This window comes from Bombella sp. ESL0385 (assembly GCF_009725755.1).
GTDB lineage: Bacteria > Pseudomonadota > Alphaproteobacteria > Acetobacterales > Acetobacteraceae > Bombella > Bombella pollinis.
This window is the reverse complement of sequence record NZ_WNIJ01000003.1, coordinates 1-56,914: the sequence shown is the minus strand read 5'-3', so window position 1 is coordinate 56,914 and position 56,914 is coordinate 1. Positions and strand designations below refer to the sequence as shown.

Annotated in this window: 52 protein-coding genes and 2 tRNA genes (1 of these 54 cut by a window edge); 36 read left to right on the top strand and 18 right to left on the bottom strand. The window is 52.7% G+C overall.

All coding sequences use genetic code 11. The features are described 5' to 3' along the window. From GM557_RS07795 to GM557_RS07780, 4 genes are all read left to right on the top strand, one after another. Positions 1-373 carry the 3' portion of a hypothetical protein gene (locus tag GM557_RS07795; RefSeq protein WP_155573801.1) on the top strand. The gene continues 71 nt to the left of window position 1, outside the view, so 373 of the gene's 444 nt are visible here — the last part of the coding sequence; its start codon lies off the left edge, out of view; it ends in the stop codon at positions 371-373. 174 nt (positions 374-547) lie between these two features. Beyond that, complete coding sequence (locus tag GM557_RS07790) at positions 548-742, top strand: DUF1656 domain-containing protein (RefSeq protein ID WP_155573850.1); 195 nt, start codon at positions 548-550, stop codon at positions 740-742. 15 nt (positions 743-757) lie between these two features. Further along, on the top strand, positions 758-1,669 hold the full coding sequence (locus GM557_RS07785; RefSeq protein WP_155573800.1) for an HlyD family secretion protein: 912 nt from the start codon (positions 758-760) through the stop codon (positions 1,667-1,669). A 1-nt stretch (position 1,670) separates the two neighbouring features. Then, positions 1,671-3,179, top strand: a complete 1,509-nt coding sequence (locus GM557_RS07780; protein WP_155573799.1) for an efflux transporter outer membrane subunit — start codon at positions 1,671-1,673, stop codon at positions 3,177-3,179. On the opposite strand, the gene GM557_RS07775 is transcribed toward GM557_RS07780, so the two are convergent. Further along, the gene (locus tag GM557_RS07775; RefSeq protein ID WP_155573798.1) at positions 3,169-4,107 is read right to left on the bottom strand and encodes a glycosyl transferase; all 939 of its coding nucleotides are present in this window, start codon (positions 4,105-4,107) and stop codon (positions 3,169-3,171) included. The genes GM557_RS07780 and GM557_RS07775 overlap by 11 nt on opposite strands. A 103-nt stretch (positions 4,108-4,210) precedes the next feature. On the opposite strand from GM557_RS07775, the gene GM557_RS08860 reads away from it, so the two are divergent. From GM557_RS08860 to GM557_RS07750, 6 genes are all read left to right on the top strand, one after another. Beyond that, positions 4,211-4,369, top strand: coding sequence for a hypothetical protein (locus GM557_RS08860; RefSeq protein ID WP_196424626.1), 159 nt, complete (start codon positions 4,211-4,213; stop codon positions 4,367-4,369). Continuing rightward, the gene (locus GM557_RS07770) at positions 4,369-5,316 is read left to right on the top strand and encodes a DnaJ C-terminal domain-containing protein (RefSeq protein WP_155573797.1); all 948 of its coding nucleotides are present in this window, start codon (positions 4,369-4,371) and stop codon (positions 5,314-5,316) included. The genes GM557_RS08860 and GM557_RS07770 overlap by 1 nt, the downstream gene beginning before the upstream one ends. A gap of 6 nt (positions 5,317-5,322) precedes the next feature. Beyond that, complete coding sequence (locus GM557_RS07765) at positions 5,323-5,469, top strand: hypothetical protein (RefSeq protein ID WP_155573796.1); 147 nt, start codon at positions 5,323-5,325, stop codon at positions 5,467-5,469. 57 nt (positions 5,470-5,526) lie between these two features. Then, the gene (locus GM557_RS07760) at positions 5,527-7,065 is read left to right on the top strand and encodes a peptide MFS transporter (protein WP_155573795.1); all 1,539 of its coding nucleotides are present in this window, start codon (positions 5,527-5,529) and stop codon (positions 7,063-7,065) included. Positions 7,066-7,282: 217 nt separating this feature from the next. Further along, complete coding sequence (locus tag GM557_RS07755; RefSeq protein WP_230873322.1) at positions 7,283-8,881, top strand: carbohydrate porin; 1,599 nt, start codon at positions 7,283-7,285, stop codon at positions 8,879-8,881. Positions 8,882-8,957: 76 nt separating this feature from the next. Next, entirely contained in the window at positions 8,958-10,268 is a 1,311-nt protein-coding gene (locus GM557_RS07750; protein WP_230880647.1) for an outer membrane beta-barrel protein, read from the top strand. A 12-nt stretch (positions 10,269-10,280) separates the two neighbouring features. On the opposite strand, the gene queF is transcribed toward GM557_RS07750, so the two are convergent. After that, positions 10,281-10,763, bottom strand: a complete 483-nt coding sequence (gene queF / locus GM557_RS07745; RefSeq protein ID WP_155573794.1) for a preQ(1) synthase — start codon at positions 10,761-10,763, stop codon at positions 10,281-10,283. 142 nt (positions 10,764-10,905) lie between these two features. Between queF and typA the strand changes: the two genes are divergently transcribed. Both typA and GM557_RS07735 read left to right on the top strand, forming a co-directional pair. Next, complete coding sequence (gene typA / locus GM557_RS07740; RefSeq protein ID WP_155573793.1) at positions 10,906-12,726, top strand: translational GTPase TypA; 1,821 nt, start codon at positions 10,906-10,908, stop codon at positions 12,724-12,726. A gap of 92 nt (positions 12,727-12,818) precedes the next feature. Beyond that, positions 12,819-13,112 carry a putative quinol monooxygenase gene (locus GM557_RS07735; RefSeq protein WP_180794229.1) on the top strand — a complete coding sequence of 98 codons (294 nt, stop codon included), beginning with the start codon at positions 12,819-12,821 and terminating at the stop codon, positions 13,110-13,112. Positions 13,113-13,128: 16 nt separating this feature from the next. Here GM557_RS07735 and GM557_RS07730 read toward each other — a convergent pair whose 3' ends face one another. Beyond that, entirely contained in the window at positions 13,129-14,157 is a 1,029-nt protein-coding gene (locus GM557_RS07730) for an NAD(P)/FAD-dependent oxidoreductase (RefSeq protein ID WP_155573792.1), read from the bottom strand. A gap of 131 nt (positions 14,158-14,288) precedes the next feature. On the opposite strand from GM557_RS07730, the gene tsaE reads away from it, so the two are divergent. The 6 genes from tsaE (at position 14,289) to GM557_RS07700 (ending at position 24,178) form a co-directional block, all read left to right on the top strand. Beyond that, positions 14,289-14,771 (top strand): tRNA (adenosine(37)-N6)-threonylcarbamoyltransferase complex ATPase subunit type 1 TsaE, encoded by a 483-nt coding sequence (gene tsaE, locus GM557_RS07725; RefSeq protein WP_370513455.1) that lies wholly within the window; start codon positions 14,289-14,291, stop codon positions 14,769-14,771. Next, entirely contained in the window at positions 14,771-17,851 is a 3,081-nt protein-coding gene (gene addB / locus GM557_RS07720; protein WP_230880646.1) for a double-strand break repair protein AddB, read from the top strand. The genes tsaE and addB overlap by 1 nt, the downstream gene beginning before the upstream one ends. After that, a complete protein-coding gene (gene addA, locus GM557_RS07715) occupies positions 17,848-21,492 on the top strand; it encodes a double-strand break repair helicase AddA (RefSeq protein WP_155573791.1) in 3,645 nt (1,214 codons plus the stop codon). Before addB ends, addA begins: the two co-directional genes overlap by 4 nt. A gap of 248 nt (positions 21,493-21,740) precedes the next feature. Continuing rightward, entirely contained in the window at positions 21,741-22,070 is a 330-nt protein-coding gene (gene trxA, locus GM557_RS07710; RefSeq protein ID WP_155573790.1) for a thioredoxin TrxA, read from the top strand. Between the two features lie 143 nt (positions 22,071-22,213). Continuing rightward, entirely contained in the window at positions 22,214-23,428 is a 1,215-nt protein-coding gene (gene rnd, locus GM557_RS07705; protein WP_155573789.1) for a ribonuclease D, read from the top strand. 90 nt (positions 23,429-23,518) lie between these two features. Next, entirely contained in the window at positions 23,519-24,178 is a 660-nt protein-coding gene (locus GM557_RS07700; protein WP_196424625.1) for a GcrA family cell cycle regulator, read from the top strand. A gap of 98 nt (positions 24,179-24,276) precedes the next feature. On the opposite strand, the gene GM557_RS07695 is transcribed toward GM557_RS07700, so the two are convergent. Continuing rightward, the gene (locus GM557_RS07695; protein WP_155573787.1) at positions 24,277-24,777 is read right to left on the bottom strand and encodes a polymer-forming cytoskeletal protein; all 501 of its coding nucleotides are present in this window, start codon (positions 24,775-24,777) and stop codon (positions 24,277-24,279) included. A gap of 250 nt (positions 24,778-25,027) precedes the next feature. Here GM557_RS07695 and GM557_RS07690 point away from each other — a divergent pair, with 250 nt between their 5' ends. Continuing rightward, positions 25,028-26,014: an adenosine kinase gene (locus GM557_RS07690; RefSeq protein WP_155573786.1), complete on the top strand. Its 987-nt coding sequence runs from the start codon at positions 25,028-25,030 to the stop codon at positions 26,012-26,014. A gap of 27 nt (positions 26,015-26,041) precedes the next feature. Here GM557_RS07690 and hpnK read toward each other — a convergent pair whose 3' ends face one another. The 4 genes from hpnK to GM557_RS07670 form a co-directional block, all read right to left on the bottom strand. Then, a complete protein-coding gene (gene hpnK, locus GM557_RS07685) occupies positions 26,042-26,878 on the bottom strand; it encodes a hopanoid biosynthesis-associated protein HpnK (RefSeq protein ID WP_155573785.1) in 837 nt (278 codons plus the stop codon). 12 nt (positions 26,879-26,890) lie between these two features. Continuing rightward, positions 26,891-28,315, bottom strand: a complete 1,425-nt coding sequence (hpnJ, locus tag GM557_RS07680; RefSeq protein ID WP_155573784.1) for a hopanoid biosynthesis associated radical SAM protein HpnJ — start codon at positions 28,313-28,315, stop codon at positions 26,891-26,893. Positions 28,316-28,399: 84 nt separating this feature from the next. Beyond that, positions 28,400-29,590, bottom strand: coding sequence for a bacteriohopanetetrol glucosamine biosynthesis glycosyltransferase HpnI (gene hpnI, locus GM557_RS07675; RefSeq protein ID WP_155573783.1), 1,191 nt, complete (start codon positions 29,588-29,590; stop codon positions 28,400-28,402). 121 nt (positions 29,591-29,711) lie between these two features. After that, positions 29,712-30,371 (bottom strand): ABC transporter substrate-binding protein, encoded by a 660-nt coding sequence (locus GM557_RS07670; RefSeq protein ID WP_155573782.1) that lies wholly within the window; start codon positions 30,369-30,371, stop codon positions 29,712-29,714. Between the two features lie 351 nt (positions 30,372-30,722). Here GM557_RS07670 and hpnH point away from each other — a divergent pair, with 351 nt between their 5' ends. From hpnH to GM557_RS07640, 6 genes are all read left to right on the top strand, one after another. Continuing rightward, positions 30,723-31,919 carry an adenosyl-hopene transferase HpnH gene (gene hpnH / locus GM557_RS07665; protein WP_155573781.1) on the top strand — a complete coding sequence of 399 codons (1,197 nt, stop codon included), beginning with the start codon at positions 30,723-30,725 and terminating at the stop codon, positions 31,917-31,919. Positions 31,920-31,990: 71 nt separating this feature from the next. Continuing rightward, entirely contained in the window at positions 31,991-33,283 is a 1,293-nt protein-coding gene (locus tag GM557_RS07660; protein WP_155573780.1) for a hemolysin family protein, read from the top strand. 248 nt (positions 33,284-33,531) lie between these two features. Further along, positions 33,532-33,945 (top strand): RNA polymerase-binding protein DksA, encoded by a 414-nt coding sequence (gene dksA, locus GM557_RS07655; protein WP_155573779.1) that lies wholly within the window; start codon positions 33,532-33,534, stop codon positions 33,943-33,945. Positions 33,946-34,003: 58 nt separating this feature from the next. Further along, positions 34,004-34,078, top strand: a tRNA-Thr gene (locus GM557_RS07650). A 51-nt stretch (positions 34,079-34,129) separates the two neighbouring features. Continuing rightward, positions 34,130-34,483 carry an arsenate reductase gene (locus tag GM557_RS07645; RefSeq protein WP_155573778.1) on the top strand — a complete coding sequence of 118 codons (354 nt, stop codon included), beginning with the start codon at positions 34,130-34,132 and terminating at the stop codon, positions 34,481-34,483. An 83-nt stretch (positions 34,484-34,566) separates the two neighbouring features. Further along, positions 34,567-35,607, top strand: a complete 1,041-nt coding sequence (locus tag GM557_RS07640; RefSeq protein ID WP_155573777.1) for a hypothetical protein — start codon at positions 34,567-34,569, stop codon at positions 35,605-35,607. A gap of 6 nt (positions 35,608-35,613) precedes the next feature. Here GM557_RS07640 and GM557_RS07635 read toward each other — a convergent pair whose 3' ends face one another. Both GM557_RS07635 and GM557_RS07630 read right to left on the bottom strand, forming a co-directional pair. Beyond that, entirely contained in the window at positions 35,614-37,158 is a 1,545-nt protein-coding gene (locus GM557_RS07635) for a glycosyltransferase family 2 protein (protein ID WP_155573776.1), read from the bottom strand. Next, a complete protein-coding gene (locus GM557_RS07630; protein ID WP_155573775.1) occupies positions 37,148-37,621 on the bottom strand; it encodes a hypothetical protein in 474 nt (157 codons plus the stop codon). Before GM557_RS07630 ends, GM557_RS07635 begins: the two co-directional genes overlap by 11 nt. Positions 37,622-37,765: 144 nt before the next feature. Here GM557_RS07630 and gap point away from each other — a divergent pair, with 144 nt between their 5' ends. Next, the gene (gene gap / locus GM557_RS07625) at positions 37,766-38,788 is read left to right on the top strand and encodes a type I glyceraldehyde-3-phosphate dehydrogenase (protein ID WP_099026950.1); all 1,023 of its coding nucleotides are present in this window, start codon (positions 37,766-37,768) and stop codon (positions 38,786-38,788) included. Between the two features lie 2 nt (positions 38,789-38,790). Further along, positions 38,791-39,984: a phosphoglycerate kinase gene (locus GM557_RS07620; protein WP_155573774.1), complete on the top strand. Its 1,194-nt coding sequence runs from the start codon at positions 38,791-38,793 to the stop codon at positions 39,982-39,984. A 150-nt stretch (positions 39,985-40,134) separates the two neighbouring features. On the opposite strand, the gene rpoH is transcribed toward GM557_RS07620, so the two are convergent. Together rpoH and GM557_RS07610 are read right to left on the bottom strand one after the other, a co-directional pair. Further along, complete coding sequence (gene rpoH, locus GM557_RS07615) at positions 40,135-41,040, bottom strand: RNA polymerase sigma factor RpoH (protein WP_155573773.1); 906 nt, start codon at positions 41,038-41,040, stop codon at positions 40,135-40,137. A gap of 228 nt (positions 41,041-41,268) precedes the next feature. Continuing rightward, entirely contained in the window at positions 41,269-42,267 is a 999-nt protein-coding gene (locus tag GM557_RS07610; RefSeq protein ID WP_155573772.1) for an RluA family pseudouridine synthase, read from the bottom strand. On the opposite strand from GM557_RS07610, the gene GM557_RS07605 reads away from it, so the two are divergent. Continuing rightward, on the top strand, positions 42,251-42,661 hold the full coding sequence (locus GM557_RS07605; RefSeq protein WP_155573771.1) for a hypothetical protein: 411 nt from the start codon (positions 42,251-42,253) through the stop codon (positions 42,659-42,661). The genes GM557_RS07610 and GM557_RS07605 overlap by 17 nt on opposite strands. Here the strand turns inward: GM557_RS07605 and GM557_RS07600 are convergent. Continuing rightward, on the bottom strand, positions 42,653-42,982 hold the full coding sequence (locus GM557_RS07600) for a helix-turn-helix transcriptional regulator (RefSeq protein WP_155573770.1): 330 nt from the start codon (positions 42,980-42,982) through the stop codon (positions 42,653-42,655). The genes GM557_RS07605 and GM557_RS07600 overlap by 9 nt on opposite strands. Before the next feature lie 129 nt (positions 42,983-43,111). On the opposite strand from GM557_RS07600, the gene GM557_RS07595 reads away from it, so the two are divergent. After that, positions 43,112-44,191, top strand: a complete 1,080-nt coding sequence (locus tag GM557_RS07595; RefSeq protein ID WP_155573769.1) for an alkene reductase — start codon at positions 43,112-43,114, stop codon at positions 44,189-44,191. Between the two features lie 72 nt (positions 44,192-44,263). Here GM557_RS07595 and rlmB read toward each other — a convergent pair whose 3' ends face one another. Then, the gene (rlmB, locus tag GM557_RS07590; protein ID WP_155573768.1) at positions 44,264-45,067 is read right to left on the bottom strand and encodes a 23S rRNA (guanosine(2251)-2'-O)-methyltransferase RlmB; all 804 of its coding nucleotides are present in this window, start codon (positions 45,065-45,067) and stop codon (positions 44,264-44,266) included. A gap of 75 nt (positions 45,068-45,142) precedes the next feature. Between rlmB and GM557_RS07585 the strand changes: the two genes are divergently transcribed. Continuing rightward, a tRNA-Tyr gene (locus GM557_RS07585) sits at positions 45,143-45,228 on the top strand. Between the two features lie 29 nt (positions 45,229-45,257). On the opposite strand, the gene GM557_RS07580 is transcribed toward GM557_RS07585, so the two are convergent. Continuing rightward, the gene (locus tag GM557_RS07580) at positions 45,258-47,156 is read right to left on the bottom strand and encodes a P-loop NTPase fold protein (protein ID WP_155573767.1); all 1,899 of its coding nucleotides are present in this window, start codon (positions 47,154-47,156) and stop codon (positions 45,258-45,260) included. Between the two features lie 157 nt (positions 47,157-47,313). On the opposite strand from GM557_RS07580, the gene GM557_RS07575 reads away from it, so the two are divergent. Beyond that, positions 47,314-49,848: an excinuclease ABC subunit UvrA gene (locus GM557_RS07575; protein WP_155573766.1), complete on the top strand. Its 2,535-nt coding sequence runs from the start codon at positions 47,314-47,316 to the stop codon at positions 49,846-49,848. 49 nt (positions 49,849-49,897) lie between these two features. Here the strand turns inward: GM557_RS07575 and GM557_RS07570 are convergent, their stop codons facing one another. From GM557_RS07570 to GM557_RS07560, 3 genes are all read right to left on the bottom strand, one after another. Then, the gene (locus tag GM557_RS07570) at positions 49,898-50,971 is read right to left on the bottom strand and encodes an NAD(P)-dependent alcohol dehydrogenase (protein ID WP_370513454.1); all 1,074 of its coding nucleotides are present in this window, start codon (positions 50,969-50,971) and stop codon (positions 49,898-49,900) included. 105 nt (positions 50,972-51,076) lie between these two features. Beyond that, the gene (locus GM557_RS09045; RefSeq protein ID WP_370513458.1) at positions 51,077-51,997 is read right to left on the bottom strand and encodes an AraC family transcriptional regulator N-terminal domain-containing protein; all 921 of its coding nucleotides are present in this window, start codon (positions 51,995-51,997) and stop codon (positions 51,077-51,079) included. 45 nt (positions 51,998-52,042) lie between these two features. After that, positions 52,043-52,630: an NAD(P)H-dependent oxidoreductase gene (locus GM557_RS07560; RefSeq protein ID WP_155573764.1), complete on the bottom strand. Its 588-nt coding sequence runs from the start codon at positions 52,628-52,630 to the stop codon at positions 52,043-52,045. 229 nt (positions 52,631-52,859) lie between these two features. Between GM557_RS07560 and GM557_RS07555 the strand changes: the two genes are divergently transcribed. The 5 genes from GM557_RS07555 to GM557_RS07535 form a co-directional block, all read left to right on the top strand. Continuing rightward, positions 52,860-53,690, top strand: a complete 831-nt coding sequence (locus tag GM557_RS07555) for a response regulator transcription factor (RefSeq protein ID WP_196424783.1) — start codon at positions 52,860-52,862, stop codon at positions 53,688-53,690. A 17-nt stretch (positions 53,691-53,707) separates the two neighbouring features. After that, a complete protein-coding gene (locus GM557_RS07550; protein WP_155573762.1) occupies positions 53,708-54,235 on the top strand; it encodes a flagellar basal body-associated FliL family protein in 528 nt (175 codons plus the stop codon). A 16-nt stretch (positions 54,236-54,251) separates the two neighbouring features. After that, positions 54,252-55,427, top strand: coding sequence for a flagellar motor switch protein FliM (gene fliM / locus GM557_RS07545; RefSeq protein ID WP_155573761.1), 1,176 nt, complete (start codon positions 54,252-54,254; stop codon positions 55,425-55,427). After that, positions 55,411-56,007 carry a hypothetical protein gene (locus GM557_RS07540; RefSeq protein WP_155573760.1) on the top strand — a complete coding sequence of 199 codons (597 nt, stop codon included), beginning with the start codon at positions 55,411-55,413 and terminating at the stop codon, positions 56,005-56,007. The genes fliM and GM557_RS07540 overlap by 17 nt, the downstream gene beginning before the upstream one ends. A 114-nt stretch (positions 56,008-56,121) precedes the next feature. Beyond that, positions 56,122-56,914 (top strand): flagellin (locus GM557_RS07535; protein ID WP_155573759.1); only part of this gene is annotated, 793 nt, incomplete at its 3' end.

Here is a 56,914-nt window from a genome sequence, read left to right as displayed (position 1 = left end):
GCGGCACGGCTTACGGGTTGGGTTCCTTATTGTCGCGATTGTGTTTCTCACTTTTGCAGCGATTACCTTTCACGCTGTTTTATGGGCTTTGTTTTCGCAGCTTTGCCATCTTAGTGCGTTGCTATCTGCTGTATGTGTCTTGGGTGTGGACCTTGTCTTCTTCTTTATCTTCTTGTTGTTGGGGCTGCGTGCTGGTCGCCCGGGCCTTGCAGAAGCACGGGCGCGCAAGGAGCGGGAGGAGAAATGGAATGAGCTTAAACAAACATTTGCTCTTACAGCTCTGCTAGGTGTAGCGGGCGGGCCGGTAGGTCGGTTTGTAGGGGGGCAAGCGTGGCGGTTTGCACGCTCTATGTTCACGCGCCGGAAAAAGTGATTTTACGGGTCTTTCATTTTTATGAGAGGAAGGAAGCGGCTTTTTAATTAAGGCCGCACCTCTATGCAGAAGGCTAGCTCTCTTTAAAGAGAATGGCCTAGTGGGGAGTAACGTGAGTACAGCACCCATAATATCACCCAATAAGGCCCTTATGAGGGGAGGTAAGGGGATATGATGCTTTCGGAAGTAAGCTTGTGCGGTGTGTTTGTCTCCCCCATTTCTGTCTATGCTGTCGCTGCTGTGTTTGTCACATTAGTGCTACGGTATATATTGTGGCGTTTGGGAGCGTTAGGCTGGTTCTGGCATGTCGCTCTATTTGAGATCGGGCTTTATGTCTGTGTTCTCTGTCTGCTTGTTCTTTATGTGTGAAGTGGAGAGGGGAGTATGAACTGGTTTCGGCGTCTTATACGCCCAATTTTGACCTTGATTGTCATCGCGGCGGCTGTTGGGCTTGGTTATGTGGTATGGGACCTTTACGTCCTTGACCCGTGGACGCGCGATGGGCGTGTGCGTGTGTATGTTGTTACAGCTACGCCAGAGGTTTCAGGCACGGTTGTGTCTGTCCCCGTTGTGGATAACCAGTTTGTCCATCGTGGTGATCCGCTTTTTACCATCGACCCATTACGGTTTCGGCTAAGAATTGACGAAGCACGCTCTCGTCTTGCTGGCCTTACAGAAGATTATAAATTGAGCATGATGAACGCTCATCGCCGTATGGGACTCGGTGGCGTGGTCTCGCGAGAGGAGCAGGACGTTTTTAACTCCGAGATGGAAGTGCGCCGTGCCCGCGTAGAGGAGGCGCAATCCGCTCTCGATACCGCTTTGCTGAATCTCCAACGTTCCACTGTTTATGCAGCTGTTGATGGCTATGTGACGAATCTTAATTTACGGGTCGGGGATTATGTCACTGCGGGCCAGCCGCGTATGGCCGTGATTGATGCTCATAGCTATTGGGTTTACGGCTATTTTGAAGAAACAAAGATGCACGGCGTGCATGTAGGGGATGTCGCGCGGATTAAGCTTATGGGGTACCGCCATATCCTCAAGGGGCATGTTGTTAGTATTGGTCGTGGTATTAACGATACAAATGGCGTGTCTGATAAGCTTGGCCTACCGGATGTGAACCCAATCTTTACATGGGTGCGACTTGCTCAGCGCATCCCTGTGCGTATTGAACTTGATGAAGTTCCCCCCGAGGTTATTCTCTCGGCTGGTATGACGGCCACCGTTGCGGTGGGGAAAGAGAAGGCCGGTGGACGGGGTTTACTTACAACATGGTTGCAGGATCACCTTTGAGATGAAACCGCGTTTTCTCCCCCTCCTTGTAAGTAGCTGTCTTTTTCTGACCTCTTGCATGGTAGGGCCGGAATATAAACCGGAGAAAATGAAGGTACCGGACCATTTCTCTAGCCAGCCTCACCCTGCCACAAAAGAGGAAATCGCCGAGACAGAGGCAAATTTGCGGGATTGGTGGGCACAGTTCCGGGACCCGGTGTTAAATCGCTTGGTGGAAGAAACACTTAAAGGTAATTACGACCTCCAAATTGCCACTCAACATATTTTGGCGGAGCAATCCATTCGCCGCCAAGCGCAGGCGAATTGGTATCCACAGCTTGATGCTAATGCGGGTGGGGGTGATAATCGCTACTCTATTAATGTTGATAACTGGCCATTACGTCCGGGTAACCCTAACAACCACCCTAATGCCTCTGTTCTGACCTATGGCGCGCGTGCGAGTTGGGAGATTGATATTTTTGGTCATATCGCTCGGCAGGTGCAAGAGCGTAAAAGATTAGTTGAAGTCAGCATCGAGGAACGCCGCGGCCTTTTGCTCTCTCTCCTTAGCCAGCTTGTGACAGATTATATCGAGCTACGCACCGTTCAGACGCAAATCACCGTGACAGAGCAATCCATCCGCACGGCGCGTGATAGTACGCATATGGTGGAGCGTCTTTATGCGAATGGGGTGAGCAACTCGCTGGCTATTGCGCAATCCCGAACAGAAGAACATGCCGAATTAGCGCGTCTCCCCCCCCTCCATGCGCGGCAGGAGCAGTTGATTCATTCTATTAATGTGCTGATGGGGGAAATGCCCGGTAAAGAGCAGCCAGACCTAGAGGAACGGCAGCCTATCCCGACATTGCCGCCTTTCCCGGCGATGTTGCCGTCCACCGTGCTGACCAATCGGCCTGATATTCGCTCCGCAGAGCGGCGTTATGCTGCCAGTGTGTCCCGTATTGGGATTACAATTTCTAATCTGTATCCTAACTTCAGCATTCCGCTGACGTTTAACCCCAATGCCTCTGCGGCCTATCAGGCCTTTCAGATTGGTGGGATGAGCTGGAATGTCATGATGATGGCTTCTTTACCCGTCCTGCATGGGGGGAAATATAGCGCGCAAATCGCCCAAGCGCGGAGCGAGGCTGAGGCAAGCCGCTTACAATATCGGCAGACTGTTTTAAATGCTTTCCGCGAGGTGGAAGATAGTTTGGACGATTGGGAGCAGGATAATGAGCTTGTCCGCCAAGAGCGCGAATCCGCCACGCAAGCTGCATTAGCGTTATCACGCGCGCGTAAGCTTTATGGGGCGGGGCTGACAGGTTATTTGGATGTTCTTAACTCCCAACAAGCTTTTTTATCCCGCCGGACAGCCGCTGTAGCGGCAACGGGGAAGCGCATGGATGATGCTATCTCGCTCTATGTAGCTTTCGGGGCCGGTTGGCAGGGGCGTGAACTTGCAGGTACCACCTTGAAGGTGGAGGAACATAATGGGCAGAATATGTTCCTACGGGCCTTTACGCGTTAAGATTCCCGCTTTGCTCTTGCTGAATCTGTATGAAGGGGAAGCGTAGATTGAGGGCGTGAGAGGTGCCGTTTAGGTCTGGGATGGTCAATGTTACCTTGGGGTCTAGCCGCATGGCATCATATCCTGCGAGATGAACAATCCCCACCGGGTTATGAGGGAAGGTAACCTCGCAGAGCTGACTTGTTTGCGGGTGAAGCATCCATGGCCCGAGATAGTTACACCCTGTAGGCATAAAGGCGATGGGGTAGTTATCATGATAGCTGGTTAAGGCAAAAGCGAGTTGGCTGGAGCTAAATATCTTCCCATAGCGTAAGACACGTTCTTGCCAATAGCGTAAGCGCGGCCAGTGCGGTGCAGTGCGGGAGAGGGCAAAGACCCCGCCATTGAGGGTGGGGCGTACCCCAATGGCGCGGCATAAATGGCGGGGCAGGCGCGCTATACGGGCATTTTTATAAAGAATGGAGCGCAGCTGCGTGAGTGAAAAAGCAAGCCAGCGGAGCCGAAATAACGGCTTATGGAGGAAAAGCTCCGGGATGATGGCGAGGGGTTGCCCCTTTTGCTCTGCAGCGCGGAGGAGGAGGTCAATAGCGGAGCAATCCTGCACCCAACTATCGGCATCTAGCCATAATAGCGTGTCATAATCAGGGAAAAGCTGGTCAAGTGCCATTTTAGAGAGTTCAATGGCGAGATGAGGCCGTTTGCGGAGGGCGCGCGGGGAGACATGAGGAAAGTGACGCGGGGCGCGGTGGAGGATATGCTGTTGTTTAAGCCAGTGGATTTGCGTTCGCTTTAGCCCGCCGTCAATGCAGGCAATCTCTATCGTTGCGAGATGAGGGAAACGCCGTAAGGAGGCCACAAGCTCTTGGAGGAGCGGGAAATAGCGGTGGTCGCTCCCTGTAATAATGAGGCGGCGGGGTGGGGTGGTCATAAAGCAAGCCATAATGGGGGAAGGAAACGCATAGGTAATGTTTGTATCCTCTATTGACCTTATCTGACAAACACCCCACTTCTTTTAAGAGAGAGAGGTTTATATGGTTGAAGCATCGACAGAATCAGCAGCTGATTTTTTGCGTCCTCGTTTGCAATGCCTCATTAAAGAGGCCGAGACGGCAGGTTATGGGCGGGACCGCGTTTTGGCGGTGTTGATTGATTTGTTGGATGATACGAATCTGGAGGCGACAGGGCAATAATGGCAACCGACCCTTACAAGGTTCTTGGCGTAAGCAATACCGCCACCGATAAAGAGATTCGGAGTGCGTATCGCCGTTTAGTTAAGCAATATCACCCTGACCGTAACCCCGGTGATATTAAGGCGGAAGAACGGTTTAAGGAAATTGGTAAAGCTTACGAAGTCCTAGGGGATGAGGAAAAGCGCGGACAGTTTGACCGTGGCGAGATTGATGCGGACGGCCAGCCGCGTGGTCCTTTTGGGGGTGGTTTTGGTGGGGCAGGTGCTGGCCCCGGTGGTGGCTTTGGTGGTTTTGGTGGGGGCTTCCAAGGGGGGAGTTTCACCGCGGAAGATTTAGGCGATATTTTTGGCGGTGCCTTTGGTGGGGGTGGCTTCCGCTCTGCACGGCCGCGCCGTGGTGAGGACCTCCATGGCGAGTTGCGGATTAGTATGGAGGAATGTGCCTTAGGGACGCGCCGGGAGGTAAGTCTTGGCGGAGGGCGTGAGGTCTCAGTTGGCATCCCCGCCGGGATTGAGGACGGTAAGACTCTGCGTTTAAAAGGCAAAGGTGAGCCGGGGCAACCCGGTATGGATGGCCGCCCCGGCCCTGCGGGGGATGTGTTGTTAAAGGTCCATGTCGCAGAGGACCCCTATTATAAACGTGAGGGGCGGGACCTCCGCGTTGTGCAGGATATTGACTTAGCAACCGCTATATTGGGGGGGAAGATTCATGTGCGGACCCCTGCCGGGACCGTGGCGTTGAAGGTAAAGCCACATTCCGATAGCGGGACAATCCTTAGGTTAAGCGGGCGTGGCATCGCTGAGACTAAGACCCATCCGGCTGGTAATTTGCTGGTGAGCTTACGCATTGTTCTTGGGACAATCTCCCCAGAGCTTGAAGCCCTTATACGGCGAGAAGCTGAGGAGAAAGAGGCGCAAGAAGCCGAGACGGAAGCAAATAAAGGATAAGTGGCCATGTTGTGGGGCATGTCTTTTTGGCAACGTGTTCGGCAATCGAACCTGCTTGGCCTTTTGGTTGCGGTGGTTTTTGTGGTGGGGCTGTGCCTGCTAGGTCTGGCAGGGGTTGCGCTGGTGGATGGGTTTCACCTCGCTGGTGGTTGATTTTTGCGTAAAGGGATGAATAGTAGTTTCTCCCTCGTAATGGAGTAACATGGCCTTATGTCTGACCTTCCGCGCTTAGATGTGACATTCCTCTCCGCGCGGCGGCGGGCTTTTGTTGTTGTCATGGCTATAGAGCTATGGGAGCGGTTTGGCTATTACGGTATGCAGGCCGTATTGACGATCTTTATGGTCGCGCAACTTCATATGCGTGATCATGACGTCAATCTCATGCAAGGGGGGTTAGGCTTCCTTATGTATAGTCTTCCCGTTTTGGGAGGGCTGCTGGGGGACCAGTGCTTAGGCACACGGCGGACCATGCTTTTAGGGGCTTTTGGCTTAACAATAGGCTATGGTTTGTTGGCCCTCTCCTTAGGGCATCAGATGGTATTTTTGCCTGCCCTTACATTAATTGCCCTCTCCAATGGTTTGTTTAAGCCCAATGCCGGGACGTTGGTCCGGCGGATTTATGCGGGGGATGGCACGGCCTTGGATGCTGCTTTTACGCTTTATTATATGGCCATTAATGTCGGCTCGACCGTTTCAATGTTGCTGACACCGTGGCTTCAGCAGCGTTACGGGGCGGCGGTGGCGTTTCTTGCTTGCGTTGTAGGGTTGTTGATTGGGCTGGGCTATTACGCCTTAGAGGGCGGGTATATGCGCCGCTTCCTCGCCCAACGTAGTGCAGAATCTGTGACCTCTCAGTCTGTGGGGGAGCCGCCCTCCATGCCGTTGGTGGAACGGTTGGTAAGCCCGTTATCCAAAGGGATGGTGAGTGCAGGCGTGTTGCTTGCGCTTATTGTGGTGTGGGGGTTTTGCACATGGGTGTTGCATAGTGCGGCATTAGTGCGCTTATGCATCATCATCGCTGGGTTTGGTTTGGTCCTTTTATGGGTGTGGCTATATCTCCGAGCAGAGCAGACAGAGCGGCCGGGTTTGTTGCTGACTTATATCTTGTCCACTCAGACGATGGCCTACCAGATTTTTTATCAGCAAATGCAAACTTCGCTAACGCTTTTTGCGATGCGGGATGTCTCTGGTGTGTATCAGCTAGGGCCATACCGGCTCTTTACGATGTCTGCGGGGCAGTTTCAGGCCCTCAACCCGATTTCCGTTATGCTTTTTAGCCCGTTTTTGGCGTGGCTCTACCGGCGGAGTGCGATGAAAGGGCGTGACGCGTCCCCAGCGGTAAAGATTATCTGTGGTTATGTTTTAGTGGGGGTGGCGTTTCTTATTTGGTGGGTGGCGACATCACAGAGCACAGGGCCTGTTTCACCATGGGTTATGGTGGCGGGTTATGGCACGATGTCCCTTGGGGAGTTGCTGACGATTGGCCTAGGCCTTGCCATTGTTGCACGTTATGCCCCGGCGCGGGTGAGCGCGCTATTAATGGGCGGGCTGTTCCTCCTCTGGGGGGTGGGGATGTATCTTGGTAGTCTTGTAGCAGATTTAGCAAGTTTACCCGCTGATGGCAGCGGCGGTATGGCCGGTTATGGCGCGTTGTTTAGAACCCTCTTTTTAGGCTGCGTGGGGCTATGTTGCGTATTAGTGATGTTGCTACCTGTTTTGCGCCGGTTAGAGCGCGCTCATTGGCTTTAAGGAGAGGGTGGATGCGCCGATTATGACGGTATCTTACTTTATAAATAGATTTCACCACTGGAATTGAACGATAAAATTTATATAAAGGGGGACGAAGTGTATCCTTCCTTCATGCTGCTGCGTTTTAGGGTTTGCTGGCATAGAGGGGTTGTATGTGGGGGTCTTCTTTTTATGAAGGCCCCGGTTTTATCCGCGTAATGGCTATAAAGGCGTGTGTATGTGTGGAATATGGCAAAAAGCTAATGCAGCAATGGCGGGGGCCATTTGTGTGCTGCTGAGCTGCCATGGGGCTTTAGCGCACACCACTGCCCCGGATGATTCACCTCATAACGGGGCGGATATAGCCACAAACACGGCAGCGGCTGAGGCGGAGGTGCGGGCGGTATTATTGAAGCCTAGCCCTCATGAGCATGTAACGCAGGATGAAGAAAAAGCTTTTGGCTCTATGCCATTACCTATTCCCGGTGATGCATTTTCACGCGGGGCAGTGGAGGAGCCAGCACCAACGGCGCGACAAAAAGGGCTACTACCCAATAGTTGGCACGACTTTATCAATCAGGATGGTTTTTTTGGGGATCCGTGGGGTGCGCGTACATGGTTGTCTGACCATGGTGTGAGCGTTAGCGGGCGGTATTTTTCTGATTCTGCGGGCAATCCGTTTGGTGGGAAGTCCCGCGCAGCACGTTACGCCGATGAGGAAGCTCTATCGATTGATTTTGACCTAAAGAAGTTAGCGGGGTTAGAGTTCAATGCCGGTGTGTTGCATTTCCTGACTCTTGCGCGGCAGGGGGCAGGGTTGGGGAATACCTTGCCTGTGATTAACAGCCCGATGGAGATTTATGGCGCAGGTGAGACTATGCGCTTAGGGCGGTTAAGCTGGGAAATGCACTGGAATCACTACGTCCAGACTGAAATTGGTGAAATTAATACCGAGAATGACTTCGAGCAATCCTCCACCTATTGGGGGGCGAACTTATATTGCCAATTTCAAAATAACGGCATTTGCGGGATGCCCCAATCCATCGCGATGAACTCAGGTTATGGGTTTTACCCTACGGCGCATCCGGGGGCATGGGTAAAGTTTTTCCCTGCGGGGAATGATCATTATCTGGTGCAATTTGGGGTGTATAGCGTGGACCCAACCATCTCTGGCGTGCGTAATGGTTGGAAGATGAATCTACACGGGGCGACAGGGACGTTTCTGCCCTTTCAGTTAGGCTGGCACCAAGGGGGAGAGGATGATTATAGCGGCCCGCTGCAAACCAATGTGAAGGTGGGCGGTTATTGGGATACTTCTGAGGTGAAGAATGTATACGGTCAGATGGGCACTTACGGGATTCCCCCTTCAGCTGCGGAGGGAGCCCCGCTTACTAAGGTGCGTGGTCGTTTTGGTGGGTGGTTTCAATTTGACCGGATGTTACAGCGCGATGAGGCAGACCCGCATCGTGGGACGGCGTTTTTTGGCTCCTTTACTTGGGGGGACCCGCGCACGGCTATTGCGCCCTATTATATGACGGCCGGTATTACGCGGAAGGGGACATTCGCAAGCCGCCCAGATGATACAATCAGCCTGGGGATGAAGGTCCTGTGGGCGAATCCTAAAGTGACGCATTGGATTCAACATCTCCAACGCTCTGGCCGTGGGGCGGGACTGTACGCGCCTCACTCTGAGGAAGCGATTGAGCTGAATTACGGCTATCGGCCTGCTCGTTGGCTGCTTTTGCGCCCCGGCTTGCAATATCTTTGGAACCCCGGGGCCATTAAACGCTATAAAGATGCGATGTTGATCGATCTTGAGACGGCCATTGCCTTTTAACGGCCTATTTTGCGGTTGTTTTGTTTTTGCGGAAAAGGATATACTTACGCAAGCGAAACAATAAGCGAGACGTTTCATGTGGAACTGGCGGTATCTTCTGGTGATGGGGCTATGTGGTACGGCTGGTTATGAGGGGCAGGCTGCTTTTGCTGCTCCCCCAGAGCAGGGAGGGACGCTCTCCTCGGCTCCTATTGTGTCTGCTTCAGCTACGGGGCAGCCTGTTGCAGCGAAAACGGAGACGAAGACTTGGTTCTCCGATATTGATGTCGGCCTTCAGCTAGAGGCGGGGGCTATGGCCAATAGTGGGCACCCTCATAACGGGATGAACTTTGGTCAGCTTTTGCAATCACATAGCGATACAGGGTTGCTGAATCAGGTGGCGTTGACCATCACCAAACCGGTTGATCCTATTGGCGGAGGCTACGGGTTAGGGGCGAATATTCAGATGCTCTATGGCTCGGATGCGCGGGCTTATGTCATCACGGGGATTTCTGATCGTTGGCTGAAGCATGATCGCTATCAAATCACGCCCATTCAAGCCAATATTGCTCTGCATATGCCGTGGTTGACGAAGGAAGGGCTGGATGTCCAGGCGGGTATTCTCGCCTCCCCTATGGGGGTAGAGGTGCTAAACCCGGCAGGGCGTGCGTTTTATACGATGACCTATACCGCGCAATATTCTAACCCGTTTGAGCATGTTGGGTTTTATGGGCAATGGCATCTTAACTCACATTATGCGGTGTTGTTTGGTGTAGATGCGGGGAATCAAAAATCCTTTGGCCGTGGGAATAATAATGGGCGTCCTGCTGGCTATGTGGGGTTTAATGCCAGCCAGCTTGCCGGGGGAGCGGTATCGGTAACCTATCTGCTGCGTGTCGGGCCGGAGGATGCGCGCCGCCAGTTGGGGACTCATCGTGCGCATGAAGCGCAACGTTACTGGAATGACCTGAATGCGACATGGCAGATTACTCCTAAATGGAGCCTCACAGCCGAGGCCACACAGGTCCATGATGAAGGGTTGGAGGCCAATACATGGAGCGGCGTCCTCTGGGGGGCTTATGCGGCGACTTCTAGCCTAACCTTTAACGCGCGCGCGGAAGTCTATCGGGATTCGACAGGGCAATTCATCGTGCAATATCCAGAGGATGGCTCTTATGGGCGCGCCCTATTGGGTTTACCGGCGCGGACTTATAGCGCACCAGCGACCACTTATGGGGATTTTTCCCTCAATGCGGTATGGCGGCCGCAGCTTGGCCATCATGTAAAATTGCTGCAAATTCGGCCAGAAATCCGCTTTGACCGCTCTTTAAACAACACGCGGCCCTTTGCGGATTTCCGGCATCAGAATCGTATTTTGATTGGCGGTGATGTTACACTCGGTTTTTAAGGGGAGAGCGGCTTAGCCACGCCCCCGATAACCGGGCACATCTTGAGGGGGAATCCAAACCTCTGTAGGGGCAGGGCCTGTTTGCCAGAAAACATCAATCGGCATACCCCCGCGCGGGTACCAATAAGCCCCGATGCGGAGCCATTCTGGGTCTAGCAATTCTACAAGGCGTGTGGCGATTGTAACGGAGCAATCCTCATGAAAGGCTCCATGATTGCGGAAGCTGGTAAGATAGAGCTTGAGGGATTTGCTCTCTACAATCCAATCGCGTGGGATATAGTCGATGACGATATGGGCAAAATCTGGCTGGCCTGTCACCGGGCAGAGGGAGGTGAACTCTGGTGCGGTAAAACGGACAACATAACGCCGCCCCTTATGAGGGGCGGGGACGCGCTCTAGCTCCGCTTTATCAGGCGACTCCGGTTGGATAGTTTGGCGGCCGAGCTGGCTTAGGGCATCTGTGCCGGGGGCCGTTGGGCGTGGGGGATGGCTCATAAGGGCCTCCTTTATCTGGGGTTATGGCATAAAATCTATGTTTATGCTCGTCTCATACACGGTTCGGATTTGCAAAAAAATCAGTTTCGGTGCAGTAAGGGCATCATTCTGTTTTACTCTGTTATTTCCTGAAAGATCGTCTATGGACATCCGTAACATCGCCATTATTGCCCATGTCGATCATGGGAAGACAACGCTGGTGGATCAGCTTCTCCAGCAATCGGGCACATTCCGCGAGAATCAAGCCGTCACCGAGCGGGCGATGGATAGCAACGACCTAGAGCGTGAGCGTGGTATTACTATCCTCGCCAAATGTACGTCCGTTGTATGGAAGAATACCCGCATTAACATCATCGACACACCCGGCCACGCCGACTTTGGCGGCGAGGTGGAGCGCATCCTGAGCATGGTTGATGGTGCTGTGATTTTGGTGGACGCTGCCGAGGGGGCCTTGCCGCAAACAAAGTTTGTGTTGGGTAAGGCTTTGGCCCGTGGTTTGCGCCCGATGGTTGTTGTTAATAAGGTGGACCGTGGCGATGCCCGCCCTGATGAGGTGCATGATGAGGTGTTTGACCTCTTTGCAGCATTGGGCGCGAATGATGAGCAGCTCGACTTCCCGATGCTCTATGCGTCTGGCCGCCAAGGCTGGGCAGACCGGGAGCTAGAGGGCGCGCGTGAGAATCTTCATGCCTTGTTTGACCTTATCTTAGAGCATGTACCCAGCCCCGGGCTGGATAAAGATAAGCCCTTCGCGATGGTCTCCACAATTTTGGAGAGCGATAACTTCCTTGGCCGTATCCTGACAGGCCGTATTGAGCAGGGGCGGGCGAAGGTGAACATGCCCATCCGTGCGCTGCGGGCTGATGGAAGTGTGGTCGAGACAGGCCGCATCACCAAGCTTCTCTCCTTCCGTGGGTTGGAGCGTGTGCCTGTTGAGGAAGCTGAGGCGGGCGATATTGTTGCGATTGCTGGCCTCTCTGAAGCTACGATTCCTGATACATTGGCCGAGCCTTCTGTTGAGGAGCCGCTGCCCTCCACACCGATTGACCCGCCGACTCTCTCTATGACCTTCCGTATTAATGATGGTCCGCTCGGGGGGCGTGAGGGCAAGAAGGTGACCTCTCGCCAGATTCGTGACCGCCTCTTTAAGGAGACGGAAGGTAATGTGGCTATTAAGGTGACAGAAAGCCCAGAGAGTGAGGCTTTTGAGGTCGCAGGCCGTGGTGAGCTTCAGCTTGGCGTATTGATTGAGAATATGCGCCGTGAAGGCTTTGAGCTGACCATTGGTCGGCCTCGCGTGTTGTTCCGTGAGAATCCGGAGACAGGCGAGCAGGAGGAGCCGTTTGAGGAGGTCGTCATCGATGTGGACGAGCCTTATTCCGGCGTTGTGGTGGAGAAGATGTCTCTGCGTAAGGGTGTGATGCAGGATATGCGTCAATCCGGTGGGGATAAAGTTCGTCTTACCTTCATGATCCCATCGCGTGGGTTGATTGGCTATCATGGTGAGTTCCTCACCGATACACGTGGCTCTGGGTTGATGAACCGTCTTTTCCATTCCTATCAGCCTCACGCTGGTGCGATTGAAGGCCGCCGTAATGGCTCCCTCATCTCTGCTGAAGATGGTGCAACGACTCCATATGCGTTGTTCTCGCTTCAGGACCGTGGGACACTTTTTGTGGATGCGGGTGAGAAGATTTACGTTGGCATGATTCTGGGTGAACATTCCCGTGAGAATGACCTAGAGGTGAATGCCGTGCGTGAGAAGAAGCTTACGAACATGCGGGCCTCTGGCAAGGATGACGCCGTTGTGCTGGTTCCTCCGCGTAAGATGAGCCTTGAGCAGGCCATTGCTTACATTGAGGATGATGAGCTGGTGGAGGTCACACCTTCTGCGATTCGTCTGCGTAAGCGGTATCTGGACCCGCACGAGCGTAAGCGTGCGGCACGCGGTGCGAAGGGCTAAGCTTTCGCCCATTTGTGAGAGCGTGTAACAAAGGGGAGGCCGGGGCATTATTGTCTCGGCCTTTTCTTCATATGATAGGAGATGAATGCGTCATGGCGAAAAACCTTTATGCCACGATGAAGGCTCTACCCGGCCATCGGGAAAAGGTGGCTAGTCTGCTTACCGCTTTGGCCGAGAATGTTCGTGCCGAGCCGGGCTGTGTGCGCTTTGTGGTCTATACGTTAGAGGCTGAGCCGGACCTCTTTCATGTTGAGGAAAGCTACCGCGATGAGGCCGCCTTTAAGGCCCATATGGGGACCGAGCATGGCCGTGTGTTCAACAAGGCTATCGAGACCCTCGTGGAAGGTGGGGCCTCTAAGGTTGTTTTTCTAAAAGAGATTGCCTGAGGGCAGCGGGGAGGGGTCAGACCTTACCCGGCTGGCCCCGGCTAGTGGAATGTTCAAAACGTAAGGCTTTATCGGGCCGAGCGACATGGTGTGCGGCATGGGCTGCTACGGCCCCTTCGGAAAAGCCTTGGAGAATGAGCTTCATTTTGCCGGGATAATGCGCCACATCACCAATGGCGAAGATGCCCTCTAAGTTGGTTTGCATGGTGGCAGGCTCTACCGCAATCGTGCTGCGCTGCGTCTCCAACCCCCATGAGGCCACAGGGCCAAGGTCGGTTGAAAGACCATAAAAAGGCAGTAGCACATCAGCTTCTAAGGCGCGGACGGTCTCATCTAGTGCAATGACCTCAACATGGCTGAGCTGCCCATCAGTCCCGCGTAGGCCATGAAGTTGATAGGGGACGATTTTCTCAATCGCACCAGCTTCAATTTTGGCTTCGATTTGGGCCAGTGTCTCCGGGGCCCCACGGAAGCGGTCCCGCCGGTGGACGAGATAGAGCGTCTCGGCAATGTCGGAGAGGGATAATGCCCAATCCAAGGCGGAATCACCACCACCTGCTACGACAATGCGTTTACCCTCAAAAGCGGCACGTTTTTTTACATAATATTGCACGCTACCGCTGCGTTCATAAACATCTAGCCCCTCTAGGGGAGGGCGGTTCGGGCCGAAGGCCCCAGCCCCAGCGGCGATGATGATGGCTTTCGCGTGGATGACATCGCCGCGCTCATTACGCAGGGTAAAGGCCCCAGCCTCCCCCTCTAGCTGGCTGATGCGGCTGCCAAGGAGGCGCGGGACGTTAAAGGGGGCGATTTGCTCCTCCAACGCAGCGATTAAATCCCCCCCCGTGATGGAAGGATGAGCGGGGATGTCGTAAATCGGCTTTTCAGGGTACAGGGCCGCGCATTGCCCCCCTACACAATCAAGAACATCAGTTAAGATGCAGTCGAGGCGCAACATGCGGCATTCAAAAGCGGCAAAAAGAGCTGCGGGGCCTGCGCCAATAATGGCGATGTCGGTTGTGTGGGTGGCAGATGAATGTGTCATAATCGTCTCCATAAGCATTTTTTGCCGCGGGGAGTAGGGGGTGATGCCTTTTGCGCGTCATTTACAGGGTATCATTGTGCTATGTTATAAGCCCATAAAGTTAAAGAATAGGGCATAAAGAGCGGTAGAGGGTGGTTTTGCTGATGGATGTGCGTCTTTCCTCCCCAGAGCAAACGGCGGTTTTTGCCCGGCATGTGGCGGGTTTGTTGCAACGGGGGGATTGTCTGGCCCTGCATGGGGAGATGGGGGCAGGCAAAAGCAGCTTTGCCCGTGCCCTGATTCGCGCCCTTGCTGATGATGAAGCGTTGGAGGTTCCCAGCCCGACTTTTGCGTTAGTACAGCCCTATAACACAACATTGGGGTTGGTGTTTCATTATGATTTATGGCGGCTCTCCAGCCCCGATGAGCTTTATGAGTTGTCGTGGGATGATGCTTGTGAAGGTATTATGCTGGTGGAATGGCCAGACCGCGCGGCGGAATTGCTGCCAGAGGGGGCATTTCATCTCACCTTTACACCGGGCGCAACAGAGCAAGAGCGGCATATAGCTTTTCATGGTTGGCCAGAAGAACGCTTAGATACGCTTGCGATGATGTATGAGGGAAACCAAAGCTGATGGCCTCTCATACCCCTATGAATAGCGCGACAATCCCCGCCTCTTGTGCGTTTTTGGATGAAGTGGTTCATCAATGGCTAGCCCGTAATGGGGAGGAAGCAGGGGATGAGATGCGGCGTGGGGGGCATAGCGGAACCATCCTTGTACCCGGTCGCCGTGTGGCACGCGCCCTTATGGAAGCGTTTTTGCGTGTGCTAGATGGCCGCCCTGCTCTTTTACCGGCTATTGTTTCTTTGAGCGATGTGGAGCAGCAAACGCTTTTCCCCATGGCGTTGGATGAGGCCCTCCCCCCCGCTGTAGGGCCTGTTTTTCGCTTAGCCATTCTTGCGCGTTTGATTTTAGCGGCTCCTTTTTTCACTACGGTCTCTGGTCGTGAGGGTGGGACGATTGATCGTGTATGGCCATTAGCTCAAGCTTTAGCAGATCTAATGGATGATGCTGAGCGCAGCGGGGTGGATTTATATGAGGCTCTCCCGAATGCCGTTGCGGATGATTTTGCTGGGCATTGGCAAAAGACGTTAGAGTTCCTCAAAATTGTAACGGAAGCATGGCCTGCCATCCTCAAAGAGGAGGAGCGGAGCAATATCATGGCTCGCCAGGTCGCGTTGCTTGAGGCGCAAGCGCGGTGTTGGGCAACGATGCCGCCAGATTATCCGCTTTGGGCTGTAGGGTTTGTGGATGGCTCGGCAGGCGTAGCGGCGATGTTAGGCACGGTGGCTGCCTTACCGCGTGGGATGGTGGTCTTCCAAGGGGTGGATTGCCAGATGGAGGATGCTTTGTGGGAGCATCTCCCTCCCACACATCCGCAAGCTTTGTTCCGAGATGTGTTGGAGCAAATGGGGATAGAGCGGAGCAGTATCGCTCAATGGGGGCGTGTGCAGCGGCCTGCGCGGGAGCGGCTCTTCCAATGTGTGATGGTGCCAGAAGCGGGAATTGCCTCTTGGGGCCAGCCTTTGGCCGATATAGCAGCGTGTTATGAAGGTTTGTCCATTCTACCTGCTGCGGAATCCCAAGAGGAGGCACAGGCGATTGCGCTTATCTTGCGGGATGTGGCGGGTAAGCCGGGTCGTTCTGGCGCATTAGTCACGCCAGATCGTGCTTTGGCAGACCGTGTGAGGGCGGCTCTGCTCCGTTTGGGGATTCATGCTGATGATAGTGCGGGCGAGCCTTTATCCCGCACGCCTAGTGCTGTGTTTATGCGCCTTATTGCTCAGGCGGTGACACGGCAATTCAGCCCGGTGGCGTTGCTCTCTGTCCTCAAACATCCATTGACGGCTCTAGGGATGAGCCCCGGACGTGCCCGGGCGAGTGCCCGCCTTTTAGAGCGGCGGCTTTTGCGTGGCCCTGCTCCGCAGCCGGGTTTGGAGGGCTTGCGTCAGGCTTTGGAGAGGATGGAGGAGTCCCAAAGGGTGGATTATGGGCATCAAGCTGATGCGCCAGACCAGCCTGAAACATTAGAGAGCTTCTTGGCAGCCTTAGAGGCCGCTTTTGCCCCGATGCGGGCATTAGAGGCTACAGCACGCGTGCCGGAGATGCTGACAGCTTTGCTCCAAACAGCGGAAGCCCTCGCCGTTACGGAGGAGGAAGGAGACGGCCCCGACCAAGCGCGCCCCGGCTCTCGCTTGTGGCGTGGGGAGGATGGCGGTACGCTCTCCCGGCATTTTGTGGAATTGATGAGCCATACAGGGGACATTCCTCCTCAACCCCTCAGCGCGTTAGATGGGTTCTTGACCACGAGCATGGCTGGTAAGAGTTTGACGGGCTTGCGGGGCTATCAAGATGGTGTGGAGCTCGCTCATCCGCGTATTGCTATCTATGGGGTGTTGGAAGCCAGGCTTTTAGCGTTTGATACCGTAATTCTGGGTGGGTTGAATGAGGGTGTTTGGCCTCCCGTTGCTGATTCCGGCCCGTGGATGAGCCGCCCGATGCGCCAGCGTGTGGGGCTGCCCTCACCAGAGCGGAAGATCGGAGCCCAAGCGCATGATTTTGTTATGGCCGCTCTTGCCTCGGCGCATGTTGTTCTCTCTTACGCTCAGCGGCGCGATGGTGCGCCCACGGTCCCTGCGCGGTGGGTGATGCGTCTTTCTGCTTTTTTGGAGGGGCAAGGCCACGCTTTACAAGAGCATCCCGCCCTAGCATGGCAAGCGATGTTGGATATGCCTGTGGGGGAGGCACGCCCCGTTGCCCCGCCAGAGCCAAAGCCGCCCTTGGCTTTGCGCCCACGCCGTTTGAGCATTACGCGGATTGATACGTTAAAGCTGGACCCGTATGCAATTTATGCACGGTATGTCCTTGGCTTAAAAGCCCTTGCCCCGCTGGAGGAAGGAGCAGAGCATGTTGATTATGGGAAGGTTGTTCATGGTGCGTTAGAGCGCATGATGGCACGTTATCCCACAACGTGGCCCGATCAGGCTTCAGAGCATTTGCATCGTTATTTTGATGACGCGTTGGATGAGGCACAAGTCCATCCTGCTCTTGCAAGTTGGTGGCGGCCCCGCCTGCATCGCATTGCCGATTGGGTGTTAGAGCGAGAAAGTTGGCGGAATGCCGGGCGGGTGAATTGCACCTCGCAAACGGAAATTGCGTTGGATTACGTCATGCGGGATTTACCGGGCGGGGCGTTTTACATCACAGGGCGAGCCGACCGGATTGACGTGCTGGCAGAGCCGGGACAAGAGCCGCAAGGGCGTCTTTTTGACTATAAAACAGGTCAGCTTCCTTCCCAAAAGGATGTTGTTGCGGGGTGGTCATCTCAATTAGTGCTGGAAGCTGCGCTTTTAGCCAAAGGGGCCTTTGAGGGCTTACCCGCCATGGAGGTTGAGGCGTTGCGTTATTGGCGGTTAAGCGGGGGAGAGACACCGGGTGAGGAGGTGCGCATACCCTCTGCCAAAGCAAAGGCGACGTTGGGGGAGCTTATAGGTCCTGCTTTGGAGCAATTACGCCAGCTATTGGCAGATTATGATGAGCCTAACCGGCCTTATCGCTCCCAGCCATGGGCGGGGCGGGAGGCACGTTATAGCGATTATACGCAGCTAGCTCGTGTAGCGGAATGGCGTCTTGCGGGAGGGGATGAAGCATGAGCGCGCATCAAGAGGCTCTTAAACAGGCCAATGAGGCTCAGAGATTAGCATCAGACCCTATGGCCTCGGCCTTTGTGTCGGCTTCTGCAGGGTCGGGTAAGACGAAGTTGCTGATTGACCGGCTGTTGCGGCTTATGTTGCCCATCGCCTATCCCGGTGAGGATGGGCAGCTTATATTGATCGAAGGCTCGGCCCCTTCGCGTATTTTATGCTTAACTTACACTAAGGCTGCTGCGGCTGAGATGGCGCATCGTTTGCAGCAGCATCTTGGGCGGTGGGTCTCCCTTTCTGATGAGGCATTAGGGGAAGCCCTTACGGCGTTAGATGTCCCTAATCTAGCAGAAACGCGGGATTGTGCGCGTGGGCTTTTTCTAAAAGTTCTGGACGCGCCGGGCGGATTGCAGATTGAGACCATCCATGCTTTTTGCCAATCTTTATTACGGCGTTTCCCGCTTGAGGCGGCATTAGACCCTCATTTTTCGCTCATCGAGGAGGCTGATACAAAGCTTGCTCTCCGCCATGCGTTGGAGGAGAGCCTCGCACGCCACCAAGACCCGGTGCAGGTGCTGGCAGGGCTGACAGGCTTTGATAAATTGATGGGGCTTTTAGGGCAGTGCAATGCGCAATCTGGCCTTCTCCAACCGCTTTTGAAAATATGGCAGCATGAGCCAGAGCGCGTTAAGCAGGCTTATCAAAGGCTTTTAGCGTGTGGAAGCCACGGTACGGATGACGTGCTTAAAGAGGCTTGTAGCCTTAAAGATGAGGCAGCATGGCGGGCGGATATTCAAAAAGCCTTACCGGCATTGGCAGAGACAAAACGTGCCCAATTTGAGGAGATTTTAAGCTGGTTGGGTAAGCCCGCAGCTCAGAGGGATAGAACAGTTCTTAAAAAGCTGCTTTTTACTGATAAGGGTGAGAAACGCGATTTAAGCCGCCATCTAGGGGCAAAGGCCCGCGAGGCAGCACCGGATTTAGCAGAACGCCTCATAGATGAAGCCGAACGTCAAGAAGGGCTAGAGGATTCTATACGCGCTCAGCGTTTATTGGAGGTAAATACCGCTTTTCTCGCCCTCGCTATGCCTGTGATGATGCGCTTTGAGGATGATAAGAAGAATCGCGGCGTTGTGGATTATAATGACCTCATCGCTCGGACGCGGGATGTCTTGCAGGAGCCGGGGGCGGCGTGGGTCCTCTATAAATTAGATGGGGGGATTGACCATCTTTTGTTAGATGAGGTGCAAGATAACTCCGCCCTGCAATGGGAGATTGCCGGGGCTTTGACGGCCGATTTCTTCTCCGGCATCGGGGGGCGGGAGGATACGCCACGGCCTAGGACAGTCTTTGCGGTGGGGGATTTTAAGCAGTCGATTTATAGCTTCCAAGGGGCGGAGCCAGAGCAATTTCATAAATGGCGGCAGATTTTTGCACATCGTGTGCAAGAGGCCGGGCTTTTATGGCGGGAGCCAGAGTTGAATGTCTCATTCCGCTCTCTGCCGCCGGTTTTGGCAATGGTTGATGCCGTCTTTACGGGGGAACAAGAAGGGGCGCGGCAGGCGATTGATGGTTTGCGGGAGGCAGGGGATAGAGCCCCGCTTATTCATCAATCGGCACGTTCTGGCGGTGGGGGGCGTGTGGAGTTATGGCCGCTTGTCCCTGCTGATGCTCAAATAGCGTCACAGTTGGACATAATAGAACCAGCAGAGAATAACCCATGGCGGGCCCCTCATAAAAATGAGGAGCAGCGCAGTGCCCCCCAACGTCTTGCTGATGCGTTAGCGCATTATATCCAACAGCAGATAGGCCAACCCTTACAGCCCGGCGCAGCCCCGCTAAAAGCCGGGGATGTGATGATTCTCGTGCCGAAACGCTCGCCTTTCTTGCGGATGCTCATCCGGGCTTTAAAGACGCGCGGCCTCCCTGTGGCAAGCTTCATTCGGGCTGGGCTGGTGGAGCAAGCAGCCGTGCAGGACCTTATGACGCTTTGTGATGCGTTGCTTTTGCCGCAGGATGATTTAAGCCTCGCGAGCGTGCTGACCTCTCCTTTTGGGGGGCTAAGTGATGAATCGCTCATGGATTTGGCGACATGGGATGGCAAAAAACAGGCTCTCAAGCAGGTTCCGCTTTGGAGTGTGTTAAATCAACGCCATGAGGAACGGCCAGACTGGCATGCAGCTTGGATGTGCTTGCAGGGCCTTTATAAGCGCGTAGATTATGACACGCCCTATGAGATTCTCGTGCAGGCCCTTGGCATACAAGGCGGGCGCACACGCTTCCTCTCTCGCCTTGGGCCTGAAGCTGCAGAGCCGATTGATGAGCTTCTTACAGCAGCTTTAACCTATGAGACGCAACATCCCCCATCCTTGCAAGGGTTTTTGCAATGGTTGCGTGCCAGTACGGTGGAGAGCCAGCGTGAAGCTGAGACGGTGATTGATGCTGTACGGTTAATGACGGCTCATCGCTCTAAAGGGTTGCAAGCGCGGCTTGTTATTCTACCGCATACAACGCACGGCCCCGGCAAAGCTGATCCTTTATTATGGGCTGGGCTAGAGGGAGATGATGTAGAGGGGCCGTTATGGGTCCCGCAGACGAAAATGCATTCAGAGCAAACAACATTTTACAGCGCGCAAGAGCAGGAACGCCAGAGGGAGGAGAGTAACCGCTTGCTCTATGTGGCTCTAACACGGGCGAGTGATGCGTTGCTCATTTGTGGGTGGGAGCCGAAGCAAGCCCCTAAAATCCCCACATGGTATGACTATTGCTATCAGGGCTTGCGTGCACTTCAAAGTCAGACAATCGAGCGTTTGGCTTCCTATCAGCCGGTTGCTTCACCCTTTGAGGGAGGATGGGAGGGTGAGAAGATCGTGCTGGAAAGACCTGTCGAGGCTGCGGTCTCGTCTAAAGTAGCAGAGCCTCATCCAGTGGCTCCCCCTATTTTGCCGGAGTGGATGGGCCATGCCCCTGATTGGCAGATACAGCCCGCCCCGCATGAGGATGCGTTGGCCCGCCCGCTCGCACCGAGTCGGCCTGATAGTGCGGCTTATGGTCCATTACCAGCAGCGCGTTCACCTTTGGAGATTATGCGTGAGGGGTTGGTGATTCCACAGCCTGTTAAACGGCGGCAAGATGCGATGGAGCGGGGTGTGCTGGTCCATCGCCTGTTGCAATTCCTCCCCGATATTGCGGCGTTAGAGCGGCAGGAGAAAGCAGAATCATGGTTGCGGCATACGATGCCGGGTGTGGATGAGGTGGAGATTATACAGCTTGCAAAGCAAGTGGTCTCTATTGTGGAGATGCCTTTATTAGCCCCGCTTTTTGGGCCGGGAAGCCGAGCCGAGCAAGGCATATCAGGGACGTTGGGCCGTGCGGGAGATGGCACAGGCCGCGTTGTGTTGGGTCAGGTCGATCGCTTTTGTTTTGATGGACAAACGGTGTGGCTGTGCGACTATAAAACGGGTCATGTTCCTTCCCAACCGGGGCGTATTCCGGCGGCGTATCGGGCGCAGATGGCGAGTTACCGGCGTGTTATGCAAGGGCTTTATCCGGGGCATGAGGCACGGTGCTTCCTTGTATGGGTCGATGGCCCGTTGGCAACAGAGTTACCTCCCGCCTTATTGGAGGAAGCGTTGCAGTCCGTAAGGTAGAGAGTTGGCTAAGGGCAATGATTTATAGGATTTACATATAATTCAGACCAACAATACCGATTTCCCAAGGAGCAGCATCAACGGCATGGATAAGCGTACTAGGTGAGTTCACATTTCTGGGTAAAAGAGCGTTCAAGTGGCTCAAGAGCAAAGCTGCTTTGTTGAGTAGCCCAGTGGTCAGCGTCTCTGAACTATGGCAGGGACAACAGGATGTGAGAGTTTATAGAGAGTCCGAGGGGGAGTGTACGATGAGTGAACATACGATTGCAGTGACGGATCAAGCCTTTGAGAATGATGTGCTGAAGGCAGAAGGCTATGTTCTGGTGGATTTTTGGGCAGAATGGTGCGGCCCATGCCGGATGATTGCCCCAGCGTTAGAGGAAGTCGGCAAGGATTATAAAGGCCGTGTCACCGTTGCGAAGTTGGATATTGATGCTAACCCAGAGACACCAACAACCTTTGGTGTGCGGAGCATCCCGACCTTAATTCTCTTTAAGGAGGGTAAGCCCGTTGCGCAGCAGATGGGGGCATTGCCGAAGAGCCAGCTTAAAGTATGGTTGGACTCTCATATCGGTTAATCAGCCTGATGCGCTTTGCGCACTAAGGTAGAGATGAAAGCTCGGTAACAGGGAGGGGGTCTTCCTGCATTGCCGAGCTTTTTTATGGTGTTATCGTGCGGCAGAGAGATGGTCAGCTTTTGTAGGAGGGTGTAAGAGGGGGTATGTCTAAAAAGCGAGTGTTCCCGGCCCCTGTTATGATAACCACCTCTGCCGGGGTGGCCTCTATATGCGCTAAATTGCAGCATGAGCCTTTTGTTACGATAGATACGGAGTTTGTTAGGGAGAGGACCTATTGGCCACGTCTCTGCTTGGTACAGCTTGGCGGGGTAGATGATGTTGCCTTGATTGATACATGCGTACCGGGGATAGACCTCTCCCCTTTGGCGGCTTTGTTGGCTGAGCCAGATTGTGTGAAAGTTTTCCACGCAGCACGGCAAGATTTAGAGATTTTCCTGCATTTATTTGGGCGGTTGCCCGTTAATGTGTTTGATACACAAGTAGCGGCTATGGTTGCAGGTTTTGGGGAGCAAGTGGGGTATGATAACCTCGTAGTCTCCCTTACGGGGCAGTCGATTGATAAATCGCATCGTTTTAGTGATTGGGCGGCGCGTCCGCTCTCAAAAGCGCAAATTGCGTATGCAAGTGCTGATGTAACGCATCTGCGGGTGATTTATGAGATGCTCCTCCATCAGTTAGAGGAGCAAGGGCGGCTTGCATGGGTTAAGGATGAATTATCTGCTTTGGCAGATGAGCGTGTGTTCCGGCCTGATGTGCAAAAATTATGGAAGAAGCTAAAGCCACGGACGCATAACCGCAAAGTTCTTGCGATTTTGCGGGAGATTGTCGCATGGCGCGAAGGGGCAGCACAGCAAGAGGATGTCCCGCGTCAGCGCATTATTCGTGATGAAAGCTTGTTGGAGATTGCCGCAGTCCATCCGCATACTATAGCCCAGCTGATTCGGATTCGCGGGGTGACGGCGGAGTTTGCAGAAGGGCCGTTAGGGCGGGCTTTATTGGCAGCAGTGCAGCAAGGTGAGCAATGTCCAGAGGAAGCTCGGCCAGAGCTTCCCTCTCGCCGCAAAGGCGATGGCCCGCGCGCTCCGGCAGGAGTATTAGCCTTATTGAAGGTGCTTCTTACTGTGCGGAGTGAGGAAGGCAAGGTGGCCTCACGGCTTATTGCCTCTGCTGAGGAGCTGGAGCGTCTGGTCCAAGGAGAGCAGGACTTACCTGTCCTGACAGGGTGGCGGGCGCGTTTATTCGGCCGGGAGGCGCAAGCTCTTTTGCGTGGTGAGACCGTTTTATGTGTGGAAAAAGGGCAGTTGCGGATTATTGAGCGGGGGGCTCATGCCCCTATGAATATGGGGCAGAAAGGTTAGTTTTGAGCTAACCTTATTTTCCTGATAAAAGCGTAGCATAAGAGCCCCGTAACAACGCTACGGGCAGGAGTGGAGAGAGCAGCAATGGCTATGGAATGGACAGATGAGCTGATTGCTCGTCTTAAAGAATTGTGGGAGCAAGGTCTCTCCACAGCGGAGATTGGCCGTCAGCTTTCTATTACAAAAAATGCGGTTGTTGGTAAGGCTCATCGTCTTAACTTACCCTCGCGCCCGTCCCCCATCCGTAATAAAACCGCTACGGAGGGCGGGGCCAAGCCTGCGCGCCCGCGTGCTAGTCGTGCTAAAAAAACTGCTGAGGGAGAGGCCCCAGCTGCCACAGCGAAGCAGAAAAAGGCATCCGCTGTGACGGAGGAGCTGTTCGCTACGCCCCCTGTGGAGGAGAAGGCGAAGGTAGAAAAGCCGAAGAAGCTTGCCTCAAAGCCGCAGGAGGTGCCGGCGGTACCGCCTACCCCTCAAAAGACAGTTGCGGTTGATGAGCCAGCATTAAAGGATGTAGAGGAGGCGAGCCGCCCTGCCGTTGTGGCTGCGCCGCGTAAGGTTGCGCCGCCGCGCCGGGTACGGGAGGTGATGGATCGCTCCACACGACAAGGGCCAACATGCCAATGGCCCCATGGGGACCCCGGTACGCCGGAGTTTCATTTTTGTGGGGCTACCCCTCTTGCGGGCAAGCCTTATTGTGCTGAGCATGCGGCCATAGCTTATGTAAAGATTCGAGACCGCCGCCATTAAAATGGCCATATAAGCGGTACAAAAAAGCTGCCAGTCCTTTAAGGAAGCTGGCAGCTTTTTTGTAAGCTGAGGCCATAGCGTAACAGATAGAGCCGGGCTTAGGCGTGATGAGACTCGGTGCTATGTTTTTCGCTCTCATGATGGTGGGACACGTTATGGTCTTTATTGCCGGGGAGGGCTGAGGTAATCATGCCCAACTTCCCTGTGACTTGGCCGCCTTCATCGACCTGCAAGCGGCGACATTCTGCATTGCCGAGTAGCCGCCCACTAGTGCGGATAGTAAGCATATTGCGGACAGTGAGGTCACCTTCTAGTGTGCCAGCAACTTCAGCCGTTCCCGCTTCTGCTGAACCATGAAAGTGCCCGTCAGGGGCGATGATAAGTTCTTTCACCGTTAAATGTTCTACAGCAACTGTTCCTTCGACAATGAGACGTTCAATATTCTCAATCGAGCCGCGGATGGTAATGCTGTTATGGACGATGAGAGTCCGCGCATTGTCAACTGTGCGTGTTTTTTCTTGGTGATTATTGCGGTTGGGGGTTATCCGCTGGCGGGGAGCGGGACCCGGCATAGGGGAGGGGGGAGTAGGTAGAGACATGATTTCCTTTAATCAGGCGATAGAGTAGCACGCAATAACGGCACATCTCCTAAGGGGAGCCATGCCGAACTCTGCCCTGTCATCAGGCGTATCCCTAAAATAGAGGGAAGTCGTGCCCTTGGCTAGGTAATCCATGCAGGTAAGTGCATCTTTTCCTTATCACGAGAGGATAAAGAGAGATGGCTCTACAAGGTCTGAAGGTTATGGTAGGGAATATTTAATGTCAGACTATAAAAGAAAGTGACCTATCATGTCCGCTACCCCTCCGAAATATGACCTTTTATGCATTGGCAATGCCATCGTGGATGTGCTGGCAACTGTCACGCCAGAGCTGTTGGCAGAGTTTGGGGCTGTACCGGGGAGCATGACGCTCATTGATGCTGCTACCATGGCAAAGTTGGAGCAGCGTATCCATATCGAGCATGTAGCAGGGGGTGGCTCAGCAGCGAATAGTGTGGTTGTTGCTGCGCGTATGGGGGTAAAAACAGCTTATCTTGGTAAGGTTGCAGCCGATAAAGCGGGCGAGGATTTTACAGCGGATTTACGCAAACAGGGTATAGATGTCCCCTCCACGCCCCTAGCGGCTGGCGAGGCTATTCCTACAGCGCGTTGCATTGTGTTGATTACGCCCGATGGCCAACGCACGATGTTTACATATCTAGGGGCTTGTGTGGAGTTCACACCCCATGATGTTTTAGAGAATATCGTGGCCGAGTCGGCTATTACCTACCTTGAGGGTTATTTATTTGATCGCCCCCAAGCGCAGGAGGCTTTTTATCAGGCAGCCCGTTTAGCGCATAAAGCGGGGCGTAAGGTCTCTTTAACGCTCTCTGATAGTTTCTGCATCCAACGTCATCAGGCAGCTTTCCGGGATTTTGTGGCAGAATCGGTTGATATCCTCTTTGCCAATGAGGCTGAGATTCTCGCCCTTTACGAGACAGAGACGCTTGATGATGCTTTAAAAGCCCTCTCTCATGATGTTGCCCTTGGTGTTGTGACCCGTGGGGAGAAGGGGGCTGTTATCCAAGCGGGTGAGGAACGGCACGATGTCCCCACTAAGCCGGTGAAGCTGGTTGATACAACTGGTGCGGGTGATGCTTTTGCAGCGGGCTTCCTCGCAGGCTATAGCCGCCATCATTCTCTTGTGGAGTCTGCGCGGTTAGGCAATGAGGCTGCAGGCCATGTGATTGCTCGCCTTGGTGGTCGTCCAGGTGCGGATTTTGCCCTTAAAGCCTAAGGCGTAGCACTAGGGGGCGCGGTGTGTTTACAGCGCGTCCCATGTTGTCAGTTGGATGTTATGTGGGGCGAGTAACGCGCGCGTAGCAGGGTCTGTTAAGGCAGCTAGCTCTTGCTCTGGCTGATAGCCGGGCATGAGGGCAGCCATTTGTGCGTTTTGGCTCTTGGCAGGGTGGAAATAAATCTCACTCACCCCGGCAGGGAGTTGAGGGATGAGGCGTTGGATGCGCTCTGGCGTCATATGGCCAGACCACCGCAAACCAAAGCAGGAATCGTTGGTTTTCATCCCGGCTTTCCAAATTTGCCAGCGTAGGACACGCGTCCATTGCTCCAACGCGCGGTCACCTAGGTGAGGCGTTTCCCCCAAGGGGCCCGCAGGTTCCATAGGTGTGCGAACGGCCTTTAACCCATAGATTTTGCCCGTTTGGAGCAGTAAATGCCCGATTGTGGGATGGAGATGCATATGCTTATGCGCATTGGCATGGTCCAACCGCAGCCCTGTGCGTGCAAATTGCTGGAATTGAGCGTGGATTTCCTTCTTTAACGCAGAGCGCGTGGTGGGAGAGAAGAAATATTGAAAGCCCAGCCCTACTTGATTCCGACCAAACCAGCCTTTTTCATCCGTAATAACAGGCAGATGCAGGCAGGAATCGCCCTCTATAACGACAAGATGTAACCCCAACCGGAGGTCTGGCATACGTTGGGCACGGCGTAGAGCGTCCTCAAAAGCCGGGGCGGCAACCATGAGGCTTGCCGTGCTGAGGAGGCCTTTGCGATGGGCCTCCTCAATCGCCTCATTGACCTCCACACTCATACCGAAATCATCGGCAGAGAAAATAACACGGCGTTGTGTAGAGGTATTCATGCGGCGTTTGCCTTAGGCAGAATGACGCTGACGGAGGAACTGGAAGAACTCCACACCCTCACGCAAGCGGCGTTTGAGCATTTGTGGGTCTGTTGCCATCTCCTTGACGATAGCGAAAATCTTGGAAGGGCGGAAATAGAACTCCTTATAGAAGGTCTCCACGCTCTTAAAGATTTCCGTATGGGAGAGATGGGGGTAATGCAGCGGGGCAATCTGCACACCATTCTCGTCAATCAGCTCAGCTTCATCAAGATTCAGCCAGCCATTCTCAGAGGCCTGCTTATGCAGGAATGTCCCCGGATAAGGAGCTGCGAGAGAGACCTGTAATGTGTGCGGGTCAATCTCTTTAGCATATTGGATGGTTTCGCGGATGGTCTCGCGTGTTTCACCGGGCAGACCAACAATGAAGGTCCCGTGAATCTTAATGCCCAGCTTGTGGCAGTTTTTGGTGAACTCACGCGCTGTCTCAATCCGCATACCTTTTTTGATGTTATGCAGGATTTGTTGATTGCCGCTCTCATACCCTACCAGCAGCAAGCGTAAGCCGTTATCACGCAGAACTTTTAGCGTGTCATAAGGGACATTGGCTTTAGCATTGCAGGACCATGTTACACCCAGCTTGCCCAGCTCCCGTGCGATGGCCTCTGCGCGGGGGAGGTCATCGGTGAAGGTATCATCATCAAAGAAGAACTCTTTCACCTGCGGGAAGTATTTCATCGCAAGCTTAATTTCAGCGGCTACATGCTCTGGGCTGCGGGTACGGTAGCGGTGCCCACCCACAGTTTGCGGCCAAAGGCAGAAGGTGCAGCGGGACTTACACCCACGGCCTGTATAGATGGAGATATAAGGATGCTTGAGATAACCGATGAAGTAATCTTCAATCCGTAGGTCGCGCTTATAAACCTCCGTTACGAAGGGGAGGCTATCCATATCCTCAATCATCGCACGGTCTTTATTGGTGATAATCTCACCATTTTCATTACGCCATGTGATGCCATCAACCTCTGCGAGAGGTTTCCCCTCGGCAATCTCTTTGATGGTGAAGTCGAACTCATTGCGGGCTACGAAGTCGATCGGGCTGCCTTGGGCAAGGCTCTCATCGGGCTGGACGGCAACTTTTGCGCCAACCATACCAATCTTCAGCTTCGGGTTGGCGTCCTTCAGCATTTGTGCCACGCGGACATCAGAGGGGAAGGAGGGTGTGGAGGTGTGCATGATGACGAGATCACGATTCTTCACATCCTCAAGGATAGGCCCCATGCCCATTTTAGCCGGTGGAGCGTCAATCAAGCGAGAGCCGGGGACCATTGCTGCAGGTTGGGCCAACCATGTAGGATACCAGAAGGAGCGAATCTCTCGCTTCGCCTGATAACGTGAGCCAGCACCACCATCAAAGCCGTCGAAGGATGGGGGCTGTAGAAACAATGTTCTCAACATGTATGGACACTCCTGATAATGTCGGGCCTGTCAACGCCGGTTTCGTTGATCAGGATTAAGGGGCACGATCGTTGTTGGGGTTCGTTATAGGGACTTCGTACGTGTTTTGCCACGGGAGATGTGCATTGTCTGCCCCCGCCATGTTACACGCGAGCCACGGGCACTTCCGAGCATCACACAAGCAGAGAGGCAGTCTCGGAATATAAGGAAAGGGAAAATGCCGGGTAAAGCGCAGTTTGTCAGGTGGTTAATGCGCCGTGTCACGGCTCCACGGCAGAGCATCCCTCCTATCAACAAGCCCCATGAAAAACGGCGCGATGGTGCAAAAAGGACACACAACACCCCCCAGAAAAGCGGTAACTGTAGGACAGAAAGCCCATATCCAAGAGGCTCCACACTCCGAACCGTTCGTCCCCAGCGTAGCTCATGGGTGAAAAGGTCCTTTAGGGAGGTCTCGGTGATAGTCGTCTGGCATAAAGTCCGCGCAAGGGCAATCTCCCCCCCATTACGGCGGATAAGCTGGCCTAGCACGGCATCATCAGCGACATGAGAGACAAGGGCCTCAAACCCACCAATCTGTTGTAAATGCGTTCGTTTGAGGGCCATCGTAGCCCCGAGGCAATCTTGACGCCCCATGAGGCGGGACATCATCACACCGGGGAGGAAGTTGGTGTTAATGCTATGGGCGCCCAACATGCGGATGAGGCTGGGGCTAGCAGGTAAGCCCGCATATAGTGTGGTTACAAGCTGAACCTTCTCTTGTTGGAATGCTTCAACAATATGCGTGATGTAATCTGGGCTGACATGAATATCGGAATCAGAGATGATCAAAATGTCATGTCGGCAAGAGGGATACATATTGATGAGGTTACTGATCTTACGATTAGGGCCATGTAAGGCATCATCAATAATGATTGTTACATCGTGATGAGGATAACGCTGCTGGAGGCGGCGAATTACCGGTAGAGCCGTATCATCTTCTTTATGTAGGCCGAAGATGATTTGATAGGATGGGTAATCCTGCTGGAAGAAGCTTTCTAATGCGTCTTCAAGGCGTGGCTCATCCCCATGTACCGGCTTCATGAGCGTAACGCTGGGGCTTAGAGCCTCTTGGTTGTGAGAGGAAGCCTCGCGCTGATAGGGGGCAGGCCGACCGGGGATGCGCACATTCTGGCAGAAACGAGAGAGTAAGCTTGTCCCGATGAGATTCTGCACATGCCCCGCTAGTGAAAAAGCTCCGCTCAGGGCGGAGGCTATCGCAAAGAGTGGGGCCATCAATCAAGATACCTCATGAGAATGGAGGGAAGGACGTTTTTCTAAGCTTTTCATCACGTCTGCCCAGCGGAGTGGGATACAAATTATAATGTAGGTGGACGTGATGAAAAGCTATCGCAAATTATTCGCGGAGGAAATCGTCAGCTTTGGTGGTGAGGCTACGCGCTAGGCCGTTTGCTCCTTTCTCGTTGAAGATTGTCTTAAAATCAGCCCGTTGAGCAGCAACTTGGCTGATATGACCATCTAGCAAAATATCGGTGATGCGCCAGCCGTCGGGACCTTGGGCCATGACATAGTCAATGGGTGTTGGTGTCCCATTAGGGTCATCTTTCCCGCCGATAGTGGTGTGGACGATGGTCCGTCCATCCTGCTGGATCGTGTTTACAACGGTAAAGACAGCATCTGTTCCCGGCTTAAAGGTAGAGACATAACGCGCTACGGTGAAATGTTTAAAAGCTGCCAATAGGTCGTTTTTTTCAGCAGTAGAAAGATGGTCGTAATGTAGCCCGATGGAGCGTTTGAGGATGGACTCCATATCAAAAGCATGCTCAACGAACGGCGCGATCATTGCGCTGCGTTTGCTCATATTGGCAGAGGAATGTTCAGACTTATCCAAGGCCTTATATAAGGCTTCTATCGGGGCTTGTGGCGTTGTAGCAACAGGGGTGGCAGATGCCGAACTCCGGCTTGCCAGTGCGGGATGAACCCCAAGAGTGGAGACAGTCCCTATAGCGAGGGCCATCATTCCAAGGGAAGAGATAAGACAACGTTTCATGGACATGCTCTTTCCTCCTATGCGTCCTTTTATGCAAGAGGCGATGGGGCAGTTTGCAAGGGTACGCCTTGCAGGATTTCGTATAACTGTGTTGAATCTGCTACAGTTAGCGAGACAGTATAGCGCATTGCCGCCGGATAAACGAGTCCACAGTAAGAAGGAAAAGAGAGAATCTTCCACCGAATCCTCTAGTGAGGGTGTAGGGCTTAGTTCGTTAAGCTTGCATTTCTGCGCTGCTTCTGCGAGAGGGAGCGATGCAGGCCCGGCAGATATCGTTCTGGCGCGTCTGTCGGGCTATGTGCCACGGGTGTTCTGATACCGTGATTCAGCTCAGGAAGATATTATCAGAGGATTATAATGGCCGTACCATTGATGCAGGCTGTCCGAGTTGGACGGTACGTTCTCAAGCAGCACCTCACAGGGCGCAAGCGTTACCCGCTTGTGTTGATGCTTGAGCCGCTGTTCCGCTGCAATTTGGCTTGCGCGGGCTGTGGCAAGATTGATTATCCAGCGAAGATTCTTAACCAGCGTATGAGCTATCAAGAATGTCTTGATGCGGATACTGAAGCTGGTGCCCCAGTGATTGCTGTGGCGGGGGGAGAGCCCCTCTTACATAAAGAGATGCCACAGATTATTGCGGGCCTCGTGGCGCGTAAAAAATATGTGTATCTCTGCACGAATGGCCTTTTGCTAGAGAAGAAGATCGATGACTATAAACCATCACCTTTCTTCTCGTGGGACATCCATCTCGATGGTGACCAGCAGATGCATGATTCGTCCGTCTGCCAAGAAGGGGTGTATGATCGTGCGGTGAAGGCCATTAAATTGGCAAAATCCAAAGGCTTCCGCGTCTCTATTAACTGCACCTTGTTTGATGGTGCTAAGCCAGAGCGTGTTGCAGCTTTTTTTGATGAAGTCATGCGCCTAGGCGTTGATGGTGTGATGACAGCACCGGGCTATGCTTATGAGCGTGCCCCGGACCAAGAGCACTTCCTTAATCGCCAAAAGACGAAGACCCTTTTCCGGGATATTTTCCGCTTGGGTAAGGGCCATAAATGGCGGTTTACGCAGTCTCCTTTGTTCCTCAACTTCTTAGCAGGCAACGAGACATATCATTGTACCCCATGGGGTAAGCCGTTGCGGACCGTCTTTGGTTGGCAGCGTCCTTGCTATTTGTTGGGTGAAGGTTACGCTAAGACCTTCAAGGAGCTGATGGATGATACAGCGTGGGACCAGTACGGTACCGGTGCGTATGAGAAATGCGCCGATTGTATGGTCCATTCTGGCTATGAATCCACAGCGGTGATGGATGCAGTGCAGCGTCCTTGGCATTTCATCAAAGTAGCGTTGCAAGGGCCAGAGACGGAAAAGCCCATGGCTCCGGAGATATCGTTAGCGAATCAGCGGCCTGCCTCTTACGGGTATGATGCTGAGGTAGCGCGCCAGATGGAGCGGCTTGAAGGCGAGGACGCTAAGCGCGGCAAACCGGCTCGTGGTCCACGCGTACGCATTAACGGGCAGAGTGAAAGCCCAGCCCCGGCCCCGGCAAAGTAGGGCCATATTTCCTGCTCTGATTTTCTCGTCATTACCTTGTGATGGCGGGCTTATCAGGGCAGGATAGTTTTATGATGATTCCTATCCTTATAATTATTCTGCTCATCGTCCTTAATGGTGTTTTCGCCACGGGTGAGCTAGCTCTTATCTCTGCCAAACGCGCCCGGTTGTCCCATCTTGCACAAACAAAAGTTGCTGGGGCAGAGCGTGCATTAAAGCTGGCGGAAAATCCTCAAAACTTTTTGCCGACTGTGCAGATAGGTATGACCCTTGTCTCTATCTTGGAGGGGGCATTTGGGGGCAGCCAGATTGAGGAATCACTTCAGCATTACATTGAGCATTGGGCTATTTTTCAACCATTTGCTGGTGAGCTATCCATCATTATTGTGGTGGCGTGTATCACGTTTGCCATGCTGGTCTTTGGGGAGCTTGTGCCCAAACAAATCGCATTGCAGCGACCAGAGGCTATAGCCATTCATCTCTCTGCGCCGCTTTTGGCCTTATCTTGGTGTACGCGCCCGGTTGTGTGGTTGCTCAGTAAGACCTCTAATTGTGTGCTGCAACTTGTGGGGATAGGCTCTCTCCCGCGTGCCACTGTAACGGAGGAGGAGCTTAAAGCCGTCCTGCAAGAGGGAATGCAAGCGGGGATTTTGGAAACGGAGGAGCGTGAGATTATCGAGCGTCTGCTTCGCTTAGCGGATCGTCCCGTTCGTGCGATTATGACGCCACGCAATGAGCTGTTTTGGATAGACCGTAATGCGGATGAGGAGACGCTGGTTAGTAAGTTGCGGCAGTCTTCTTACGGGCGGATTGTTGTTTGTGAGGACAATGTGGACCATCCAGTCGGTGTGATGCTGGCTAAGGATGTGATGGACCGACTGTTGTTAGGTTTGCCCCTTTCGATTGATGCTGTATTGCGCACCCCGCCCGCTATTCCAGATAGCCTTACAGCTCAAGGGATGATTGAGCGTTTGAAGGGGATTTCCCTCGGTATAGTCTTTGTCTTTGATGAATATGGCTCTTTTGAAGGCATCGTTACACCCTCTGATGTTTTTGAGGCGATTATTGGGGATGAGGCCTTAGATGCGTCCTCTCAAAAACGGCATGAGGTGGATGGGAAAGAGGAATATATCCTTGATGGTTTCATGCCGATTGATGATGTATGCACACGGCTGGACCTACCCCCAATGGTTGAGGATGGGCGGTATCATACATTAGGCGGGGCTTTGATGGCTCTATTACGCCGTGTCCCTGCGCAGGGGGATAAGGTGGTGTTCTCTGGCTGGTTGTTTGAAGTGTTAGAGACAGAACGCCGCCGTGTTGTGAGGGTGCGTGTTAGCCGCCGCGCGTTGGCACAAAATTAATGCGTTATCAGGGTGAACTTGCTGCCTTTGTAGAGAATATGCGTTCTTTCATAAAGGGTGTTTTTATTTAAGTGGCTATGGGCATCAATTATTAAACTATTATTAAAATAATGAAGATTTCCTAAAAAACCTCCTAATCTACCTTGCGTGCTTTTTTGAGAGCGATATAAACCGAGGCAACATCCTTTCTGCTAGTGCGCTGTAGCAGCTCTGTGGGAAAGGTAGCGTGTTGTGAGGAGACGTTGCACATGATTACGCTTTCACCCGACTATCGTCCTTCTGAGGATGAAGAGTTTATGAATGAACGGCAATTAGCGTATTTTAAGCAAAAATTGCTGCATTGGCGGATGGACCTTCTCAAAGAGGCGGGGGAGACGTTAGCGAGTCTTTCCGAAGGGGGCATCCACGAGGCTGATCTAACAGACCGCGCAACAGTGGAGACGGACCGTGCTTTTGAGCTAAGAACGCGTGACCGTGCGCGTAAGTTAATCATCAAGATTGATATGGCGTTGGCACGGATTGAGGATGGGTCTTACGGTTATTGTGAGGAGACAGGCGAGCCTATCGGTCTGCAACGTCTGGAGGCACGGCCTATTGCCATATTGTCGCTAGAAGCACAAGAACGGCATGAGCGGCACGAAAAGATTTATCGTGATGACTAATTAAGGGTTGCACGGAGAGGGCGAACAGGCTAGGTAACCCGCCATAGGTTTTCGCAAGGCTGCTGTAGCTCAGTGGTAGAGCACTCCCTTGGTAAGGGAGAGGTCGCGAGTTCAATCCTCGCCAGCAGCACCATGATGAGACCATCTCCCCCTTTTAGAGTTCTTTTGCAAGAAAGCCGCCTTCATGGCTGATGTGATTACCCTTTACGGGATTAAGACCTGCTCCACCGTTAAGAAGGCTATGAAATGGCTGGAGGAGGCAGAGATACCCTTCCACTACCATGATGTCCGTAAGGATGGTGTGACCTCGGCTTTGCTAGAGGCATGGTGCGCTACAGTGGGGTGGGAGAAGCTGTTGAATCGCTCTAGCCTGACCTTCCGTCGTTTGGATGAGGCGGAGAAAGAAGGGTTGGATGAAGCGAAAGCTGTGGCTCTCATGCTGGCTCATCCGACTTTGATTCGCCGCCCTGTTACGGTGAAGGGTGAGCAGATGATGGTGGGGTTTAAGCCAGAACTTTATGAGGCCTTTTTCGCTTAAAGCAATGTGGTCTCGCTCTTTGTTTTTTAGGATGCTACAAGGCCCCTTTTCTGGGGCCTTTATTGTTGGAGGAGGGGTAAGTCATGGAGGTATTTTCACGGCGTATTCCTTCTCCCCCAAGGCGAGAGGGGGAGGCAGCGTATCCCCTTTTTGCGCCGGAGCAGGTTTTAACGCTCTTTCAGCGGCGATGCGCGGATATATGCAGCCGGTTTGAGGAGTGGCGTACACCGATACGTGTAAAGGGCGTGATAGGTGAGATCCCCGTTGAGCGTTGGCGGCGGCGGGAGGCAACCCCGTTGCTAGATGCCCATACAGGGGCGGCTCTTTTGTTGGAGATTCCCCCTGCTTTGGTAGCGGAAGAAGGCTTGCGCACGGGCGAGACGGTACAGGTCATAGGGGTGTTGCGCGCCCACGCGCAACAAGGGCAGCTCACATTACGAATGGATGTTCTTTCCCTTACGCGTGATGCGCTGGAGGAGGCTCATCGCCAGAGTGAGATGGTGATGGAGCTTATGCGTAGTCTCCCACCACGTCGGCGTGCCTTTCCTACGCAGGAGGGGGCCCGGATGCTACTGCTTGGCCTTGGTGTGGGTAGCGAGCGGCTGGCCCATATGGTGCATGCTCTTGGGGGATTATGGTCGGAGCGCAACGTGACGTTACGCGCCGTCTCCGAAGCGGAAGGGCCGGAGGCTCTACAGAACTTATCGCAGATAGAGCATGAGATTATATTTTTGATTATGGCAAAGGGGCATCTTTCTGCATGGGAGCAGCCCGCATGTATTAAGGCCCTATCGCGCTGCCCAGCTTATCGTATTCTAGCTTGCGATGGCGGAGGCGATGAACAGGAGGGAGGGACCCTTTTAGCGCATTTAGTGGAGCAGTATTTCACAACGCCGTTAGAGGCCGCAGAGTTTATCCGGTATCAGAGTGTGGAACATCGCCAGAGGCAGGATGAGGAACGTGCTCATCAAGAAGAAGTAGAGGCATTGCGGACAAGCCTTGCCGCTCTTACCCAACGTCCTACCGAAGGGCCGCCCCGCCTTTCTATGCTCGCCCTTACCCTTGGTGTGGTTTTGGGGGTGAGCCTTATAGTAGCGGGGCGTTGGTTTTTAGGGCTGTTTTAGCCGCATTTATGGTAGAAAAGCAGGCCGTGCAGTAAAGCGGGGCAAGAACTCCTCCAGCATGGGGGCTAATGTGCGTAAATGCTGTGCGGAATCAGGTGATAACAGCAATAGCGCGCGTTGTAGGTCTTGCGGCTGGGTATGGGCATGGCCTGCTACCCAAAGGAGCAACCCGCGTACGCTGAGGCCATCTTCTTCATCCATAGGGGGAAGCGGCGTAAAGAGCATGGAGGGTGGCACGGCAGCGGGAATCATTTCCAACGGGGTGCTGGCATGGCCCGTTTCGTGCGGCAAATGGATGCTGCGCGTTTTAGGGTCGAAGCTGATACGCAAACTAGTCATGCTGAAGGGACAAGGCGCATCCCCAAGGGTAAAGGGCGTTTCATCTTGCGTATAAAGCGTAAGGAGATGCGGGATGCTCTCCTGCCAGAAGCCTGCAAAGGGGCGGTGTTGTTCTGGTGGGTCACATTCCAGTAACTGCCCCTCAGATGTGCGGAGGAGAATCGTACGACCAGGATTATAAGGAGCGGCGACTTGCGGGTTGAGGGCAAGCATATCCTCTAAGGAGGGGCGTACGCGGTCATAATGGAAGGCATCATGGCGGACATGGTCTTCCAAAGTGAGGTCATGGTCTTGCAAAAACCATTCAGCCCGTTTTTCGTCTAATTGTTGTGCTGCAAGCTCACGCAAGCGTGCCAACCCGGAGATGAGGGCACTCTCTCGCATCTGGTTAGCAAGCTGACGCATATGCACAATTTTGTCATGCGCTGGTGTGGTTATCTGCTCATTACGGTCATAATGAGCGCGCATAGCGGGGGGAAGCTCGGCCTCATCATGCGCTTGGGCACAGATATAATGTTGGATACAACCGCCTTGCCACGGGGCCACAAGTAAGTCAGCGTCATCAGGACGGTATGGCTGCCCATCAGCCCGGATGATGGCCTCGGAGGGGAGGTCAAGCAGGTGCGGATTCGTCAGAGCTTCGGGTTTAGCCAAATGATCGAGTCGGGCGAGCAAACGGACAAAATGATGGTCGTGGAATGATTCTGGGGCATGCCACGGATAATTGGCAACAATATGACCAGGCGGGGGACGAAGTTGTCCCGCCGTCCCATAAATACGCCAGTGAAGGGCAATCGCCGCCGTATCTTCTTGAACTTTTTGGAGGAGAGAATCTAGCTCATGCTCTGGGTTAAGATACTCGTCTGCATCAAGAATCGCGACCCAATTTTCAGCTATATCGCTCTCATCGTCACTATCAGGCTGGTCTAGCTCTTGTGTGATGTGGCGCAGATGAGCGAGGGCATGACGTGTAAGCTCTAAGCGGCGTTTCTCGGCGGGGAGAGTCTCATCCAACTCCACAGGATGCCACGAGATAGGCCAGTCTGCTTGGTAAGCTTGGCTTATCTGACGCGCATTATCAAAGGCTCCAGCATCAATAATGGCAATATGTTCGACTCCTAAGGCCAAATGCCATGCGAGCCATCCCGGTAGGGTATGGTCAGCTTTTTTAAGGAGGAGAGCGCAGGTAAGACGGGGACGCCTAGCGGACATAAATACGCACCATGTTGCTATGGACGGTGGGATCGGTACTCACACGCATATCCAATTGGATAGGACGCGCACCCGCAGCCAATATGTGATTAGCGACAGGGGAGACCAAGTTCTGCGTGAGAGTGTGTAAGGTTTCTCTTTCAGCTTCCGGTGTTTTTTGCATAGGTGCTATGCCTTGGACGGTAAAGAGGATGTTGCTTTTCCGGCTGAGAGCGAGCTTTGCGGCTTTTTCTACCGCTGGGCCGTATTCTTCCTCTGGTGTACCTTCAATAATTTGCAGGAAGGCAGGCTTACCGGGAGCTGCGACTGGCAAAGCAGGGGCCGCAACGCGCGGGGGCCTACCCGCCTGCGGGTCGAAGGTGCGTTGATCAATCGGATTACAGCCCCAAAGAGGGGTTGCCAGCAGCGCAAAAAGAGCGGTGCGGGTCCATAAAGCGGAACGGTGGGTATAGAAAACCATCATAGATGACTTACTCGCAGGAAGCGGGGCATGACGCAAGAGGGTAGCAGGCTTGCTTTAAAAACTTCATTTTCCCTCTGTTGCTCTGCCACAAGGGTGCTATGGATGGTACGTCCTTTAGCTACCAAATTATGGAGGAAGCGACCAATGGCCGTTAAAATTGCAATCAATGGGTTCGGGCGCATCGGGCGTCTGGTTCTTCGTGGGATTATCGAGAGCGGGCGCACAGATGTGGAGCCTGTACTGATTAACGATCTCGGTTCTGTGGAGGCCAACGCTCACCTCCTGAAATATGACACCATCCATGGCCGCCTGCCGGCTGAGGTTGAGGTCGTCAATGGTGACCTGCTCATCAAGACCCATGCTGGTAAGACCATCGGGCCTATCAAGGTGACCTCTCAGCGTAACCCAGAAGAGATTCCGCTTCAGGGTGTTGATGTGGCGATGGAGTGCACAGGCCTCTTTACAGCACGCGATAAAGCTTCTGCCCTGCTGAAAGCTGGTGCAAAGCATGTGCTGATTTCCGCTCCGGGTAAGGATGCAGATGCCACCATCGTTTATGGTGTGAATAACGAGGCTCTGAAGCCGGGTATGCAGATCGTTTCCAACGGGTCCTGCACAACCAACTGTCTCTCCCCAGTCGCTGCTGTGCTGGATGACAAGTTCGGCATCGAGCGTGGTTACATGGTGACAGTTCACTCCTACACGGGTGACCAGCGCACAATCGACACACTGCATAAAGACCCACGCCGTGCGCGCGCTGCAGCTGTAAACATCATCCCGACCTCCACAGGGGCTGCCCGCGCTGTTGCGCTGGTTCTGCCACATCTGAAGGGCAAGCTGGATGGTACAGCGATTCGCGTCCCAACGCCGAACGTCTCCCTCGTCTCTTTGGACTTCGTGCCGAAGCGTAAGCCATCTTCCATCGAGGAAGTGAACGAGGCCGTGCGTGAGGCTTCTGAGGGCCGGCTGAAAGGCATCCTTGGCTACAATACAGAGCCGCTGGTGAGCCACGACTTCAACCATGTTGCCTTCTCCTCCACCTTCGATGCAACGCAGACAGCGTTGGTTGATGGCGGTGAGCTGGTCCGCATCTGCGCATGGTATGACAATGAGTGGGGCTTCTCCAACCGTATGTCCGACACAGCGTCTCTCTTTGGGAAACTCTGATCATGGCTTTTCGCACGCTAGATAAAGCGGAGGTACGCGGTAAACGCGTACTTCTCCGCGCTGACCTGAATGTCCCCATGCATGAAGGTGCCATCACCGATACAACGCGTATTGAGCGTGTGCTGCCGACCATCCGCGAGCTGATTGAGAAGGGGGCCAAGGTCATCCTTCTCAGCCACTTCGACCGTCCTAAAGGGAAGGTCGTGCCTGAGATGTCGCTGGCACCGGTGGGTAAGCGTCTGGGTGAGCTGCTAGGTCGCCCGGTTGCTTTTGCGTCCGACTGCGTTGGGCCAGAAGCTAAAAAGGCGGTTGATGCCCTAAAGGATGGCGATGTCCTCCTGTTGGAGAACACACGCTTCCACGCTGAGGAAGAGAAGAACGATCCTGCATTCTCCAAAGCATTGGCTGCTAATGGGGATATTTATGTAGATGATGCGTTCTCTGCAGCTCACCGCGCTCATGCCTCGACAGAGGGTGTAGCCCATCTTCTGCCTGCTTATGCAGGCCGCTTGATGGAAGCTGAGTTGACGGCTCTTTCTGCAGCTTTGGAGAATCCAAAACGCCCTGTTGGGGCCGTTATTGGTGGCTCCAAAATCTCCACGAAGCTGGACCTCATCGGCAACGTGTTGGATAAAGTGGATGTGCTGTTCATCGGTGGGGCTATGGCTAATACCTTCCTCGCTGCTGAGGGTGTGAAGGTTGGCAAGTCCCTCCAAGAGGCCGACATGCACGAGACAGCCCGCAAGATTGCCGCTCATGCTAAAGAGAAGGGCTGCAAGCTGGTTCTGCCAGTAGATGCCGTTGTCGCGCGTGAGTTCAAAGCGGGTGCGCCTTCTGAGGTTGTGCCGGTGGATAAGGTGCCTGATGACGCCATGATCCTCGATGCCGGGCCAAAAACAGCCGAGCTTATCTCCAAGCATTTAGCTGACCTTAAGACTCTGGTCTGGAATGGTCCGCTTGGTGCCTTTGAGATTGCCCCGTTTGATAAAGCAACGGTGGAAGTGGCTCAGGCCGCAGCGAAGCTGACTGAAGCAGGCAAGCTGCTTACAGTGGCAGGCGGTGGTGATACGGTTTCTGCTCTGCGTCATGCAGGTGTGGCAGACCGTATGAGCTACGTCTCCACAGCGGGCGGTGCCTTCCTCGAATGGCTGGAGGGTAAGACCCTTCCGGGTGTTGAGGTGCTACGCGCTAAATAAGACATCGGGTTAAACTGAGGTTCTAAAAAAGGCGGTTGTCCTTATGGGGCACCGCCTTTTTTGATGATGCTATTTATAAAAATGCGGCTCGTTAAAACGAACCGCAGTCTTGCAAGGATGAAAAAGGGCCAGAGGGGGAGAGGAGACGTTTTAAGCGTCATCCTCCGTGAAGCCTTGCTCCTTACGGCGGGCTTTTACGGCAGAAGCCATAGCCTTTTGTAATTTCTCCATCGCACGAGCTTCAATTTGACGAATACGCTCGCGTGAGACGCCGTAATGGTGGGATAGTTCCTCCAAAGTGGAAGGGTCTTCCTTCAAGCGGCGTTCGGTGAGGATGTGACGCTCACGCTCATTAAGGGTTTGCATCGCTTCAGCGAGGAGGGCCTTACGGCCATTCATATCCTCATTTTCAGCTAGCGTATCTTCTTGGCTCTCATTTTGGTCCACAAGCCAGTCTTGCCATTCTTGCTCGCCATCAATGCGCAGTGGGGCATTAAGGCTATGATCCGGCGCGGTGAGGCGGCGATTCATGGAGATGACATCTTGCTCTGGTACACCGAGCGTCTTAGCAATATGGTCAATCTGCTCTGGTTGAAGGTCGCCTTCCTCATAAGCTTGCATCTGGCCTTTAAGGCGGCGGAGATTGAAGAAGAGTTTTTTCTGCGCCGCTGTGGTCCCCATTTTCACTAAGGACCAGCTATGGAGGATATATTCCTGAATAGCCGCGCGAATCCACCACATAGCGTAAGTGGCTAAGCGGAAGCCGCGCTCTGGGTCAAAACGGCGGACAGCCTGCATCATACCGATATTGCCCTCGCTGATAAGCTCACTTACGGGCAGACCATAACCGCGATAGCTCATGGCAATTTTTGCAACAAGGCGCAGATGAGAGGTCACAAGCTCATGAGCAGCACTGCTATCATGCTTATCTCGCCAGCGGCGGGCTAAATCTAACTCTTGCTCGGATGTGAGGAGAGGAAAACGGCGGATTTCCTGAAGATAGCGGGATAAATTGGTCTCCGGCCCAATGGCAGGGAGAGTAGTGGGAGACTTCATATATATTCGACTCCTTGCACCTAGCTGGCGAAAGAAAGAGCAATCCTTACCCGTTCTTTCATCACAGGAATGATGCGCCCTCTTAGGGAGGTTAGTTCCTGCTTGTTCATATCTCCACCCCTAAATAAGGCAGTGGAGGCATGCGCTGCATTTAGGACTCCTACAGGTTCTATTCTTTTAATCGTTTTCATCGAAATGTTAAACTTAAGAAAAAGTTATATTGATGAATTATGCTTTAAGGCTCCCCATTAATGCCTGAAAATCCTCCGGCAAAGGGGCGGTAAAATGCAGCATTTCCCGTGTGCGGGGATGTGTAAAACCGAGTGTTGCGGCATGGAGGGCTTGGCGGGGGAAGTCCAACGCTTCATCGCGCAGTGTCACGGGGAGTTTGCGCGCCGCAGCGGGGATGCGACGAAGATAAACAGGGTCGCCTAATAAAGGATGCCCATTATGAGAGAGATGCACACGGATTTGATGCGTACGCCCCGTTGCTAAGCGGCACTCCACAAGGGAGACGGCGTTATGAAATGTTTCTTTTGTTTTATAACGCGTTAAGGCCTGCTTTCCCCCTTGGATAACAACGGCCATGCGTTTGCGGTCCCGTTTATCGCGGCCGATAGCCCCTTCAAACTCACCAGCAGGTGGGAGAATCCCCCATGCGAGCGCAAGATAGGCGCGCTCCATCGTGCGGGTAGCAAAGGCTTCGGAGAGCGCTTCATGAGCGAGGGGGGTTTTCGCAACGACCATCACGCCAGATGTATCTTTGTCTAAACGGTGCACGATTCCGGGTCGTTTCTCTCCTCCAATGCCCTCAAAATCAGGCCCGCAATGGCCGAGGAGGGCATTTACAAGGGTCCCCGTTTCATTCCCGGGGGCGGGATGGACCACCAACCCGGCGGGTTTGTCCAAGACGATGAGGTCCCTATCCTCAAAAAGAATATCCAAGGGGATGCTCTCAGCTTGTGGGCGGGCAGGCTCTGGCGGGGGGAGGTGGAGTTCTAGCGTCATTCCTTCTCGTAAGGTGAAGGAAGGGTCTCGCCGTGGGGAGCCGTTGCAGGTAAGGTAGCCTGTCTCAATTAAGGTTTTAACGCGAGAGCGGGATAATGTCCCAATGGCATCGGCCAACATACGGTCGGCTCGTTGTCCTGCTTGGCCTTGCTGAATCGTGAAGGCGTAAAGCATGGCTGCATCAGCAGAGAGAGAATCGGGAATGGAAACATCAGACATGCCGCCTACCCTAGCCGAATCCACAACAAACAGCGAGAGTGTCCCGCCGCGCCCGCCGCGTGCGTTAGTGGCGGCGGTGATTATCATGGGGGTGATGATTATTGTAGGGGCGGCCGCCTTGGTGGGGATTATTATTTACCGCATTGTTCATCATGTCCCTACCCCTGTGGTGAGGCAGGAGGCTCCAGCTCTTTCTTCATCCCTTTCTGGTCCTGCTTTATTAAGCCTACCGCGCCGTGTAGGCGAGCAGGTGACGATGATGTCCGCTCGCCCTGATGGGGCCTTGGCCGTGATGTTAAAGGATGAGCAAGGCAATATGCGCATCGTGTTATGGAGCCCGGAGCAGGCACGCATTATTGCAGAATTAACAATGACACATCCTACGTCACCCTAGGGTCTCTTCCTCATAAGCGGGATAAGCGCGTAAAATACTGCTCATCAAGCCGGGGAAGCGTTCCTCCAACATCGTAAGGCGTAATGTGTTGCGATGTTGGACCCCTTCTACCCGCGTGTGCAAAATTCCTACCTCGCGCAACACTTGAAAATGATGCGACATGCTGGATTTAGGACGCCCGCGGAGGAGGGTTGTGCAGTTTGCTTCCCCCAAATTGTATAAATGATAGATAATGCCCAGACGCACCGGGTCCGCTATAGCGCGGAGGAGCGGGAGGAGGGCAACCTCCTCTGGGGCAGGGTGATGATATAACGTGGCCATGCCTCTCTGTATCGGGAGTCGGAGGGTGTTTTGTCAAGATTGTAGTTCTATATTGATGGAACAATAAGCCTGTGTTAGCCTCAACGGCAGAAGGGACGTTTCTCTTCATGTTTGTTAAAGGAGGACGTTATGGCAACGTTGTTTGAGCCTATCTCTTTTGGGGCTATTAAGGCGGCTAATCGTGTTGTTATGGCACCGCTTACCCGGGCACGGGCGGGCAAAGATGCTGTGCCGACACCTATCATGGCGGAATATTACGCACAGCGGGCGACTGCCGGGCTGATTATCTCCGAGGCCGTGGGGATTTCTCGCCAAGGGCTTGGCTGGGCCTATGCTACAGGCATTTGGAATGACGCGCAGGTAAAGGGCTGGAAGGCCGTTACCGATGCCGTGCATGAGAAGGGCGGTAAGATTGTCTGCCAGCTTTGGCATATGGGGCGGATGGCCCATTCCTCCATAACGGGGGAGCAGCCGGTGGCACCGTCTCCTTCCACAGCACCGGGGCACATCCATACATATGAGGGCAAGGCCCCTTATGAGGAGGCCCGTGCGCTACGTCTGGATGAGATTCCGGGCATCATTGAGGATTACATCAAGGCTGCGCGTAATGCGATGAAAGCCGGGTTCGATGGTGTGCAGATTCACTCTGCCAATGGTTATCTGCTTGATGAGTTCTTGCGTGATAGCACGAACCATCGGACGGATGCTTATGGTGGGTCTGTTGAGAATCGTCTGCGTCTGCTGCGTGAGGTGACGGAAGCTGTCATTAAGGAAGTTGGGGCCGAGCATGTCGGTGTTCGTCTCTCCCCGAATGGCGAGGTGCAGGGCACGATAGATAGCAAGCCGGAAACTGTCTTTATCCCGGCAGCGAAGATGTTGAATGACCTCGGTGTGGCATGGCTGGAGCTGCGTGAAGCTAATCCTTCCAGCACCTTTGGCGGGGCTACAGAGCAGCCTAAATTATCGCCAGAAATCCGCAAGGTGTTCACCCGTCCGCTGGTGCTGAATCAGGAATATACGCGTGATGAAGCTCTGAAGGCCGTGGCAGAAGGCAAGGCAGATGCTATCAGCTTTGGGCGCGCCTATATTGCTAACCCGGACCTCGTGCGCCGCTTGAAGGAGGATTTACCGCTTCAACAAGATGATATGGCCACATGGTACGGCCCGATTGGGGCGAAAGGCTATACGGATTATCCGTTTGCTAAGTAAAAGCAGGCCATAAAGCATAATGATGGGGTGGTGCTGGGTTTTCTGGCACCACCCCATTTTATATGGCAGCTGTTAGCTGAGGGGGCGGGTCAGCTCGTATAGGGCCACCGCAGAAGCGTTGGAGACATTTAGGCTCTCCATCGGGCCAGACATGTAAATGGAGGCAATCTCATCACACGTCTCTCGTGTTAGGCGGCGTAGCCCTGCCCCCTCGGCCCCTAGAACGAGAGCCACACGGCGTTGACCAAGCTGGGTGCGGTCTAAGCGCGTCCCACCAGCATCTAACCCCACGACCCAGAAGCCCGCTTTTTGTAAGCTTTGCAGCGTGCGGGAGATATTCGTTTCCCGAATGATGGGCACAATATCCAATCCGCCAGAGGCCGCTTTGGCCATAGTCCCGGTTTCATCAGGTGTGTGACGGTCTTGCACGATGAGAGCAGCGGCCCCAAAAGCGGCGGCAGAGCGTAGAATGGCCCCGATATTGCGCGGGTCTGTTACTTGGTCCAATACAAGAATAGGGCCGGGGCGGTCGATCACATCCACGAGAGCCGGGTTTTCCAACGGCTCGACATTGAGGCACACCCCTTGATGCACGGCCTCTTTACCGCAGAGGGCATCTAGCTCCTCCCGGCTGACGATGCGCGGTTGATGCGCTGTTTGGGGAAGGGCAGCCTCGGCCTCTTTGGTGGCAAGCAGGGCGTAAATAACGCGCGCAGGGTTGAGGAGCGCGGCCTCCACAGCATGTTGACCATAGAGCCAATAACCCTTGCCAGTAGCGGGAGCCCCGTGCTTGGTCGTGCTGCGGCGGGAGCGATTGCGGGAGAGATTTTGCGCCTCTGGCAAAGCCACACGGCGGGAGGATGATTTTTTAGCCATAATTGCCTATATAATCCTTTAACCACGCATTGACATAGCCCCAAATGCGTATTATCACACGGCCAACCTGAGTACGGAGGGGTGCCCGAGTGGCTAAAGGGGGCGGACTGTAAATCCGCTGGCGTACGCCTACGTTGGTTCGAATCCAACCCCCTCCACCAGGTGTTTTTCTTGGAAAATTATGTAGTTTTTAGTTGGTCAGGGATTTTTGTGGACCTTCTTCCAGTGTTTTGAGGTGCAGTTCTGTTAAGCGTTTTATAAAAGGATGAGTAGTAGCGTCATCTGCTTTTTCCCGAAGTTTTTGGATGATTGTTTCAAACCATTCTTTTTCGTTTTGCCATTCTTTGTTTTTAGCTTCTTGGAAGCGGAAGTAGAGTTCTCGGAAGATTTTATTCTGTTCTGGGCCTGTTGGTAGTTGATCTATGCATTCCAGAAATTTGTCAGGATCGATATTATGAAGGAAGGGATTATCGTTTGTGAGGAAATATCTTTGTAAGAGAAGGTTCGTAATTTCAAAAGGTTGATTGTTTTTTATTTTTTCCTCACAATAGTCCTTAATTTTTTTAAGAAGGTATTTCTTCTTTTTACAGGACAAGATGTCATTTATTTTTTTGATCTTGCTGATATTTTCTTTATGAAATTCCCAAGGAGAATAATCTTTTACATTCCAGATGTCAATTTGGGTAAGAGAAGCGATTTCTTTTGATAAAAGCGAGTCGCAATATCTTTTAGTGTATTTTTCTAAGAGAGTAGCAGAGTCTATATCATTAAAACTGTTTATCTTCATGTTTTTTAGCATAAAATAAACGTCACAAACATGAAGCAGTTCCTTATCGTTTTCTGCAGTTTCTTTTTCGAGATATGAACGAAATTTTCCAATTAGGGAATCATAATGTGTATCGGAGGGTTTTTCATAAATAAAAGCTGAGATCCTTTTCCATATAGGGGTTGTTCTATTGTGAATAAAATAGGAAAGATTATCTTCAAAGTCTTTCTTGTTAAGGATTCCCTTTTCTAGAAGGTAGTATATAGATTCATTTAACATTCTATATACGTTTAATAGGTTGAAATAATTACTTTCGCGTGTTTTTGAGTACGAATCATTATTTACGTCTTCTTTGGAAATGGGACTAACTATTTTTTCAATATCATCATATGTTCTTCCATGTATATTTTTTTCTATGAGAAGTACATATAATAGGCAGAGGATATCAAAAATTATATTGTTATTATCCTCCTGTTTTCCCTTAAAGGATGGAAATAAGTATTTTCCAGAAGATAAGAAAAGTTGTAGAATTCTAATGTTTTCTACATTTGTTTTTTCAAAAAAATCAATGAAATTATTTTCATTTTCTAATAGAAATTTTCCAAAATTATCTTTGTCTTCAGATTTTTTGAGATCTTTTTTGAATTCAGATTCAATAACATCTTTCCAAGCACTTTTAATATCCGGTTGTACCCGTAATGTAAGGTAAACGGTCTTTTCCTTTGTACGTTCATAACGCTTTCTTTCTTCATTATCATCAATAGCAATTTCTTTTTCATTAGCAACGAGAATAACGCGGTTTTCATGTGATTCTACCAAAGGCTGCACGAGAGCTAATATGTCGGATACGGGCATTTTTGCTCGTTCTACATCATCGAAGACTAGAATACGCTTTTTGAATATTTTGTCTTTGCTCTTTGTCTCTCCAGACATACCTAGAATAACTGAGAGGTCAGTTTTATTGTTATCTAAATGGTATAAATCAATCTTTAAAGTGCTTTTCAACAAGCCTTTAAAAACGGTTTTTCCTAGTTCTCCAATCTTGCCGCCAAGTATGGGGTGCATGGCGACATAGATGGCTTGTGTTATTTCCTCGGCATTCTGCATCCCATAGAGGGATACATAGATCATGTTTAGCTCACTATCCGATTCACGGTCCGTCCTCTTTTTGTCAAAAAGACGTTTCACGAGCCATGTTTTACCGCAACCCCATGGGCCATCTAGCATTAAGGCGAAGGGAGGTTTGCTGCTTCCGTAGCAGTATTTATTAAGGACTTCGGCTACATTTGCATTTGGGCCAGCCCATTCGTAATTTTTAGTCATTTGAAAAAACCTCCTCCTTAATAGAATTGACTGTATCAGTTTATTTCGTTCGATAGAAAGATATTTGCCTGAGGTCAGAGGTGCTATTTTACAGGCATCAGGTTGATATAGAATATGCTAGTCTTCCCGCCTCGTTCGCGCAGGGTTGGGAGGCTATATGGCAGGATCGTCATTATCACATCATCAAAAGGCCCTCACAAACATGATTCGTATAGAAGGCGCGCAAGAGCATAATTTAAAGGATGTCTCGTTGGAGGTTCCACGGGGTTGTCTAGTGGTGTTTACTGGCGTGTCTGGGTCGGGGAAGTCCTCTCTGGCATTTGGGACGTTGTATGCCGAGGCACAGCGGCGTTATTTGGAGACAGTCGCCCCCTATGCGCGGCGTTTGTTCCATCAGCTACCCCCGCCAAAAATCCGTAATATCGAGGGGCTACCGCCTGTTATTGCGCTTCAGCAGCAGGCGGGGACAAGTAGCCGGTCCTCTGTGGGGAGTGTGACAACGCTCTCTAATCTATTGCGGATGCTCTATTCCCGTGCGGGTACTTATCCCGCTGATGCGCCGATGCTGGAGAGTGACGACTTCTCCGCTAACACCCCGCAGGGGGCGTGCCCGCGTTGCCAAGGTACGGGATGGCTCTATGATGTTGTGGAAGAAAAGATGGTGCCCGATCCGACCTTAACCCTGCGGGAAAAAGCCGTAGCGGCTTGGCCCGGTGCGTGGCAGGGGCAGAATCTGCGGGACATCCTTATGATGCGCGGGATAGACCTCGACACACCATGGCAAGACTTGCCCAAAGCTACCCGGGAGTGGATACTCTATACAGATGAAACCCCAACCGAGCCTATCTATCGGGGGTTGAATTATGCTGAGAGCCAAGCGGCTATCAAACGGGGAGAGCCTGCAACCTATCAGGGAACTTTCGCGAGTGCGCGCCGCTATGTGATGCAGAGCTTCCATGGCTCTAAAAGTGCAAAAATGCGCGCCCGTGCGGCATCCTTCATGCAGGCGACGCGCTGCCCTGTGTGTCATGGGGCGCGTCTAAAGCCTGAAGCTCTTGCTGTGACCTTTGGGGGGCAAGATATTGCGGCCCTGTCTCACCTGCCTTTAGAGCAGCTTTATCATGTGCTGAAGGACCAGCTTGCAGAAAATCAACTGAGTGATGCTCAAGGCCGTGTGATTGAGGAGATTGGCACGGCTTTAATGAAGCGGTTGGAGATTTTGTTGGAGCTGGGACTAGGGTACCTTCAAACGGACCGCGCTGTGGATAGCCTCTCCCCCGGTGAGTATCAACGCTTGCGGCTGGGTACGCAGGTTCATTCCGCTTTGTTCGGTGTGGCTTATGTGTTGGATGAGCCTGCCGCAGGGCTGCATCCTGCGGATATTGAATCGCTTTTGAATGTGTTAGGCTGTTTGCCCAAGGCGGGGAACTCCCTCCTTATTGTGGAGCATGACCCGGTGGTGATGCGTCATGCTGATTGGCTTGTGGATATTGGCCCCGGTGCGGGCCGTCATGGGGGGCAGGTGCTTTATAGCGGCCCGCCGGATGGTTTACGGCAGGTGGAGGCCTCTCGTACGCGGCCTTATCTATTTGCCCCACCACCTTTGGAATGTGGCTCTAGGCGGCCTATAGAGCGGTGGCTTCAGATAGAGAACATTACATGGCGGAACATGCAGAATCTCTCGTTAAAGTTGCCGCTGGGTGTGTTGGTGAGCGTGACGGGTGTGTCTGGCTCCGGTAAGTCGAGCTTGGTGAGTCAGGCCCTTGTGAGTTTGGTCAGCCGCGCGCTAGGTCAGGCGATTGAGGAAACGGATGAGCGGCAAGAGGATGATGAGACCGCACCGCTAGTGGGTGAGGCTGTGGAGGCGCAGCCGGAAGGGCAGATTATCGCAGGGTTGGAGCATGTGAAGCGTCTGGCTGTGATAACGCAAAAGCCCATTGGGCGGACGTCACGCTCTAATCTGGCGACATATACGGGTATTTTCGACCATATTCGCAAGCTTTTTGCTGCAACCGATGCTGCCTGCGCGGCAAAGTTGGATGAAAGTAGCTTTAGCTTCAATGTCGCAAAAGGGCGATGCCCGCATTGCGAGGGGTTGGGGACGGTCTCGGTCGGGTTGCTTTTTATGCCCGGTGTGGAGGCCCCGTGCCCGGTTTGTCATGGGGCACGGTATAAGGATGAGGTTCTCGCCATCACGCTGCGGAATAAAAACATCGCTGATGTGTTGGCAATGACGGTGGATGAGGCTTGTAGCTTCTTTGCAGGCGAGGGGATCTTGGCCCGTGGGTTAGATACATTGGTGCAATCTGGGTTAGGGTATCTTCGCCTTGGTCAGCCCGCGCCGGAACTATCTGGTGGGGAAGCGCAGCGTCTCAAATTGGCGACAGAGCTGCAAAAGCGGCGGTCAGCCCCTATGCTGTATATTTTGGATGAGCCCACAACAGGGTTGCATCCCTCAGATACAGACCGGCTTTTAGGGCAGCTGCAAACGCTTGTGGAGCAAGGCCATAGCGTGGTCGTGACCGAGCATAATATGCGCGTTGCGGCAGCGAGTGATTGGGTGATTGATATTGGCCCCGGCAGTGGGGAGAAAGGCGGGCAGATTATTGCTGCTGGTCCACCAGAGGATGTAGCGCAGGACCCTGCTAGCCGCACTGGGCCTTACTTGCGGGCTATTTTAGAAGGCGTCTAAAAAGGTACTGCCCCGCCAATAACCAATATGGCGGGGCAGGTGAAGTCGTTTAGTCAGCCTTTAACGTGCTCATATCAATGACAAAGCGATAATGCGTATCGCCTTTTTCGAGTTCTTTAAAAACGTCATTAATATCCTGCATGGCAACGGTTTTGGTGTCGGGCAGGATGTTTTTACGGGCACAGAAATTCAGCAATTCTTGCGTTTCACGGATGCCGCCAACGAGGGAACCAGTAATACGACGACGACCATAGACGAGCGGTAGGGTGGTGGTGGTAGGTAATGGGCCAATCTGCCCCACCATGGAGAATGTCCCATCTACATCCAATAAGGGGAGGTAGGGGGTGATGTCATGCTCGACAGGGATGGTATCAATAATGAGGTCGAAGCTATTGACGGCTGCCTGCATGGCCTTGTCATTGCTGGATGTTAAAAGCTTGTCAGCGCCAATGGCGAGGGCGTCTTGTTCTTTTTTATCACTGCGGGAAATGACAGTAACTTCCGCACCGAGTGCTACGGCTAGTTTTACAGCCATTTGGCCTAGCCCGCCAAGGCCGATAACAGCAACGCGCGTACCCGGCCCTACTTGGCAGGTGCGTAGGGGCGACCATGTGGTGATGCCCGCACAAAGGAGCGGTGCTGCCTTGGAGATGTCCAACCCTTTGGGGACTTTAAGGGCGAATTCCTGCCGGACAACAAGATGTTTGGAATAACCGCCCATATTGGGGGTGTTGTCCACCACATCAATACCGCCATAAACGCCATTCATGCCGATGGGATGCTTTTGCCCCTCGCGGCAATATTGCTCCTCCCCTTTGCGGCATTGGTCACAATTTTGGCAACTATCGACCATACAGCCGACGGCTACAATATCGCCAATCTTATGGCGGGTTACATCCGGGCCTGTCTCGATGACACGGCCAATAATCTCATGGCCTGGTATAGCAGGGTAGGGTGTATGGCCCCAGTCATTGCGGACCCAATGCAGGTCGGAATGACAAACACCGCAATAGAGAATTTCCATCACAACATCGTTGGGGCGAGGGTTGCGGCGGTCAAAATGGAAGGGGTTGAGTGTATCCTCAGCGGAGGTGCAGGCAAAACCGACAGTACGCATAGCCATGATCCTTCATCACGGGGGGTATAATATTGTGAACCATTAAACATTTAGCAGCTTATGGCGAAAGAAGTATATGTTCAATGCAAGAGAGAGGAGGGTAGCTTTGCATTAGAACCAGACATCTTCATGCTGGCGTTTATAAGTCTCTATTCCGATTGTGCGGATATGATGAAGGTCTGCGCGAGGGGAGCGTCCAAAAGTGCGTTTGTAATCACGGCTAAAATGAGAGGGGCTTTCATACCCGACTAAAAAGCTCGCTTGAGCGGCTCCAACATCTTCATGCACCATAAGGCAGCGCGCTTCTTGAAGGCGAAGTTTTGTCCGATATTGGACGGGCGTCATCCCTGTTACTGCGCTAAAGCGTTTGTAAAAGCTGGATTGCCCCATGCCTGCAATTGTGACGAGGTCATGAATCTCAAAAGGCTCATGGAAATGATGACGCAAATGAATGAGGGCACGATTAATGCGTGAGAGGTCACTTTGATTATGAGCAATCTCACGCAAAACATGGCCTTGTTGGCCTTGTAGGAAGTGATAGAGAAGGTCCTTTTTGTAAAGTTTGGCTAAGAAAAGATCGTTTTTGTCCTTGTCTAATAATCTAACAAGCCTAAGCAATGTATCCAGAATATCGTTTGTAATATTGCTCAAGCCCATTGCGGGGGAGGGTGGGGCATAAGAAGATTTAGAGGATGCTAGGGCTGTCTGGGAGGGGGAGGCGGCTTCGATATCATGCAATAGCTCTCGCATTTCAAGTGAGGTGAAGCTGATGCAAAGGGCTAGATAGGGCGCAGAGGCAGAGGCACGTGTGATTTGCCCAGAGACGGGAAGGTTCAATGTAGAGATGAGATAGTGGCTCTCATCATAGAGAATAGGGCGGTTATGCAGATAGAGCACCTTCTCCCCTTGCACAACGATGTAGATGCGCGGCTCATACACAACAAGGACAGGGTCGGTTACTGTTTCGGTCCGATAGAGTGTGAGGAAGTCGAACGCAGTATGAGTAACCGACCCTGTGCAATGGCACGTGATGGCTGCTTGAAGGGGGGCAAGGGGGTGTCGGGGGCATAAAGAAGCTTATAAGGTTAGAATAACACGCTCTAAATGATGCTGATAGGCCGTTGTGATAGCTTCAATATCGGGGTTTTTCATCACATCAGTGGCAAGGAAGGTTGGCAAACGCTCCATCCCAAGGAAGGCATGAGCGCGATAGAAAGGGAATAAAACAGCGTCAATCCCACCACCATGGAAGAATTGATGAGGCTCCTCAAACGCTTCAAGCGGGGCGTTCCATGTCGTAGAGACCATAAAGCGTTTACCTTGCAGAAGTCCCCCCGAGCCGTAGAGCTTGGTTGGGTCATGACGACTACGCCCGTCATTTTTGTAAAAAATACCATGAGCCTCGGTGAAGACCTCATCCATATATTTTTTAAGGGGCCATGGCGTGCCCATCCACCAACCGGGGAATTGGTAAAGGATAATATCTGCTTTTTGGAAGGCCTTTATCTCCTCCTCAATGCTATAATGATGGTCAATAATTGTCTGGCTGATGCTGATGCCAGAGGAGGTGAGAAATGTTGCAGTATAATCCTGCAATGTCTGGTTCAAACGACCTGCGGAATGGGCAAAAGCTTTTGCGCCGTTGATGAGATGGCAATGGGTCATAATTGGAGTCGCCTCGTTAGCTTTCTTTTGACGCTCTATTTCATAACTCGTTACGAAATACGTCAAGGGCTAGGGAAAGCCTAGGGATAGCATGGAAATCTAAAAAATGGCCTTAAATTAAAGGAATATTCTTGTTGCAATTAGAAATTACAAGGTTATTTTAATGTCGTGTTAGCGTTAAGTCTTGATAGCAGGGGAGTGTAAAACGATGACAAAAAGGAAAACTGCCATGCGGTTGATTTGTGTCGGTGATAGTCCGAAGAATATGGATGGTCGCCCCTGTTCTACCCTTTCGGAGGCAGTATCGGAGGGCGGCATCTTCTTGCGGATTTCTGGCCGTGAGGGTGTGTTAAGTGCTTTACGCAATGACCAGTCTGATGTGGCGGTCATCCAGCAGACAAGTCCAGACCCGCTTTTAATTAGAACAATCCGTAATAACCGCTTTAGTCTGCCTATTCTAATTATTGCGCGTAACTTAACAGCTGATAATGTCGCTGATGCGCTTGCAGCAGGTGCGGATGATTGCGTGCCGATTACGGTAGGGCCTGTTGAGCTTTTGGCACGTCTTAAAGCCATTGTCCGGCGTGTGATGGATCATGGCGTGACAAGTCAAATCATCAATGTTGGTCGTCTGACTGTCAAAGAAGATATGCGTGAGGTTTTAGTGGATGATGAAATCCTGCCTTTAACGCAAGGGGAATATGATATTATGTCCCTCATGGTGCGCCGCCGGGGGAGCTTGCTGAACAAGTCTGCTATTCTTTCTACCCTTTATGCAGGGCGGGAGAAGCCTATTAGCAAGACGATTGATGTCATGGTGTGCCGTATTCGCCAGAAATTGCGTTCCCGTGGGATTCAGAAGCCTTTCATCACCAGTTGGGGCATGGGCTATCGGCTGAATGAGGAGGCGTTCCTTCCGTTAGGTGCGCGGGCAGAGGATGGGTATGATGCGGCTCATCATCAAGAGCTGCGGGAATCTAGCATGCCTGTATCTACTGGTTTTGGCGTAACCGCTATGGCAGGTGAAGGCGTGAGCATGCAGCCTGTTCCCCAAGGTTAAGGAGAGGGTCAGGCTGTATGAGTGATGAGACAGAGGCCTCTGTCGCTGGGGCTGAGGAGGATGCCGCTCTTGCTGATGAGGCAAAAGGGAGATCCAAGAAGAAATTAGCCCTGCTTATAGCGATCCCGTTGCTTGTCGTAGGTGGCGGCGTTGGGGCATGGCAGGCGCATCTCCTCCCCTTTGGGAAGGGCGGGGAGAAGGCCGCAGCACATGGCGGGGCTGGGGCAAAAGAGGCCCCAGGGTCGCGTATTTTACTCTCTGTACCGTCTGCCACGGCTAATCTTGATAATGGGGCGGGGCGGACGGTTTACGTCAAAATGACAGCGAGTATTGAGTTTGAAGGTGCAGAGAGTGAGGCGTCTCTCAAGGATCGTTTGCCGGAGGTAGAGGACATCTTCCAAACTTACTTGCATGAGAGCCGCCCCCAAGACCTTCATGGTAGTGGGTTTTATCGCCTACGGGAGGCTTTATTGCGACGATTGCGCGTTGCCTTTGCCCCGGTAAATGTCAGCAACGTTTATATTACAGAACTTCTAACCCAGTAAGATGGATTAAGACCTAATGGCCGATGAAGATGAGCAGGGACAGGCAGACCAGCCCACAGCCGATCAGCCTGATATGGGTGCGGCTGAATCAGCCGCAACAACCGGCTCTGGGGATGGTGAGACTGTAGATGAGGACCGCGCGTTAGACCAATCCGCTATTGATGCGATGTTAGGCGATACATTTTCCAACTCTGCCTTGCGGGAGGAAAGTGGCATGGAGCGCATCATAAAGGCCGGTTTTGTGGCCTATGAGCGCATGCCTATGTTGGAGAATGTCTTTGATAGGCTGGTGCGCTTCCTCTCCTCGACATTGCGTGGTTTTACCAATGATAATGTCGATATTACGATGGAGGATATGCGCTCTTTACGGTTTGGGGATTATATGTCTGGCGTGCCGACATCCTCCCTTTTCTCGGTATTTCGCGCAGAGCAATGGCGTAATTATGGTCTAGTGATTTTAGATTCTGACCTTTCCTACGCGATTGTCGACATTTTGATGGGGGCCATCCCCGGCCGTGGGGCCAAAGCGGTGGAAAACCGCCCTCATACCGCTTTAGAGCGGGCATTGATTGAAAAATTGGTAGTCATTACGCTTGCGGACCTTTCTGAGGCATTTACCCCAGTTGGTAAGGTAGATTTGTCTTTTGAGCGATTGGAGGTTAGCTCCAGCCTTGCAGTGATTGCCCGCCCCTCTAATGCAGCGATTGCGGCAAAGTTTCATATTGATATGGGTGATAGAAGTGGGAATATGGAGATTGTTATCCCCTATGCCACGTTTGAGCCTGTACGAGAGAAATTAGCGCAGCAATTTATGGGGGAAAACTTCGGCAGTGATTCAATTTGGGAAAATCACCTCATCTCCGAGATTATGGAAACGAGTGTGACAGTATCCACTGTTTTTGAATCAAGCTCCTTTCCGCTGTCTCAAATCTTAGCGTTAAAGAAGGGCAGCGTGTTGCATTTGCCTTGTAAGGCAGATGCGCCACATAGTGTCCGTATGGAATGTGACGGTACGCCTCTTTTTGAGGGCACATTAGGCCGGTTGCATAATATGCAGGCCGTACGGATTGACCAGCGGCTTATCCCACCAGAAGAAGACTTAACACCGGAGCTTTTAGCCTCCCTTGGGGCTATCCCAGCAGAGCATCACATGGCAGGGCAGGAGGGACTTCATCATGTTTCTGGAAAATAGTCAGCTTGTTATTGAAGTCCTTTTGATGATTGTTTTGATAGCGGGGATTATTAGTTCCCGCTTGATCGTGCGGCGGCTAGGTGTCATCCGTGAATCCTATACGGCATTAAATGAGATGGTCTCCACGCTGGATTCCTCCACAGAGCAAGTGACGCATATGTTTGAGCGTGTGCGCCATGAGGTTAATCAGGGCGATAAGCGTCTCTCTGTTTTGCTAGAGCGTGTGCGTAATGCTGAAGAAGACCTGATGGACCATCACAAAATGGCACAAGAATCGACCGATTCGATGGCCGTTTTGTTGAAGAAGGTAGAAGGGCAAGAAACAGAGTTAAAAGAGCATCTTAACGCTGCGCGTGCCCTTTTAGAGCGTTTGGAGGCGCAGCAGGCGGTGTTGGAGCAAGCAAAGCAAGCCGTAGCTTCTGTCAATGCGCCAGTGCAAAGTGTGGAAGATATTGCGGGGGATAATGAGGCCGTGCCGCATTTTTCCGATTCTTTTACGCAAGCTGTGCCGGGGAGCCTGCGTGGCCCGCGCCCTTATATGCGTGGGCGTGAAGCACAACCAAAAGTGCAAGTGGGGTAAGGTTAAGTTATTTTAGGGAAGCTGTGTAATAATCATGTAAAGGTTATGTGGTCTATTAGCCTTGTCAACGATTTGTCGTTGGTCATGACGTATGATGAGTAGGGAGAAAAGGCCATGAGTCTTTCCATTAACACAAACACATCCTCCATGGTCGCCTTGGAGACATTGAACACCACACAGAGTGAACTTGCTAAAACAGAGAACGCCGTCTCCACCGGTAAAAAAGTCGCTAATGCGTCTGATAACCCCGCTGCTTTTGGTATTTCCGCACAGATTGGCGGTGATATTTCCGGTCAGAACGCTGTGAATGATGGGCTGAGCTACGCTTCTCAGATTGTGAGCGCCACCAACTCTGCGGCAAACAGCATCATCAAGGTTCTGCAAGATGTGCAGAACGCCGTCACCACTGTTGGTAACAACCTTGGTAGCACTACGTCCCTTGGCCAGCTTGATAAAGAAATTACTGGCTATATGAAATCCATCGACACAATCGCGCGTAACGCGACGACAAAGGGCATCAACCTGCTCTCTGGTGGTACAAGCGATGGTCTGGGCATTACCTCCAATAGCCTGACATTCGTCAGCGGGGTGCAGGGTGACACACAGACACTGAGCGGTTATGGCACATTAATTGCTGCAACAACCGGTGTGTCTCAGGGTGCAACCCTGACAGAACTTCTGGGCCTGACAGCCGGTGGCTCCGCTGGTGCTGACCCAACAAGCAACGTCTTCCTGACATCCAGTGCAACAGGTGCAAGCTTTGCTGGCTCCTATGCGTCTGATCCGAAGCAGGGCGTCGTGAAGATGATTTCGCAGGTGCAGAAAGCTATTGAGGCGATGACAAACGTCACCTCTGACCTTGGTTCTAACCAGAAGCTTATCGATTCCATGAGCGATTATGGTCAGA

Excerpts from the sequence above, each read along its gene's own strand:
- GM557_RS07790 (WP_155573850.1), top strand. The coding sequence starts at position 548 with ATGCTTTCGGAAGTAAGCTTGTGCGGTGTGTTTGTCTCCCCCATTTCT.
- GM557_RS07785 (WP_155573800.1), top strand. The coding sequence starts at position 758 with ATGAACTGGTTTCGGCGTCTTATACGCCCAATTTTGACCTTGATTGTC.
- GM557_RS07780 (WP_155573799.1), top strand. The coding sequence starts at position 1,671 with ATGAAACCGCGTTTTCTCCCCCTCCTTGTAAGTAGCTGTCTTTTTCTG.
- GM557_RS07775 (WP_155573798.1), bottom strand. The coding sequence starts at position 4,107 with ATGACCACCCCACCCCGCCGCCTCATTATTACAGGGAGCGACCACCGC.
- GM557_RS08860 (WP_196424626.1), top strand. The coding sequence starts at position 4,211 with ATGGTTGAAGCATCGACAGAATCAGCAGCTGATTTTTTGCGTCCTCGT.
- GM557_RS07770 (WP_155573797.1), top strand. The coding sequence starts at position 4,369 with ATGGCAACCGACCCTTACAAGGTTCTTGGCGTAAGCAATACCGCCACC.
- GM557_RS07765 (WP_155573796.1), top strand. The coding sequence starts at position 5,323 with ATGTTGTGGGGCATGTCTTTTTGGCAACGTGTTCGGCAATCGAACCTG.
- GM557_RS07760 (WP_155573795.1), top strand. The coding sequence starts at position 5,527 with ATGTCTGACCTTCCGCGCTTAGATGTGACATTCCTCTCCGCGCGGCGG.
- GM557_RS07755 (WP_230873322.1), top strand. The coding sequence starts at position 7,283 with ATGTGTGGAATATGGCAAAAAGCTAATGCAGCAATGGCGGGGGCCATT.
- GM557_RS07750 (WP_230880647.1), top strand. The coding sequence starts at position 8,958 with ATGTGGAACTGGCGGTATCTTCTGGTGATGGGGCTATGTGGTACGGCT.
- queF (WP_155573794.1), bottom strand. The coding sequence starts at position 10,763 with ATGAGCCATCCCCCACGCCCAACGGCCCCCGGCACAGATGCCCTAAGC.
- typA (WP_155573793.1), top strand. The coding sequence starts at position 10,906 with ATGGACATCCGTAACATCGCCATTATTGCCCATGTCGATCATGGGAAG.
- GM557_RS07735 (WP_180794229.1), top strand. The coding sequence starts at position 12,819 with ATGGCGAAAAACCTTTATGCCACGATGAAGGCTCTACCCGGCCATCGG.
- GM557_RS07730 (WP_155573792.1), bottom strand. The coding sequence starts at position 14,157 with ATGACACATTCATCTGCCACCCACACAACCGACATCGCCATTATTGGC.
- addB (WP_230880646.1), top strand. The coding sequence starts at position 14,771 with ATGGCCTCTCATACCCCTATGAATAGCGCGACAATCCCCGCCTCTTGT.
- addA (WP_155573791.1), top strand. The coding sequence starts at position 17,848 with ATGAGCGCGCATCAAGAGGCTCTTAAACAGGCCAATGAGGCTCAGAGA.
- trxA (WP_155573790.1), top strand. The coding sequence starts at position 21,741 with ATGAGTGAACATACGATTGCAGTGACGGATCAAGCCTTTGAGAATGAT.
- rnd (WP_155573789.1), top strand. The coding sequence starts at position 22,214 with ATGTCTAAAAAGCGAGTGTTCCCGGCCCCTGTTATGATAACCACCTCT.
- GM557_RS07700 (WP_196424625.1), top strand. The coding sequence starts at position 23,519 with ATGGAATGGACAGATGAGCTGATTGCTCGTCTTAAAGAATTGTGGGAG.
- GM557_RS07695 (WP_155573787.1), bottom strand. The coding sequence starts at position 24,777 with ATGTCTCTACCTACTCCCCCCTCCCCTATGCCGGGTCCCGCTCCCCGC.
- GM557_RS07690 (WP_155573786.1), top strand. The coding sequence starts at position 25,028 with ATGTCCGCTACCCCTCCGAAATATGACCTTTTATGCATTGGCAATGCC.
- hpnK (WP_155573785.1), bottom strand. The coding sequence starts at position 26,878 with ATGAATACCTCTACACAACGCCGTGTTATTTTCTCTGCCGATGATTTC.
- hpnJ (WP_155573784.1), bottom strand. The coding sequence starts at position 28,315 with ATGTTGAGAACATTGTTTCTACAGCCCCCATCCTTCGACGGCTTTGAT.
- hpnI (WP_155573783.1), bottom strand. The coding sequence starts at position 29,590 with ATGGCCCCACTCTTTGCGATAGCCTCCGCCCTGAGCGGAGCTTTTTCA.
- GM557_RS07670 (WP_155573782.1), bottom strand. The coding sequence starts at position 30,371 with ATGTCCATGAAACGTTGTCTTATCTCTTCCCTTGGAATGATGGCCCTC.
- hpnH (WP_155573781.1), top strand. The coding sequence starts at position 30,723 with ATGGCCGTACCATTGATGCAGGCTGTCCGAGTTGGACGGTACGTTCTC.
- GM557_RS07660 (WP_155573780.1), top strand. The coding sequence starts at position 31,991 with ATGATGATTCCTATCCTTATAATTATTCTGCTCATCGTCCTTAATGGT.
- dksA (WP_155573779.1), top strand. The coding sequence starts at position 33,532 with ATGATTACGCTTTCACCCGACTATCGTCCTTCTGAGGATGAAGAGTTT.
- GM557_RS07645 (WP_155573778.1), top strand. The coding sequence starts at position 34,130 with ATGGCTGATGTGATTACCCTTTACGGGATTAAGACCTGCTCCACCGTT.
- GM557_RS07640 (WP_155573777.1), top strand. The coding sequence starts at position 34,567 with ATGGAGGTATTTTCACGGCGTATTCCTTCTCCCCCAAGGCGAGAGGGG.
- GM557_RS07635 (WP_155573776.1), bottom strand. The coding sequence starts at position 37,158 with ATGTCCGCTAGGCGTCCCCGTCTTACCTGCGCTCTCCTCCTTAAAAAA.
- GM557_RS07630 (WP_155573775.1), bottom strand. The coding sequence starts at position 37,621 with ATGATGGTTTTCTATACCCACCGTTCCGCTTTATGGACCCGCACCGCT.
- gap (WP_099026950.1), top strand. The coding sequence starts at position 37,766 with ATGGCCGTTAAAATTGCAATCAATGGGTTCGGGCGCATCGGGCGTCTG.
- GM557_RS07620 (WP_155573774.1), top strand. The coding sequence starts at position 38,791 with ATGGCTTTTCGCACGCTAGATAAAGCGGAGGTACGCGGTAAACGCGTA.
- rpoH (WP_155573773.1), bottom strand. The coding sequence starts at position 41,040 with ATGAAGTCTCCCACTACTCTCCCTGCCATTGGGCCGGAGACCAATTTA.
- GM557_RS07605 (WP_155573771.1), top strand. The coding sequence starts at position 42,251 with ATGGAAACATCAGACATGCCGCCTACCCTAGCCGAATCCACAACAAAC.
- GM557_RS07610 (WP_155573772.1), bottom strand. The coding sequence starts at position 42,267 with ATGTCTGATGTTTCCATTCCCGATTCTCTCTCTGCTGATGCAGCCATG.
- GM557_RS07600 (WP_155573770.1), bottom strand. The coding sequence starts at position 42,982 with ATGGCCACGTTATATCATCACCCTGCCCCAGAGGAGGTTGCCCTCCTC.
- GM557_RS07595 (WP_155573769.1), top strand. The coding sequence starts at position 43,112 with ATGGCAACGTTGTTTGAGCCTATCTCTTTTGGGGCTATTAAGGCGGCT.
- rlmB (WP_155573768.1), bottom strand. The coding sequence starts at position 45,067 with ATGGCTAAAAAATCATCCTCCCGCCGTGTGGCTTTGCCAGAGGCGCAA.
- GM557_RS07580 (WP_155573767.1), bottom strand. The coding sequence starts at position 47,156 with ATGACTAAAAATTACGAATGGGCTGGCCCAAATGCAAATGTAGCCGAA.
- GM557_RS07575 (WP_155573766.1), top strand. The coding sequence starts at position 47,314 with ATGGCAGGATCGTCATTATCACATCATCAAAAGGCCCTCACAAACATG.
- GM557_RS07570 (WP_370513454.1), bottom strand. The coding sequence starts at position 50,971 with ATGGCTATGCGTACTGTCGGTTTTGCCTGCACCTCCGCTGAGGATACA.
- GM557_RS07560 (WP_155573764.1), bottom strand. The coding sequence starts at position 52,630 with ATGACCCATTGCCATCTCATCAACGGCGCAAAAGCTTTTGCCCATTCC.
- GM557_RS07555 (WP_196424783.1), top strand. The coding sequence starts at position 52,860 with ATGCGGTTGATTTGTGTCGGTGATAGTCCGAAGAATATGGATGGTCGC.
- GM557_RS07550 (WP_155573762.1), top strand. The coding sequence starts at position 53,708 with ATGAGTGATGAGACAGAGGCCTCTGTCGCTGGGGCTGAGGAGGATGCC.
- fliM (WP_155573761.1), top strand. The coding sequence starts at position 54,252 with ATGGCCGATGAAGATGAGCAGGGACAGGCAGACCAGCCCACAGCCGAT.
- GM557_RS07540 (WP_155573760.1), top strand. The coding sequence starts at position 55,411 with ATGTTTCTGGAAAATAGTCAGCTTGTTATTGAAGTCCTTTTGATGATT.